The sequence below is a fragment of the Streptomyces sp. NPDC005728 genome (assembly GCF_040630895.1).
GTDB lineage: Bacteria > Actinomycetota > Actinomycetes > Streptomycetales > Streptomycetaceae > Streptomyces.
In genome coordinates this window covers 1,128-58,103 of record NZ_JBEXYL010000050.1, presented here as the reverse complement: position 1 = coordinate 58,103, position 56,976 = coordinate 1,128, and the positions used below count along the sequence as shown (strand labels likewise).

The following is a 56,976-nucleotide window of genomic DNA, read 5'->3' as shown; positions in this document are numbered from 1 at the left end:
GTCCTCGACGCCGTGGGCCGCGTCTCGAAGGTGTTCAAGCCTGCGCAGATCACCGCCTACCCCGACGGCACGCCCTCGATCAAGTACCAGTACGACATCACGACGGCGGACAACAGCGACGGCGTTCCCGACCTGGTCTCCACCGTCCCGCCGAAGATCACCACGACCACGCTGCAGTCCGGCGGCCAGTTCCTGACCAGCTACGACTACTCCGACGGTCTCGGCCGTACTCGTGAGACACAGGCCCCGGCGCCCAACGGCACCGGGCGGAGCGTGATCTCCACCCGCTACGACACCTCGGGCAACGTCACCGGCACCAGCTCCGCGTTCTACAACTCCGGCCCCGCCGGGTCGGGCATGGTCCTGCCGACCGTGGACAGCCTGCCCTCCTACACCGACGTGGTCATCGACTACGCCGGCCGCACCACCGAGTCCCGGATCATGGTGAACGGCGAGCCGCAGGCCCAGGGCCAGACGATCACCAACTACCACGGCGACTACACCACCACCATGCCTGCCGTCGGTGAGCGCACCAACACCTACACCGACGTCTTCGGGCAGATCAGCAAGGTCACCGAATTCGGCCCCTCGACGTACACGACGTCATACGAGTACAACCGCAGCGGGCAGCTGTCGAAGATCACCGACGCCAAGGGCAACATCACCACCTACGCCTACAACTGGCTCGGCGAACGCACCGGCGGCAAGGAGCCCGACGCCGACCTGACCGGCCTCGGCGTCACCACGTACGACGCCAACGGCAACGTCGAGTCGACCAAGGACGCGAACGGCACGCTCGTCAGCTACACGTACGACGCCCTCAACCGGCAGCTGACCGCGCAGAACGGCTCGAAGGTGTTGACTCGCAACACCTACGACACCGCGTCGGGCGGCATCGGCAAGCTGGCCACCTCGACCTCGTACGTGGGCAGCTACGCCTATACCAACGCGATCAACTCCTACGACGCTGACGGCAATATCTCCGAGTCGCAGACAACGATTCCCGCTGACGGTACGGGCTTCGAGAACACGTACAAGACGAAGTTCACGCACAACGCGGCCGATCAGCAGACCAGCATCACCTACCCGGCGGTTGGGGACCTGGCGGAGGAGACCGTCACCACGCAGTACGACGCCTTCGGCAAGCCGGAGAAGGTCAGCAGCGACCTGAACAACACGGTCTACATCGACTCCACCGGCTTCGACAGCCTCGGCCGACTGACCGACCGCACCTACGGCACTACAGCCACGACCGGCAGCACGGCCCGCCGCTCGTACACCTACGACGACGTCAACGGCACCGGCTGGCTGAAGAACATCACCGCCACCACCAGTACGAAGGGCACCGTCCAGAACGACGACTACACCCGCGACAACGCCGGCCAGACCACCGACCTGACCGACCGGATCACCGGCCAGCACCAGTGCTACACCTACGACGAGCTGGACCGCATCTCCCGCGCCTGGACGTCGGCTGCCACGACCGGCTGCTCCGGCCCCTTCGCACCCGACCTGGCCACCGGCCAGGATCCCTACCAGCTCGACTACACCTACGACGGCATCGGCAACCTGCAGAAGGTCACCAACACCACCGCCACCGGCGCCCAGGTCAACGACTACGTCTACCCCGGCTACTCCGCCGACCAGTCGACCTACACCGCAGGCGCCGCCCACCCGCACGCTGTCACCTCGGTGAAGACCCCCGGCGGCACCGACAGCTATGACTACGACGCCGACGGCCAGATGAAGACCCGCACCGTCGCCGGCAACCAGACGACGTTCGTCTGGAACGAACTGCACCAGGTCACCGCGACCAGCGGAGCGAGCACCACCGGCTACGTCTACGACGCCACCGGCACCCTCCTGATCCGCAAGTCGTCGGACGAGAGCGTCCTTTACCTCTCGGGCCAGGAAGTCCACAAGAAGGGCAGTGAAGGCGCCAAGGCCACCCGCTACTACACCGACGGCACCGCGACCGTGGCCATGCGCACTGCGGTGGACAAGGACACCAGCAAGCTGAGCTGGATCATGTCCGACAACCAGGCGTCCACCCAGGTGACCATCGACGCCGCCACGGGCACCGCGCAGCGCCGCAAGTACCTGCCCTTCGGAGCCCAGAACGGCGGCACCTCCCTGCCCTCGGGCACGGACCGCGGCTTCCTGGGCAAGACCGAGGACGACACGACGGGCCTGTCGGTTCTGGGCGCCCGCATGTACGACGCGAAACTGGGCCGGTTCCTCAGCCCGGACCCGCTGAGCACGCCGTACGACCCGCAGAACCTCAACGCCTACTCGTACTCCGCCAACAACCCCATCGCCTACAGCGACCCCAGCGGCCTGATGCTCGACGGCGGCGGTGACTGCCGATACCAGACCGGCGGTTGCAACCCCGACCCCGGCAAATCGGCGCTCGTGGACACAGGCAGCGTGAGCAGTGGGGACGGCAACACGAACAACAGCAACGTAAGTGCCATCTATCCGGACGTATACGTCCCGAATTCATGGGACAAGGCAAAGAAGTTCCGTGACACCTTCTTCGCCATTCTCAAGGAATGGCGGGGCGGATGGCCGGGGTGGACCTACGCGGATGGCTCCATGGGTCACTTCACCCTCGACGTCGTCAAACACGAGACGTGCCTGCGAGTCGGCGGCTGCCCGGATGGCGTAGGAGGAACACTCAAGGACCTGCTGACCGGAGCTGTGGCGCTTTCCATCGAAAACGGTGAGCTGCCAAGAATCAGGGTCCCCGCAGGCTGCAAGTGCTTCCCTGCCGGCACAGCCGTCCTGATGGGCAACGGTCACACCAAGAAAATTGAGGACGTCAAGGTCGGAGACACCGTTCTGGCGACCGACCCACACACCGGAAAAACTCGCAAGAGGCAAGTGACGAAGAAGATCGTCACTGACATGGACCGGCAGTTCTCTCGTATCTCCCTGAAAGTCGGCAAGGGCAAGGAGAGTTATGTCGTAGCCACCTCGGAGCATCCGTTCTGGGTCGCATCCAAAAAGCGGTGGACAGCCGCAGGGGATCTTCGTCCCGGCATGGAGCTGCTGAGCAGTGACGGATCAACTCTGACCGTCCTGAAGGTCAGCTCGTACGCAAAGCGCCAGCGCACTTACAACCTCACGGTTGACGAGCTCCACACCTACTACGTTATGGCGGGCGGAAAGTCCATCCTCGTCCATAACTCCACATGCGCCCAGTTCGGGGCCATCCTGGCTGCCGCAGAACATGCCAATCCGCTGATTGAGAGCCTGAAGGCAACGGGCAAGCTCCCCTCGAACTACATGACCAAGGCTCAGGCGAAGGCTCTGGGGTGGGTGGAGGGGAAGGCGCTGGGGAATCATGCGCCTGGCGGACAGCTGGGCGGAGACATCTTCCAGAACTCCGACAACAAGTTGCCCCCCGCTGCAGGGCGCACCTACTACGAAGCGGATATCGGATTGGATCCGATGATGAAGCGGTCAAAGCAGCCGGGCACCCGACTCGTATACTCTGACGACGGGCTGGCGTACGTGACTCATGATCACTACGGCTCCTTCTATCAACTACCCAACTGGAAGTAGCGGGAAAATGGAGCTCGTGGTACAAGGTCGCACAATCTCTTCCGAGCGCGACTTTCATGCGGCACTCGACTCGGCACTGGATTTCGGCCCGTACTACGGATGGAACCTCGACGCTCTGTGGGATCGGCTGACGACTGACGTTGCCCGCCCGGTAGAGCTCGTATGGCGTCATTCCGATGCCAGTCGAGCGGCCATGGGGGATCTGGCCTACTCTCGCGTTCGGCAGTTGCTCCTGAAGGTTGAGCAGTGGGACGCCGAGTCCGGTTCCCCTGACCGATTTACGGTCCGGTTCGAGTAACGGATCACTTCTCCCCGTGAAGTAGATGCAAGTAGGCCCGCCACTCAAGTGGCGGGCCTACTTGTTTGCCTTCACGCAGGAAGTCGGCGCTCAACACCCGTCACACGGACAGCAGCAGTCGCACCCGTCACAGCAGCCGCCCGGACAGGAGCAGTCGCAGTACTGGCAGCAGCCATTGCGCTTCTTCCGGGACCACGGCCCCTCGTACTCCTCCGCGCAGCACATCTTGCAGGTGCAGCACAACGTCAGGAACACCCCGCAACCCGCCCAGAAGCCCCGCCGGCCCTTGGGCGGCACGGGCATCGGGGGGCCGAAGCCACCGCCTCCACCACCGAAGCCACCGGCACCGGCACCGGCACCGGCACCGGCACCGGCACCAAAGCCGCCGCCACCGGCGTACGGGTTTCCGCCGCCCGCGTACAGATCGCCGCCGCCGTACGGCCCCTGAGGCACCCCGGGCTGCGGCGTCCCGTACGGCCCCGCTCCAGCCCCGGGGCGCGGCTGATGCGCCGCGCACACGGGCACCGTCCCGAACGCCCGGTCCACCGAGCGCCCCAGCTCGTGCGCCAGCAACACGTGCACCAGCTTCCCGTCGGCGAACTCCGCCTCCCGAAGCGCCAGTCGGATGCCGTGCAGGGCGTCGTCGGCGAGGCGGCGGGCCTCGGTCAGCGAGGTCCCCGTGGCGGTGAGCGGGTTCCAGGCGCCCGACACGGCGTCAGCGTGCCTGTCCTCCACGGCGTCCAGCAGGTGCGCCAGCCGCCCGAACAGGCGGCCCGCCTCGGCGAGCGGCTCGGCGTTGCCCGGCCGCCCCGCCAGCACGGCGGTGTGCGCGAAGGCGGCCGCCGTCGCGGTCTCGGTGGGCTCGGTGACCGTCAGGATCGGCGTGCCGGGCCCGGCCAGGGTCTCCAGGCCGAGTTGCCGGTCGACGGCCTCGACGAGGACGTCCGTGTCGAAGCCGACCGCCGACCCGCCACGCGCGCCCGCCCTCCCCCAGCTCGCCGCGACCCGGCGCGCCGCAACCGCCACCGGACTCCGCCCCAGCAGCCCGTCCCCGTCGGCGACATGGTCGCGCACCTTGGCGGAGGCGAGCACCAGCGAGACCGCGGCGGACAGTCGCGCGCCCTCGCCCTGCGCGACGGAGGCGGTCCGCATCCCGCGCAGTGCGCACGGGCCGGCCGTACGCCGCCCCGCGCTCACCACACCCGCCTGAGCTTCCGTCAGAACAGAGATGAGCAACCCGTCGTAGTTCGTCACGATTCGGGCGAGCTGGCCGTGATCCCGGCGCAGCGCGAGACACAGCCCGCACAAGTGCGCCATCCACTGGGCCTTCAGGCTCTCCCCGAGCCGGTGACTGCAGGGCCTGACCATTCCGAACAAGACGATCCCCCGTACCGTGTTACGACGTTGACGTTCACCCATACGCCCCGCGCCTCACCCATCCGCCGCCGACAATCATATTTCACTCTCAGTCAGCAGCCGTAAGAGTCAGGACCCTTGGGGCACAAGGACTCTCGACGGATCGGCTGTGCACCAGTACCGTCACAAACCCCCCGCGCGGCGTCTATCCACTTGGCGCGCCGTCCGCATCATGGATGACCATAGGGATGCGCAAGCAAGAAGGACCGCTGTGAGAGGAGGCGTCCATGGGATCGGTACGCAAGGCGAGTGCGTGGCTCGGCCTCGTCGACGACAACGATGACGAGCGCTACTACGACGACGACTACACCGAGGGCACCGAGTCCGGGGACGCGTGGGTCACGGACCCCCGGGTGAAGGTGGCCACGGACACGGCCGAGGAGAGGGGCCGGCGGATCGGCACGGTCACCCCGGACAGCTTCCGGGACGCCCGCGCCCTCGGCGAGCTGTTCCGGGACGGCGTCCCGGTCATCGTGAACCTCACCGCGATGGAGCCCGCCGACGCCAAGCGCGTCGTCGACTTCGCGGCCGGGCTGACCTTCGGCCTGCGGGGCACGATCGAGCGGGTCGCCAACCGGGTGTTTCTGCTGACGCCCGCGAACACGGAGATCATCAGCGGCGAGCCGGCGGCGCGCCGCGAGGACGGCTTCTTCAACCAGAGCTGAGGCAAGGCCGCTCACCGGCCCTGCCTCGGCCCCACGACGGGGTCAGCGGAAGGCGTCGAGTCCGGTGAGCGCCTTGCCCAGCACGAGCTGGTGCATTTCGACGGTGCCCTCGTAGGTGAGCACTGACTCGAGATTGGTCGCGTGCCGCATCACGGGGTACTCGAGGGAGATCCCGTTGGCACCGAGGATCGTCCGCGCGGTACGGCAGATCTCGATGGCCTCGCGGACGTTGTTGAGCTTGCCGAAGCTGACCTGCTCGGGCCGCAGGCGGCCGGCGTCCATCCGCCGCCCCAGATGGTGGGCGAGCAGGATTCCCTTGTGCAGTTCGACCGCCATGTCGGCGAGTTTGGCCTGGGTGAGCTGGAAGCCGCCGATGGGCCGCCCGAACTGTTCCCGCGTCTTCGCGTACTCCAGGGCCGCCTCGAAGCTGCTGCGCGCCGCGCCCATGGCGCCCCAGACGATGCCGTAGCGGGCGTGCGAAAGACAGCTGAGCGGTCCGCGCAGTCCGGTGACCTCGGGGAGGACGGCGGTGGCGGGCAGCCGTACGTCGTCCAGGACGAGTTCGCTGGTCACCGAGGCGCGCAGGGACCACTTGTGCTTGATCTCGGGCGCCGAGAAGCCGGGCCGGTCGGTCGGTACGACGAAGCCGCGGATGCCGTCCTCGGTCTGCGCCCACACCACGGCCACCCCGGCCACGGACCCGTTGGTGATCCACATCTTGCGGCCGTTCAGCACCCAGTCGTCGCCGTCGCGCTTGGCGTGGGTGCGCATGGCGGCGGGGTCGGAGCCGTGGTCGGGCTCGGTGAGCCCGAAGCAGCCGATCACCTCGCCGGCGGCCATGCGGGGCAGCCACTCCTGCTTCTGCTCCTCGCTGCCGAACCGGTGGATCGCGTACATCGCGAGGGAACCCTGTACGGAGACCAGGGACCTGATGCCCGAGTCGGCCGCCTCCAGTTCCAGGCAGGCCAGGCCGTACTGCACGGCCGTGGCGCCCGCGCAGCCGTATCCGGTCAGGGACATGCCCAGGGCGCCGAGGCCGCCGAGCTCGCGCGCCAGCTCCCGGATGCCGGGCAGCTCGCCCTTCTCGTACCAGTCGGCGATGTGCGGTAGCACGCGGTCGGCCGCCCAGCTGCGGACGGTGTCCCGTACAGCCAGGTCCTCCGGCTCCAGGAGATCGTCGATCCCGAGCGGGTCGGCGGCGTCGAACGGGGGCAACTTCGCGGACATGGAACACCCTCCGGCACACTGAGGCACGGTGAAAACTAGCAACGCTAGTTACGCTGTGCAGCCGACGTTACGGTGCAGTGTCCCGCACGTCCAGAGCCGCCACGGCGACCCTAGGCTTCTCGGCCTCCCTCGGGGACGGCAGCTCCACCTCGGCGGACTCCTCCCCGCACTGCATGACCCGGGGCAGCCGCAGCGCCATCACCGCGCCCAGCAGCAACAGGCCCGCGCTCACCAGCAGCGTCACGTGCAGCCCGTGCACGAAGGAGTCCCGCGCCGCCCGGCGCAGCGCCGCCCCGGCGGAACCGCCGAGGCGGCCGGCGACCTCGTAGGCCTCGCCGAGCGAGTGGCCCGCGGCGTCCGAAGCGTGCGGGGGGACGCCCGGCACCGATGCGAGACCGGGCGCGTAGGCCGCGTTCATCACGCTGCCGAGCAGCGCGATCCCGATCCCGGCGCCGAGCTGGTACGACGTCTCGCCGATCGCCGCGGCCCCGCCGGCCTGCTCGGCCGGGGCCTCGCTCAGCATCGACTCGTACGCCCCGAAGAGCGTGGTCTCCAGGCCGAAGCCGAGCAGCACGAAGCCGAACAGGAGCAGGCCCGCTTTGTCGGTGCCGCCCATCGCCGTCAGCGTCACGACCGCCGCGGCGGTGAGGCAGAAGCCGAAGCACACCATCCGGCGCGGTCCGAAGCGGCGCAGCATCCGCGCGCCCGCGAGACCCGCCGCCATCGCCGCGATGGTCAGGGGCAGCAGTCTCAGACCCGTCTGCAGCGGTGACAGGCCGAGCACCAGCTGCAGATACTGGGCCGCGATCAGCTCCAGGCCCACCAGCGCGAGCATCGCCAGCACGATGCAGCCCACCGACGTGCTGAACGCCGGCCGCCGGAACATCCGCAGATCCACCAGCGGATGCGGGCGCCGGCCCTGCCGTCGTACGAAGAAGAAGAGCAGCACCGCGCCCGCCAGCAACGGCACCAGGGTGATCGGGCTCGCCACCGGCTCGCCACCGCCGAGCCGCTTCACGCCGAACACGACGCCGAACAGGCCGACCGCCGCCATCAGCGCGCCGACCACGTCCCACGGGCCGGTGCCGTCGCCGCGCGACTCGGGCAGCAGCATCCGCCCGACCGGCAGGCTGACGAGCATCAGCGGGATGTTGACCAGGAAGACCGCGCCCCACCAGAAGTGCTCCAGCAGAAAGCCGCCGAGCAGGGGACCGACCGCGGCGCCGACCGCCGCGACCGCGCTCCATATACCGATGGCCAGTGCGCGTTCGCGCCGGTCCGGGAAGACCTGCCGGAGGATCGACAGGGTCGCGGGCATGATCATCGCGCCGCCGACGCCCAGCAGCGCCCGGGCGAGGATCAGCGTCTCGGCGGTCCCGGCGAAGGCGGCCACGGCGGAGGCGACGCCGAACAGGGCGTAGCCGAGGAGCAGAATGCGCCTGCGGCCGACCCGGTCGCCCAGCGTGCCGAACAGGATCAGCAGGGAGGCGCACACCAGCGGGTAGACGTCGACGATCCAGAGCAGTTCTATCGCGCCGGGCTTGAGGTCCTCGGTGACGGCGGGGACCGCCACGTGCAGCACGGTCGCGTCGAGGGTGACCAGCAGCAGGCTGACGCAGAGGACGACCAGGACGACCCAGCGGTTGGCACCGGCCCCGGTCGCCCGACGGCGCGGCCGTACGGCAGCCGTGGTCGTCCCGGACATGTACGTACCTCCCAGATGGTCCCTCGTGTGCGGCGGATCGGAGGGGTGGGGACTCCCCGTCGTACGGCCGGAGAGGAGCGGTGTCTCCGGCCTGCGCAATCCCACGCGGGTGACTCGTCAGCGTACGCGAGTTCGCTGCGGGCACGCGTGGCGGACCTCTCACACGCAGGACCGAACCCGTGTGGCGTACGCCACCCCGCCCGCCCGCAGGCCCCGGCGGGAGGTCCGGTTCCCCGTCCGGTCGATAATCGAGCCCGTGACCGATCTTGAAGCGCGCGTGCCCTCCTCACGCGCCCCACTCCTGCGCCGGGCGGCTCCGGCCCTGCTCGGGTACGCGGCCGTGCGTGCCCTGGGCCTGGTCGCGCTGGCCGTGTGGAGCGCGGCGCGCGGCAAGAGCGCGTACACACTGCTCACCGCGCGCTGGGACTCCCTCTGGTACACGCGGGTCGCCGAGCTGGGCTACGGCTACCAGGTGCGGCTGCCGAACGGCGACGTCCACTCCAATCTGGCGTTCTTCCCGCTGCTGCCCTGGCTGGAGCGGCTGCTGCACGCGCTCACGCCGCTGTCGTACGCGGACGCCGGCTTCGTCGTCGCCCTGCTCGCCTCGCTCACGGCGGCCTGCGGGATCTTCGCGGTGGCGGAGTGGGTGTACGGGCCCCGGGTCGGCGTCTGCGTGGTGCTGGTGTGGGCGGTGCTGCCGGTCGGGATCGTGCAGTCGATGGCGTACAGCGAGTCCCTGTTCACGGCGCTGGCCGCCTGGTCGCTGTACGCGGTGCTGACCGGTCGGTGGGTGAGCGCGGGCGCGCTGGCGGCGCTGGCCGGGCTGACCCGGCCGGTAGGGCTCGCAGTGGTCGCGGCGGTGTGGGTGGCAGGCATGCTCTCGTTCGTGCGGGACCGAAGCGCACGACGCGCGCACAGCGCGCACAACGGCGAACACGCCCATTCCCCTCTTACGGGCGCGCGTTCCTCCCCTACGGACACGCGCTCCTCTGTTATGGGCGCGCGCGACACGACACGCGCCCCCGCTCTCACCACCAGCGCATCCGTCTGGCGGCGCGCCCTCGGCATGGCTCTCGCGCCCCTGGGCGCCGCCGGCTATGTCCTCTGGGTCGGTCACCGCACCGGCAAGGGTCCGCTCGGTTATCTCGACGTGCAGGCCGGCTGGCGCAACGGGTTCGACGGCGGGTACGCGTTCGCACGCTTCGTGGCCGACAAGTTCACGTCATTTCCGTCGGCCCTCGCCGGTGCGGGCCTGATCGTCGGAGTCGCGCTGCTGATCTGGCTCTATGTGACCGGTGTACGCCAGCGCCAGCCAGTGGCACTGCTCGTGTACACGGGTGTCGTCCTGACCCTCGCCCTGTGCGCGTCGAGTTACTTCGGGTCGAAACCGCGGCTGCTGATGCCGGCCTTCCCGGTGCTGTTCCCGCCGGCGCGTGCCCTGGCCGGGCTGCGCGCCTCCAGAGCGGTGCTGGTCACGGCGGGTGTGGCGGTGGCGACGGCGGTCTACGGCGCCTTCTGGCTGAACGGCTCCGGCCCTCCATGATCAACTCCGGTCGTCCGATGAGCACCCTCTGAATTCCATCCCATGATTCGGTGAACGAATTCATAAGTGCCCTAAAACGAGCCGCCCGGCATGATCAAAGGAAATGCAGGAAGCAGGCTCGCGAGATTGCGGAATCCCAGGAATTCGGAGCCCTCCTGAGAGGTTTCCCACATCACATCGTCATCACAAAGCCGCTGTTTCGACCGGGAACAGAGCTCACTCGCTGTAACGTCGATTGGGTGCGTACCGAACGAAACCTCACCCGGAGTCTGGACCGGGTGTTCGCCAGGCTGGACCGTGAGCCGGAACGACCGGCTCACATCGATGTGCCGAGGATGAGCCGGCACCGGGTCGTGCTGTTCACTGCGACCCTCGCCTTTTACCTGGCGATCGTCTGGGCCGTGGTGATCACCTCCTGGCTGGTCCGGCTCGACTGGCAGGTCATGTTCTTCCGGCCCTACCAGCAGTGGCCGGAGATCCACGCCTTCCTCGACTACTACGTCGTGCTCGGCCAGCGCGGCCCCACCGCCGTGATGGTCGCGGCCTGGCTCGGCTGGCGCTCCTGGCGGCAGCACACGCTCCGCCCGCTGCTGACCCTGGCCGCCTCGCTGCTCCTGCTGAACATCACGGTGGGCGCCGCCAAGATCGGCATGGGGCGGCTCGGTCCGCACTACGCGACCGTGATCGGCTCGAACGAGATGGGTCTGGGCGGCGATATATTCCCCAGCGGCCACACCGCCAACGCGGTGGTGACCTGGGGAATCCTGGCATATCTGGCCTCCTCCCCGAGAGCGCGCCGCTGGCTGTCCGCGCTCTCCGCGGTCACCTCGCTCGGCGTCGGCCTCACCACCGTCTACCTCGGTACGCACTGGCTGAGCGACGTGCTGCTGGGCTGGGCCGCCGGCCTGCTGATCCTGCTCGCCCTGCCCTGGTTCGAGCCACTGATCACCAGGGCCGAGACCGTGCTCTTCGACCTGCGCGACCGCTGGCGTTCCCGCCGCGGCCGTACGGTGCCCGCCCCGGCCGCCCCGGTCACGCCCGCTCCGGTGCTGCTCAAACCGCGTGCGGCAGCCCCCGAGCCCGTTCCGGCGCGCGAGCCGGTGTCGTCGGCGCGCGGCTCCCGGGCCCCGATCCATCTGGCCCCGGGACCGCACACGGCCCGCTCGGAGCGCACCCCGGTCACCCCGGCGGGCAGCCGTCGCCCGCCGCATGCCGACCGGGTGCCGCATGCCGACCGCCTGCCGCACTCCGACCGGCTGCCGCACGCCGACCGGCTGCCGCGCGGCACCGCCCCGCAGGCCCGTCCCCTGACGGGCGGCTGACGCTCCGCCACGGCGGCGGGGCCCGGTACGCACAGCCCGCCCCGCCATGACGAAGGCCCCGCCTCCCCCTTCCGGGAGCGGGGCCTTCGTCGTCCGTGCGAGGAGTCTCAGCCCTTCCAGGCGCGGGTCACCCGGCCGTCCCGAACCTCGAAGTTGAGCCGCCCCACCCGGTACTCCATGGTGATGATCGTGCCCGGCGGCAGCGACCGTACCGTCGACCAGCCGCGCTCCCGAGCGAGCCGCTCGGCGCGCGCGGCGTCGAGGCCGACGTACCCGTCCGGACTGTCCTGGGGCTCCGCTGGCGGAGTGGGAATCGGTGCCATGCGGCCACGCTAGGCCGCATCGGTCGGCGACGGAAGCCGGAGCCCGGCGCCCGCGCCACGCGTTCCCCTCCGGTCACACTTCTGTCACAGGTTCCCGACACTCGTTTCCGTCGAACTCCCTCGCACGTATGGGCGTTTCCGTACCGCCCGCCGAGGTAATCGAACAGAATTCCCGCGTGTCGGAGCGCGCCTTCGAATTGCCCCCGGGAATACCGCGCAGTGGGGATCGGGACGGGTCCGGAGCGTGATTCCCCGCGGAATCCGGCGCCATGCCGGGAGAGCTGACGCCGCATAGGAAATTCACGGATTCGGCACACGACCGCCGTACGTCCCCCGGCCCCGGGCCAGGGCGGCATCGAGCCGGTCCCGCGCCGCCTCGATGGTCTCGATCAGCTCGGCGGGCTCCAGCACCTCGAAGGGGACACCCGTCATCATCAGGTGAATGACCATCACGTCCAGGTTCGGCGCCCCGCTGCGCAGGATGCAGGCGTCCTCGCCGTCGGCCTCCAGCGTCCCCGCGGACGGCGAGATCCGCTCGGCGGCCTCGTGCAGCGGCACCAGCAGCCGCACGGCGGACTGCATGGCGTACACGCTGGTGGAGACGCCCTTCGACACATAGGCGGCCAGATCCTCGGCGGGCGGCTCGCGCGGGGTGAAACGCGGGCCGTGCGGCGGCTTCGGCGTGATGCGGTCGACGCGGAAGGTCCGCCAGTCCTCCCGGCCCACGTCCCAGGCGACCAGATACCAGCGCCGCTCGGTGCACACCAGTCGGTACGGTTCGACGGTACGGCGACTGGCGGCGCCCTCATGGCTGTGGTACTCGAAGCGCAGCCGCTCGGCGTCCCGGCACAGGTGGGCGAGTTCGGCGAGCACGGCCGGGTCGACGGCGGAGGGCTGTGCGCCCCGCAGCATCGGCACGGTGAACGCGTTGAGGGCGCCCACCCGGCGGCGCAGCCGGTCCGGCAGCACCTGTTCCAGCTTGGCGAGGGCGCGTACGGATGTCTCGCCGATGCCCTCGATGCCCTGTCCCGCGGCGGTGCGCAGCCCGACGGCCACGGCGACGGCCTCGTCGTCGTCCAGCAGCAGCGGGGGCAGTTCGGCGCCCGCACCCAGCTGGTAGCCGCCCCCGGTGCCGGGGCTGGCGTTGACCGGGTAGCCCAGCTCGCGCAGCCGGTCCACGTCCCGGCGGACCGTGCGCGCGGTGACGCCGAGCCGCTCGGCAAGTTCGGCGCCGGACCACTCGCGGTGCGCCTGGAGCAGCGAGAGAAGGCGCAGCAGTCGTGCTGAGGTCTCCAACATGGGGCCGAGTCTTCCAGCCGATGCGGACAGCCGCTGTCCTCATCCAGGACAGCGGCTGCATCCGTCAGGCGGCCGGCGCCCGTCGCACGCTCAGAGCGCGAGCCGCTGGCCGGGCACGATCAGGTCGGGGTCGTCGCCGATGACCTTCTTGTTGGCGGCGTAGATCCGCTGCCAACTGGTCCCGTGCCGGGCGGCGATGACACTCAGGGTGTCGCCCTCGCGGACGGTGTAGTCGCCACGGGAGGCACTGCGGTCGGTGTGCCCCGCCGGGCGCTGCGGCGCCTTCGCCGGCGCGGACTTCGTCGTCACGCTGCCCTTCGAAGCGGTCGCACCCGAGGACGCCGTTGTACCCGGGGACGCGTGGGCCGGTGCCGCGCCGGAGGCTCCGGCCCGGGCCGAGCAGACCGGCCAGGCGCCCCAGCCCTGGGCGTGCTGGACCTTGGTGGCGACGGCGATCTGCGCGCTCCTGGAGGCCTGGTCGGCCGTCGGGGCGTAGGCGGTGCCGCCGTACGCGCGCCAGGTGCCGGCGGAGAACTGGAGCCCGCCGTAGTAGCCGTTGCCGGTGTTGATGTGCCAGTTGCCACCGCTCTCGCACTGGGCGATGCGGTCCCACACTCCGTTGTCCGCCGCGGCGGCGTTGCCGGTCGCGGCCAGCAGCCCCAGGGGGGCCAGCAGCGCCGCCCCGGCGAGGGCGGCCGTCGTACGGCCCTTGCGGGCGCTGTCGTGACGAGCGGTGGTGCGGGTGGTATCGGCACACTCGGACATGTAATTCCCTCTCCACGAACCCGGGCTCCCCCAGGGCGGAGCACGACTCCCCGCGCAGGACCGCGGTTCCTCGCGCCGCCCCGTCCGCCGCGACCGGTGCCTTGATCGTGCTCTGTCCGGTGCCGGCCGGCGGACGTACCCGAGCGGTGCTAGTTGCACACGGCGGAGGAATGTAGGGAGAACGGGCAGTCGATATCAACCAACTCCTTGTCATTCCAGGCCAGTTCGCCGTTACCTCGGGTATCAGCGATTTCCGGCCAGCCATTTAATCCGCCGATTTCCTGATATTTCGACCACTCGTTGAGGCGACATGTGACCCACTTCACCCGTTCAAGTTCCTTGACTGCACGCGAAGTTGACGGTGAGTGGCCGGTTCCGCACCAGACGTGACACTGTGCGGTGGATGGTTCGATTCCGTTCCCCTCGGGGCGTGACCACCACCACAGGACACCCGTTGTCTTCTTCATGAGCCCGGAACCCCGGGGCTCATGGGCCGGGAGCCACCCGGCCGACCCAGCACCGCATCCCGAGGGAGCCACCGTGCCGCGCATGCTCGACGTCAGTGACGCCGTACGCGCCGAGATCGGCGACGAAGAAGCCGACCGGCTGCTCGCCGGAGAGAACGCCCCGGGCAGTTACGACTGCACGTCCTGCCGCACCCCGGGCGACTCCGATCAGGAGCGCACCAGCACCGTTCTGTTCGTCGGCGACGAGACCGCCGTCCTCGCCTTCGCCCACGCCGGCTGCCTGCCCTCGCAGGTCGTCCAGGTCACCGAGGAGCAGCTGCAGGGCGCCGTCCGCTCGATCGGTGGCAGCGCGGGCGGCGAGAACAGGGCCGCCACCGAGCAGGCCGTGCTCGGCGTGACCAGCGGACTCGTGCTGATCGAGGGCGAGTTGCACCCCGCGCTCGTCGTCGAGCCGACCGCGCCGATCGTGCGTCCCGGCTCCACCGCGGTCGGCGACGACTTCCTCCCGCTGCTCATCGAGCAGGGCTTCATGCCGCTGACCGAGCTGACGACCGTGCCGCCGGTGCTGCACGGCTGGTCGGTGCTGCTCGCCATGGGCCAGCTGCACGCCGTGCTCCAGCCGGGTACGAACGGCGGGCAGCCGGTGGCCTGGTGGCAGGCGCATCAGCCGCTGCAGGTGACGGACAGCTGGCGCGCTGCCGCCAACAAGCACCAGCAGGTGCTGATGTTCGCGGCGCCGGTGGGGTCGATCGGGCGGCAGCCTCGGGAGGATCTGCTGCGGGAGGCGCTGGACAAGGCGGCGGCGATCGGAAAGCTGGTGGCGGCGGCGCTGCCTCTTGCAGGCACGTGAGAGTCGGCTGAGGGGCGGGGAGCTGCGGCGCATTCGCGGGTGCGGGTGCGTCGCGGCTTCCCGCACCCCTGTTTGTCCGACCGCATCCCTTTAAAGTTCCGGTCGTTTGGACATACGTGCACGCATACGACACTCCCCCGCCCCGCCGGTCCGGCTTCTCCTCCATCCCCTTCGCGCGGGCGGGGCAGGAGGTCGTGAGCAGCCCATCGGCCACGCCGATCTACGACTCGCTCTACGCGGAGTGGGTCAAGACCTTCCGTACGCTGCCGGGTGACCGCAGCGGCGAGGAGAACCTGGGCTTCACGGCCTTCGGGAACATCCCGCACAGCACGGGCTCGTACGGCGGACACCGGCCGGGGTCGTTCAGCAGTTCGTACAGCGCCTACAGCGCGGGGGCCTACAGCGCGCGGCAGCAGTCGCAGTGGCAGCGCATCGGCACCCTCGGGCGGCAGCAGGACACCGGGATGCACCACGTTCCGGCGGGGCTGCCACCGGCTCCGCGTCGGGGCGCGTGACATGGTGAAGGGCGGCCCCGGACACCCGGGCCGCCCTTCGCCGTACCGCCGTATGCCTGCTACTTCTTCTTCGTGCCGCGCTTCTCGCGCACCCGCACGGAGATGTGGATCGGCGTGCCCTCGAAGCCGAACTCCTCGCGCAGGCGGCGCTCGATGAAGCGCCGGTAGCCCGCCTCGATGAAGCCGGAGGCGAAGAGGACGAACCGCGGGGGCTTGGTGCCGGCCTGGGTGCCGAACAGGATGCGCGGCTGCTTGCCGCCCCGGACCGGGTGCGGGTGGGCCGCGACCAGCTCGCCGAGGAAGGCGTTCAGCCGGCCGGTGGGCACGCGGGTCTCCCAGCCGTCGAGCGCCGTCTCGATGGCCGGGACCAGCTTCTCCATGTGCCGGCCGGTGCGGGCCGAGACGTTGACGCGGGGTGCCCAGGCGACCTGGCCCAGCTCGGTCTCGATCTCCCGCTCCAGGTAGTAGCGGCGCTCCTCGTCGAGGGTGTCCCACTTGTTGAAGGCGAGGACGACCGCGCGGCCGGCCTCCACGGCCATGGTGACGATGCGCTGGTCCTGGACCGAGATGTTCTCGGACGCGTCGATCAGGATGACGGCCAGCTCGGCCTTCTCGACGGCGGCCGCGGTGCGCAGCGAGGCGTAGTAGTCGGCGCCCTGCTGGAGATGAACGCGCTTGCGGATGCCTGCCGTGTCGACGAACTTCCAGGTCACGCCACCCAGTTCGATCAGCTCGTCGACCGGGTCGCGGGTGGTGCCCGCCAGCTCGTTGACGACGACACGCTCCTCGCCGGCCACCTTGTTCAGCAGCGAGGACTTGCCGACGTTCGGGCGGCCGATCAGCGCGATCCGGCGCGGGCCGCCGACGGCGGTGCCGAAGCTCTGCTCGGGCGCCTCCGGCAGCGCCTCCAGGACGGCGTCCAGCATGTCGCCGGTGCCACGGCCGTGCAGGGCCGAGACGGGGTGCGGCTCGCCCAGGCCCAGCGACCACAGGTAGGAGGCGTCGGCCTCGCCGCTCGGACCGTCGACCTTGTTGGCGCACAGCACCACGGGCTTGCCTGCCTTGCGCAGCAGACGCACGACCGCTTCGTCGGTGTCGGTGGCGCCGACCTTGGCGTCCACGACGAAGACGACCGCGTCGGCCGCCTCGATCGCGTACTCGGCCTGGGCGGCCACGGAGGCGTCGATGCCGAGGACGTCCTGCTCCCAGCCGCCGGTGTCGACGACCTTGAAGCGGCGGCCCGCCCACTCGGCCTCGTAGGTGACACGGTCGCGGGTGACGCCCGGCTTGTCCTCGACGACGGCCTCGCGGCGGCCGATGATCCGGTTCACCAGGGTCGACTTGCCGACGTTGGGGCGGCCGACGACGGCGAGCACGGGCAGCGGGCCGTGGCCCGCCGCCTCGATGGCGCCCTCGACGTCCTCGATGTCGAAGCCCTCTTCGGCGGCGAGCTCCATGAACTCCGCGTACTCGGCATCGCCGAGCGCCCCGTGCTCGTACGCGTGCTCGGCCGAGCCGTCGGGCTGGATCTGGTCGTTCATGAAGTCCGTACCTCGTCGTTCATCGTGGTGATCGGTGGAACGACCCGTTATGGGCTGATCCACTACTCAAGTGTCGCCTAGCGCCCGGTCAGGCGCCTGGCGTTTTCCAGGTGGCTGGTGAGCTGCTTCTGGATGCGCTCGGTCGCCTCGTCCAGCGCCCTGCGCGTACGCCGTCCGCTGCCGTCGCCGGCCTCGAACGGATCGCCGAAGATGACGTCGACGCGGGAGCGCAGCGGAGGCAGCCCCTTTATCAACCGTCCCGGCTTCTCCGAGCTTCCCATGACCGCCACGGGCACGATCGGTGCCCCGCTGCGGACCGCGAAGTAGGCGAGCCCGGCTCGCAGGGAGGCGAAGTCGCCCTCGCCCCGGGTGCCCTCCGGAAAGATGCCGAGCACTCCCCCGTTGTCCAGGATCCCGAGGGCGTCGGTGATCGCCGTGCGGTCGGCGGACGCGCGGTCCACCTTCAGCTGGCCGATACCGGTCAGGAACGGGCCCAGCGGGCCGACGAACGCCTCCTTCTTGATCAGGAAGTGCGTCGGCCGGGGCGCCACACCCATGACCATGGGGCCGTCGATGTTGTGGGAGTGGTTCACGGCCAGGATCGCCGGGCCGGTCGCAGGCACCCTCCAGGCGCCCAGCACCCGCGGCTTCCACAGCCCGTGCATCAGGCCGACACCGATGCGCCGCCCGACCTCGGCGCCCCGCTCGGACGGAACGCTCACTTCCCGGCCCGCTTCTCCTCGACCAGGGTGACGACGCACTCGATGACCTGGGTGAGAGTCAGTTCGGTGGTGTCCACCTCGACCGCGTCGCCGGCCTTGGCGAGCGGCGAGGTCTTGCGGCTGGAGTCGGCCGCGTCCCGCTTGATCAGCGCCTCGCGGGTGGCGTGGACGTCGGCGCCCTTCAGCTCGCCGCTGCGGCGGGCCGCGCGGGCCTCCGGGGAGGCGGTGAGGAAGATCTTCAGGTCGGCGTCGGGCAGCACGGTCGTACCGATGTCACGGCCCTCGACCACGATGCCCAGCTCCGCGCCGGTGGCCAGCGAGCGCTGCAGCTCGGTGATCCGGGAGCGCACCTCGGGCACCGCGCTGACTGCGCTGACCTTGGAGGTGACCTCCTGGGTGCGGATCGGGCCGGCCACGTCGACGCCGTCGACCGTGATGGTCGGGCCGGCCGGGTCGGTGCCGGAGATGATCTCCGGCTTGCCGGCGACGGCCGCGATCGCGGTCGGGTCCTCCAGGTCGATGCCGTTGTTCACCATCCACCAGGTGATCGCCCGGTACTGGGCGCCGGTGTCCAGGTAGCTCAGGCCGAGCTGCGCGGCCACGGCCTTCGACGTGCTCGACTTGCCCGTGCCGGAGGGACCGTCGATCGCAACGATCACGGGCTGGGCGGTCGGGGCGCCGTTTTCCACGGGGGGACACCTTCCTGGTGCGGTGCGGGGAGCGGGGTGCGGGGAGCGAGAGCGCCCTGCACAAGGTTACTGGGTACGGGTCACTCGTCCGGACGCGCGCGTCCCGGACGGGATCCGGCCCAGGACGGCAGCACCGGCAGCGGGCGGCTACGGCCGCAGCGCCCAGCCCCTCTCCCGCAGCGCAGCCGTCAGCACGGGTACCGCCTTCGGCTCCACCATCAGCTGGACGAGACCCGCCTGCTGCCCGGTCGCATGCTCGATGCGGACATCCTCGACGTTGATCCCGGCCCGTCCCGCATCGGCGAAGATCCGGGCCAGCTGCCCCGGCTGGTCGTCGATCAGCACGGCCACGACCTCGTAGACCCGCGGGGCGGACCCGTGCTTGCCGGGCACCCGCACCTGGCCCGCGTTCCCGCGCCGCAGTACGTCCTCGATGCCCTGGCTGCCCTCGCGCCGCTTGTCCTCGTCGGAGGACTGCAGGGCGCGCAGGGCGGTCACGGTCTCGTCCAGGTCGGCGGAGACGTCCGCGAGGAGGTCGGCGACCGGGCCGGGATTGGCGGAGAGGATGTCGATCCACATCCGGGGGTCGGAGGCGGCGATCCGGGTCACGTCCCGGATGCCCTGCCCGCACAGCCGTACGGCGGCCTCCTCGGCGTGCTCCAGGCGTGCGGCGACCATGCTGGAGACCAGGTGGGGCATGTGCGAGACGAGGGCGACGGCCCGGTCGTGGGCGTCGGCGTCCATGACCACCGGAACGGCCCGGCAGAGCGAGACCAGCTCCAGGGCGAGGTTCAGCACCTCGGTGTCGGTGTCCCGGGTCGGGGTGAGCACCCAGGGGCGCCCCTCGAAGAGGTCGGCGGTGGCGGCCAGCGGGCCGGACTTCTCCCGGCCCGACATGGGGTGGGTGCCGATGTAGGCGGACAGGTCCAGGCCGCGGGCCTCCAGCTCGCGGCGCGGTCCGCCCTTGACGCTGGCCACGTCGACGTAGCCGCGGGCCACTCCCCGGGCCATCGCTTCGGCCAGGACGGCGGCCACGTGGGCGGGCGGGGCGGCGACGACCGCGAGGTCCACCGGGCCGGCGGGGCGCTCGTCGGTGCCGGCACCGAGCGCGGCCGCCGTACGGGCCTGCTCGGGGTCGTGGTCGTCGAGGTGGACGGTGACGCCCCGCTGGGCGAGGGCGAGCGCGGCGGAGGTGCCGATGAGCCCGGTGCCGATGACGAGTGCGGTCCTCACTGGGCGATGTCCTTGCGCAGGGCGGCGGCGGCGCCGAGGTAGACGTGGGCGATGTCGGCGCGGGGCGTGTCCGACTCGATGTGCGCGAGCACCCGGACGACCCGGGGCATGGCGCCCTCGATGTCCAGCTCCTGGGCGCAGATCAGGGGTACATCGGCGAAGTCGGTGCCGAGCTTGCGGGCGGCGGCTGCCGGGAAGTCGCTGTGCAGGTCGGGAGTGGCCGTGAACCAGATGCTGATCAGGTCGTCGGCGGTGAGTCCGTTCCGCTCCAGGATCGCGGCGAGCAGGGCGCCCACCTGCTCGTCCATGTGACCGGCCTCGTCCCGCTCCAGTTGGACGGCCCCCCGGACCGCTCGTACCGCCACGGCTCTGCTCCTCGCTGACATGCGTATCGGGTCTTGGTCGTCCAGCGTAGTCAGACCCCGCCGGCCGGGCGCGCGGCGCCCGCCCGCTGAGACGGAGGGCCGGCCCGGTGAAGGCCGTCCTGCGACCCCTTCGCTTCCTTCGAATCGGACCCTCTTAATGTAAATATGTCGCGAATTGACGCTTTCTTCCCATCAATGTCCGGAGTGACGACATGACCTACAGCACGACGCGACGCACGGCTCTCGCCACGGGCGCGGCGGCGCTCGCCGCCGGATGCGGCGGCACGAACAGCGGGAGCTCCACGCCGTCCGAGAGCCCCTCGCCGTCGAAGGACTCCGCGCCGCCCGGCAACGCCTCGGCGTCCGGCAACGCCTCGGCGTCCGGCAGCGCCTCGGCGTCCGGCAGCCCGGGGCTGGCGATGACCAGCGAGATCCCGGTGGGCGGCGGCAAGGTCTTCAAGGAGCAGAAGATCGTGGTCACCCAGCCGGAGAAGGGCGCGTTCAAGGCCTTCTCGGCGATCTGCACGCATCAGGGGTGCACGGTGAACCGGGTGGCGGACGGCACCATCGACTGCCCGTGTCACGGCAGCAAGTACCACATCGCCGACGGCTCGGTGGCGCACGGCCCCGCGATCAGGCCGCTGCCCGCCGAGACGATCAAGGTGGAGGGAAATTCGATCCGCCTGGCGTGAGCGGCCCGCGTACGCTCCCGGCATGCAGCCCGCGAACCCGGAGAACGCAGTGGACCTCGTACGCGACCACACGGTCTACGCCTGCATCATGGGTTCGCGGGCCTTCGGGCTGGCCACGCAGACCAGCGACACCGACCGCAGGGGCGTCTTCGTCGCCCCCACCCCCCTGTTCTGGCGGTTCGAGAAGCCGCCGACGCATGTGGAGGGGCCGGGCGAGGAGCAGTTCTCCTGGGAGCTGGAGCGGTTCTGCGAGCTGGCGCTGCGCGGCAACCCGAACATCCTGGAGTGCCTGCACTCCCCGCTGGTGGAGCGGGTGGACGACACCGGGCGCGAGCTGCTGTCCCTGCGCGGAGCCTTCCTCTCCCGGCAGGTCTACGACACCTTCACCCGCTACGCCCTCGGGCAGCGCCGCAAGCTGGACGCCGACGTCCGCACGACGGGCGCCCCGCGCTGGAAGCACGCGATGCACCTGCTGCGCCTGCTGATGTGCGCCCGTGACCTGCTGCGCACCGGCGAGCTGCGGATCGATGTCGGCGACCGGCGCGAGCCGCTGCTGGCGGTGAAGCGGGGCGAGGTCCCCTGGGCGGAGGTCGAGGCGCGGATGGTCCGTCTCGCGGCCGAGACCGAGGCGGCCCTGCACGGCACGCCGCTGCCGCCGGAACCGGACCACGCGCGCGTGGCCGACTTCCTGTACCGGGTCCGCCGCGCGTCAGCCTGCCTGCCGGACACGGACCACGAAGTCGTGCAGGGCGTCGTACGCGCTGGGCGCGTCGGGCAGGGCTGAGGCGGCCTGCGCCTCGTCGAGCACGGCGTGCAGCCGCTCCACGTCGGCCTCCACGCGCGCGTACTCGATGTCCGCGGGGCCGTGCTCGTGCTCGGCCTTGGCGGCTATCAGCTCGGGCAGATAGCCGGGCGCGTCCACCTGTTCCAGGAGCGTGGGCAGATGGGCCTGGACCTCGCCGCTGCGCATCAGATGGATGCCGGTGAGCAGCACGCGGAACGTGTAGAGCAGCGGCTTGAGTTCGCCGGTCTTCTCGAACAGGCGCACCTGGGTGACCGCGAACCCGCGGTAGTGGTGGGCGTGGTGGCTGGTGAGGACGCCCGGCACGAGGGCGGTCAGCTCGCGGTGCGCGTCGGTGGTGTGCGCGACCAGCGGTGACAGCAGCTGCTCCAGCACATAGCCGTTGCGTCGGAGCATCAGCCGGGCGAACTTGCGCACGTCGTGGGTGACGAGGTCCATCTCCACGCCGAACCGCACCCAGGCCTTCGACCGCGTCTCCTCCGGCTCGTGCAGCCCGACCAGGTCGGCGGCGGGCAGCAGGTGGGCGCCGCGCAGGTCCAGGTCGGAGTCCTGGGACGGGAAGCCGTACAGGTGGGCTCCGGAGACGGTCGCGAACAGCAGCGGGTCGGGCTGCTCGGCGATCACCGGCGTCAGGTCCATGTCGAGGTCATCGATCATGGGCCTAAGCGTCCCAGAGCGCTCCCAGGGCCAACAGGTCGCCCCGGTACTCGATCCGGTCGGCCCACTCGGTGGGCCAGGCGTCGGCGCCCAGCCAGGCGCCCGCGAAGGCACCGGTGAGGCAGGCGATCGAGTCCGAGTCGCCCGAGGAGCAGGCGGCCCGGCGCAGGGCGGTGACGGGCTCGTCGGGGAAGAGCAGGAAACACAGCAGCCCGGTGGCGAGGGCCTCTTCGGCGATCCAGCCCGCTCCGGTGGCCAGGCACGGGTCGGTCTCCGGGGAGACGCTGCGCACGGCCTCCTGGAGCCGGCCGAGGATCTCCAGGCACTCGTCCCAGCCGCGCGCGATGAAGTGCTCGGGGCTGGGGTCCTGGGAGCGGGTCCACAGATCGCCGAGCCAGGTGTGGTCGTAGCGGGTGCGGTGGTCGTAGGCGTACGAGCGCAGCTGTCCGACGAGTCCGGCCGGATCGGTGCCCTTGGCGAGCAGGTGGACCGCACGGGCGGTCAGGTCGGAGGCGGCCAGTGCGGTGGGGTGTCCGTGGGTGAGCGCGGCCTGCAACTGGGCCGCGCCGGCGCGCTGTTCGTCGCTCAGGCCTGGGGCGAGACCGATGGGGGCGACGCGCATGTTGGCGCCGCAGCCCTTGGAGCCGATCTGGCTGGCCTCCTGCCAGGGCCGGCCCTCCTCCTTCAGCAGGCTGCACGCGGTCAGGCAGGTGCGGCCGGGGGCACGGTTGTTCTCCGGCGACTGGTACCAGTTCACGAACTCCTCGCGCAGCGGCCGCTCCAGCCGCTTGGGCGCCAGAAGCCCCCGGTCCATGGCCGTCCGGAGCCCGCGCCCGAAGGCGAGGGTCATCTGCGTGTCGTCGGAGACGAAGGCGCTCCGGGGCAGCTCCATCTCCCGCCAGGGCCCGCACTTGGCGAGGATCGAGGGCACGTCGTTGAACTCGGTCGGGAAGCCGAGGGCGTCCCCGAGGGCGAGTCCGGTCAGGGATCCGGTGGCGGCGCGCTTGCTCGGGTGGAAGGTGGTCATGCGGGGCGTCCTTCCCGGGACGGTCGGAGCAGGGGCGGGTGCAGGGCGGTGGCGGTGCCCGCGCGGTAGAGGGCGGCCGGCTTGCCGCGGCCGCCGGTCAGCCGGGCGGCGCCGGGGACGGGTTCGACGAATCCGGGCGTGGCGAGCACCTTGCGGCGGAAGTTGGGCCGGTCCAGGGCCGTGCCCCACACCGTCTCGTAGACCTGCTGGAGCTCGCCGAGGGTGAACCGGGGCGGGCAGAAGGCGGTGGCGACTCGGCTGTTCTCCAGCTGGGTGCCGATCCTCTCGTGGGCGTCGGCGAGGATCCGGTCGTGGTCGAAGGCGAGCGGCCGTGCGGGGTCGTGGGGCAGCCAGCGGGCCTGGGCGGCGTCACCGCCGCCACGCGGCTCGGGGGGCTCGGGCAGCAGGGCCGTGAAGGCGACCGACACGACCCGCATCCGGGGGTCGCGGCCCGGCTCGCTGTAGGTGCGCAGCTGCTCCAGGTGCAGCCCGGAGACGTCGGCCAGGCCGGTCTCCTCGGCGAGTTCGCGCCGGGCGGCCGTCTCCGCGGACTCGTCGGGCAGCAGGAAGCCGCCGGGCAGCGCCCAGTGACCGGCGTACGGCTCCTGCCCGCGCTCGACCAGCAGCACGTGCAGGGCGCCCTCGCGCAGGGTGAGGACGGCGAGGTCGACGGTGACGGCGAACGGCTCGTAGGCGTACTTGTCGTAGCCCTCCACGCCCGTCCACCCCCCTTCATGGTCGGCCTTTATGGTCGGAGTGACTAATAGTCGTGATGACTATAAAGAGTGGGAGGTGCGGTCCGCAAGCCCCTCAGCGCCTCCTGGAGCCCCGTTCGCGCAGACGACGACGGCCGGTCCCGGGAATCCCGGGACCGGCCGTCAGAAAGCCGGGCAGACGCCTCCTAGAGGTCGACCTCCTTCATGAGCATCCCGACCTCGGTGTTGGACAGGCGACGCAGCCAGCCCGACTTCTGGTCGCCCAGGGTGATCGGGCCGAAGGAGGTGCGCACCAGCTTCTCGACCGGGAAGCCCGCCTCGGCGAGCATGCGGCGCACGATGTGCTTGCGGCCCTCGTGGAGGGTCACCTCGACCAGGTAGTTCTTGCCGGTCTGCTCGACGACGCGGAAGTGGTCCGCGCGCGCGTAGCCGTCCTCCAGCTGGATGCCGTCCTTCAGGCGCTTGCCGAGGTCGCGCGGGATCGGACCCACGATGGCGGCGAGGTAGGTCTTCTTCACGCCGTACTTCGGGTGGGTCAGCCGGTGCGCCAGCTCGCCGTGGTTGGTGAGCAGGATGACGCCCTCGGTCTCGGTGTCGAGCCGGCCGACGTGGAAGAGCCGGGTCTCCCGGTTGGTGACGTAGTCACCGAGGCACTGCCGCCCATCCGGGTCCTCCATGGTGGAGACGACACCGGCGGGCTTGTTCAGCGAGAAGAACTGGTACGACTGCGTCGCGACCGTCAGGCCGTCGACCTTGACCTCGTCCTTCTCCGGGTCGACGCGCTTGCCCTGCTCCAGGACGATCTCGCCGTTGACCTCGACCCGGGCCTGCTCGATCAGCTCCTCGCAGGCACGCCGGGAGCCGTAGCCCGCGCGCGCGAGGACCTTCTGCAGCCGCTCGCCCTCCTGCTCGGCGCCGGGGAAGGTCTTGGGCAGCTTGACGTCTTTCTTGCCCGCGTACCGCTCGCGGTTGCGCTCCTCGGCACGGGCGTCGTACTCACGGGAACTCGCCGGAGCCGTACGGCCGCGCCCGGTGCCCTGGCCCTGCCTGGGTCCGCCCTTGGCGCCGCCGCGCGCCGAAGCGCCACGACCCGACTTCGGGCCGTCCTGGGTGGCGCCGGGGCCTACGTCGTAGCGCCGCTCCTCCGGGCGCGGCTTCTTCGGCCGGCCGCCCTGATTGTCGTCGCGGGCGTTCCCGGCACCGCGGTAATTACCGCGGCCACCGCTGCTCCCGCCGCGGCCGCCGCTGTTGCCACCACGGCTCCCGCCGTTGTTTCCGCTGCTGTTCCTGCCGCTACTGCTTCGCATCAAAGTTCCGTCTTGTCGTCTGCGTCCTCGGAATCCGGAGCGTCCGGATCGAACGACGGCACGCCCTCCTGGGTCTCGGCCTCGATCGCCTCCGCCTCCGGGAGGAAGGGCGCGAGCTCCGGAAGCTCGTCCAGGCCGCGCAGGCCCATCCGCTCCAGGAAGTAGTTCGTCGTCCTGTACAGGATCGCACCTGTTTCGGGTTCCGTGCCCGCCTCCTCCACCAGACCGCGCTGGAGGAGCGTGCGCATCACGCCGTCGCAGTTGACCCCGCGCACGGCGGAGACGCGGCTGCGGCTGACCGGCTGACGGTAGGCGACGACGGCCAGAGTCTCCAGCGCCGCCTGGGTCAGACGGGCCGTCTGGCCGTCCAGCACCAGCCGTTCGACGGCGGGCGCGTACGCGGCGCGGCTGTAGAAGCGCCAGCCGCCCGCGACGAACCGCAGCTCGAAGCCGCGGCCCTGCACGGTGTAGTCGTCGGCCAGCTCCCGCAGCGCGTCCGCGATCTGCCGCTTCGGCCGCTCCAGGAGCTTCGCCAGGTGCTCCTCGGTCGCGGGCTCGTCCACGACCATGAGGACCGCCTCCAGAGCGGGCTTGAGGTCGAGATCGGCGACGGTGCGGAGCCCCGCCGGGAGTTCCGCGGTGTCCTCGCTCATGCCTTCTTCTCCTCCTTGGGCTCCTCGGGCGGCCGGTCGAACTCGTCCGTGACCATCGGTGTCTCGTCCCCGTCCCCGGTCCAGCGCACGATCAGGTCCCCGAGCGCGGTCTCCTGGTCCAGCGCGACGACCTTCTCGCGGTACAACTCGAGCAGCGCGAGGAAGCGGGCCACCACCGTGAGGGTGTCGTCGGTGTCCGCCACCAGCGCCCGGAAGCTGGCCTCGCCGAGTTCCTTGAGGCGCGCGACGACGATCCCCGCCTGCTCCTGCACGCTGACCAGCGGAGCATGGATGTGGTCGACGTACACCTGCGGCTTGGCCTTGGGCTGCATCGCCTTGACGGCGAGCTTGGCGAAGCCCTCGGGGCCGATGCTGATGACGACCTCGGGCAGCAACTCGGCGTGCTGGGGTTCCAGGCCGACGGTACGGGGATAGCGGCGGGCCTCCTCGTCCAGGCGCTCGTTGAAGATGTCGGCGATCCGCTTGTACGCGCGGTACTGCAGCAGGCGCGCGAACAGCAGGTCCCTGGCCTCCAGCAGCGCGAGGTCGGCCTCGTCCTCGACCTCGGCGGCGGGCAGCAGCCGAGCGGCCTTGAGGTCGAGGAGGGTGGCGGCGACGACGAGGAACTCGGTCGTCTGGTCCAGGTCCCAGTCCGGCCCCATGGCCCGGATGTGCGCCATGAACTCGTCGGTGACCTTGGAGAGGGCGACCTCGGTGACGTCCAGCTTGTGCTTGGAGATGAGCTGGAGGAGGAGGTCGAAGGGGCCCTCGAAGTTGGAGAGACGGACCTTGAAGACACCGTCGGAGGGCTCTCGGGGTCCGGGCTCCCCGGCAGCCACGGGGGCCGTCCACGGCTCCGGCTCGGGAATGTCCGGCTCGACAACCTGCGGCTCAGGAATCGCCGGCTCGATCACCTCCGGCCCAGGAACCTCCGGCTCGGGGATCTCCGGCTCGGCGACCTCCGGCTCGGCGACCTCCGGCTCGGCGACCTCCGCGGGCACCGCGATCGGCTCGGCCTGCGGAGCACTCGCGCCCGGCCCCCGCCCCAGCGCACGCCGCCGACCGGCGCCTGCGCCGGGGGCGGGGATGGGAACGTCGTTCGAGGTCATGGCCCCCGCAGGCTACCGCTACCGTCCGCGCAGCCGCCGTACCAGGATGCTCGCGTCCCCTCGGGACTCCAGGTCGGCCAGGACCACGGCGACCGCCTCGCGCACGATGCGCCCGCGGTCGACGGCGAGGCCGTGCTCGCCGCGGAGCACGAGTCGCGCGTGCTCCAGGTCCATCAGTTCCTCGGCCGAGACGTACACCGTGATCTTCTCGTCGTGCCGCTCGCGTCCGCTGGGCCGCCGGTTGGCCGCCCGCCCCCGCTTGCGGGGCTGCGCAGCCGCCGCGGCGGAGGAGGCAGAAGAACCTTCCTGCGCCGCCTGTCGCCGGGCCGGCCGGGTGCGGGACTCGCCGGCCTCGGCGTGTTCCGCGTCCGCCGCGACGTGCTCCGCACCCTCGCCGTCACCGCCCTGGACGGGCACCGACGGCGGCACATCCTCGGCGGCGGCCACATCGTCGCTCTCCCCCGCGGGAGCCGGCACCCGGGCCTCGCCGTTGGCCCCGCGCCGGGGCGTGGACGGCTGGAGTGCCATCCCCCCTGTCGTGCGGAACAGTTCGTCGGCCCCGGGCAGACTCACTCGGCGTGACACCGGGCGAGCACCTCCCTGGCGAGCTGGCGGTAGGCGGCGGCACCGACGGAGTTGGAGGCGTACGTGGTGATCGGCTCACCGGCGACCGTGGTCTCCGGGAAGCGGACCGTGCGGCCGATGACCGTGTGGTAGACGTGGTCGTCGAACGCCTCGACGACACGCGCAAGCACCTCACGGCTGTGCACGGTGCGCGAGTCGTACATCGTGGCGAGGATGCCGTCCAGTTCCAGGTCGGGGTTGAGCCGCTCCTGGACCTTCTCGATGGTCTCGGTCAGCAGGGCCACACCGCGCAGCGCGAAGAATTCGCACTCCAGCGGCACGATCACCTTGTGCGCGGCCGTCAGGGCGTTGACCGTGAGCAGGCCGAGCGAGGGCTGACAGTCGATCACGATGTAGTCGTAGTCGGGCATCAGTGGCTTCAGAGCGCGCTGGAGCGTCGACTCGCGCGCGACCTCGGAGACCAGCTGGACCTCGGCGGCCGACAGGTCGATGTTGCTGGGCAGCAGGTCCATGTTGGGGACCGCCGTCTTCAGCAGGACCTCGTCCGCCGACATGCCCCGCTCCATGAGCAGGTTGTAGACGGTGAGGTCCAGCTCCATCGGGTTGACGCCGAGACCCACCGACAGCGCGCCCTGCGGGTCGAAGTCCACGAGCAGCACGCGTCGGCCGTACTCCGCGAGCGCGGCACCCAGGTTGATGGTCGACGTCGTCTTGCCGACGCCGCCCTTCTGGTTGCACATCGCGATGATCGTCGCGGGACCGTGACTGGTCAGCGGGCCCGGGATCGGGAAGTACGGCAGCGGGCGCCCGGTCGGGCCGACGCGCTCGCGACGCTGGCGGGCAGCGTCGGGCGCGAGCGTGGCCGCGTACTCCGGGTCCGGCTCGTATTCGGCGTCGGGGTCGTAGAAGTGCCCCTCGGGCAGTTCGTCGTAGTCGGCGAAGTGGTTGTGGGGCGCGCCACTTCCGTCGCCGGCCATGGCGTTCACGTGATGGCCATCCATGCTCTGGTGTGCTGTCCGGGCGGTCTGCGGAACCGGACTCTGGTGGGCTGCGAAGGTGCGCACAGCTACGGAGCCGACAGCCTCGAATCCCGCGGGGCCCTGGCCCCGTACCGGCATTCCTGGTTGACCACCCCCGGGAGAAAATGTCGACTCATTCACAAGTCGTCTTACCTCCTTGGTGACCAGGAAACTTCTAGACAAGGTCAGCGTGGCACCATGCCGACGGTTGGCGACTCTATGGCGTGTCGGCGGTCCGCAGCAACACAATCCGCCGGACCCGGCAGGATGTGTCGGCAATGAAACATCCCGCTGTCAAGGGCGTACGGCCGTCGCACAGCAGGTTTCACCGGTGTGCGAATCGGTCGAAGGGTTACGTTCGAGGCGAGTTGACCGAGAGTCGCAAAGTGACCATACACACATCCGGCCGGACCTTGTCGGGCAAGGTCCGGCCGGGTGCGTGCTGTTGACGACCTGTGTTGACGTATCGCCTTTTGCCTGTCGCCGACTTAGCGACTCACCAGTTCACAGGGGTCAGCCGAGCAGGGTCTCCAGCTCCACGTGCTCCAGGCCGTGCGCCTCGGCGACCTCCTTGTAAACGACCTTGCCGTCATGGGTGTTGAGGCCCTTGGCGAGCGCGGCGTCGCGGCGCAGCGCCTCGACCCAGCCGTTGTTGGCCAGCGACACGATGTACGGCAGCGTGGCGTTGGTGAGAGCGTTGGTGGAGGTGTTCGGCACCGCGCCCGGCATGTTGGCGACGCAGTAGAAGACCGAGTTGTGCACCCGGAAGGTCGGCTCGGCGTGCGTGGTGGCACGCGAGTCCTCGAAGCAGCCGCCCTGGTCGATCGCGATGTCGACAAGAACACTTCCGGGCTTCATACGGGACACCAGCTCGTTGGTGACGAGCTTGGGGGCCTTGGCGCCCGGGATGAGAACGGCGCCGATGACGAGGTCGGCGTCGAGGACGGCCTTCTCCAGCTCGAAGGAGTTGGACATGATGGCCTTGACCTTGGTGCCGAAGACCTTGTCGGCCTCGCGCAGCTTGTTGATGTCACGGTCGAGCAGGGTCACGTCGAAGCCCATGCCGACGGCGACCTGGGTGGCGTTCCAGCCGGAGACGCCGCCGCCGATGACGACGGCCTTGGCCGGGGTCACGCCCGGGACGCCGCCCGGCAGCACGCCGCGGCCGCCGGCCGGACGCATCAGGTGGTAGGCGCCGACCTGCGGGGCCAGGCGGCCCGCGACCTCGGACATCGGAGCGAGCAGCGGCAGCGCGCGGTTCGGCAGCTCGACCGTCTCGTAGGCGATGGCCGTGGTGCCGGACTCGATGAGCGCGTCCGTGCACTCCTTGGAGGCGGCCAGGTGCAGGTAGGTGAAGAGGATCTGGTCCTTGCGGAGGCGGTGGTACTCCTCGGCGATGGGCTCCTTGACCTTCAGCAGCAGGTCGGCGGCGGCCCAGACCTCGTCGGCCGTCTCCAGGATCTGGCCGCCGGCGGCCACGTACTCGGTGTCCGTGATCGAGGAGCCGAGGCCGGCACCCCGCTCGATGACGACCTGGTGCCCGTTGCGCACCAGCTCGTGCACACCGGCGGGGGTGATGGCCACCCGGAACTCGTTGTTCTTGACCTCGCGGGGGATGCCGACCTTCACGTCGATCACGGTCCTTGGCTCAGAGGGTATGGGGGGTGCACTACAAGACATACCCAGGCATGCAGGGGCATACCGGGAGACACCGCAGGAGAACGTGCGGCAGAGCCAGTTTAATGAAGGCGTTCCGAGTGTCTAGCCTTTCATTGCATCAATCTTCGCTGGATGCACTGCGGATTTCGCAGGCGTTAGCGTCCTGTTCCGGACTGGCGTCGTCCTCCTGGGGCTCCTCGCCCAGCATGCGCTCGGCCGTCGCGCGGTGCAGGTGGGCGGCCGTCGGGTCGCCCAGCCGGTCCAGCGTGTCGGCCAGCCGGAGCTGCAGCGCCGCCTGCAACCGGACCTCGTCGGCACGCCGCGCCCACTCCACCGCCTCCTGGCAGGTGCGCAGCGACTCCTCGGGGCGCCCCGCGTACTCCTGGACCCGGGCCAGTTCGCTCAACGCCCGCGCGTGGGCGGCGACATCGCCTTCCTTGCGGTATCCGGCGGCGGACGCCCGCCAGTTCCTCAGCGCCTCGCCGTAGCGGCCCGCGTAGGTGTGCGCGGTGGCGATCCGGCCGTACAGCCGGGCGGCCTCCACGCGTTCGCCCCGGGCCAGTCGCTCGGCCAGGGCCCGGCCGAACCAGTCGGCGGCCCGGTCGTAGTCCGCCAGCTCCAGATGGGCGCCCCCTACGGATTCCATCGCGCGGCCGGTCGCGTACGGGTCATTTGCTTCGCGTCCGGCATCCAGCGCGGCCCGGTAGCGGGCCAGCGCGGCCCGGGTGCGTCCGGTCTGCGCGTCCAGATCGCCCAGGTTCAGCAGGGCCGCGGCCCTCTCCCGGTGCAGTCCGCGCCGCTCGGCGACATCGAGGACGAGGCCATGGACGCCGTACAGGTCGGCGGCCGCCGCCTGGGTGCCGAAGTGCGCCGCCATGGCCCTGACCAGCTGGGACATCAGCCGTCGTGCGAGCGTGTCCAGCTCGCCGTCGGCCACGGCCAGGCGGACGGCGGCCAGCAGGGCCGGCCTGCGCACATCCAGCCACTCGGCGGCTGCGCGCGGGGTGGGGAAGCGGACCGGCCGGGGCATCTCCTGGAGCTTCTCCCTGGCCTGCGGGCTGTCCGTCTCGGTGATCGCCCGGCACGACTGGAGCAGCCGTACCGTCCGCTCCAGCATGCGGGCCCGGGCCAGCTGCAGCTCCGCAGGGCGTTCCTGGCTCTCGGCGAGCGAGCGCAGCAGCGGGTGCAGACAGCCGGGGACGTCGTACTCGGGCAGCGGGGAGTCCACCGCGCGCAGCAGGCCGAGGGCGACGAACTCGTCCAGGGCGGCGCGGGCGGCGTCCACCGAGCAGCCGGCCAGGGCCGAGGCGGTGTGCGGGTCGATCAGGCCGGCCGGGGCGAGCGAGAGCAGTCGCAGTATCCGGGCGGCAGGGCCCGGCAACTGGTCGTGGACGAGTTTGAAGACGCGGGCGAGCGGGGTCACGTCGGCGCCGTCGTCGGCGTCGGTGTGCATCCGCTTGGCGAGGTCGGAGACGGCCGCCTGGGGCAGGGAGGCGAGCCAGCCGCCGGCCAGGGTGAGCGCGGCCGGATGGCCCTGGCACGCCTCGGCGAGGGTCTCGGCGGAGCGCGGATCTACGGTGATGCGGACCGCACCGGTGTAGCGGGTGAGGAGTTCCACCGCCGACTTGGTGTCGAGGCCGCCCAGGGTGCAGGGGCGGACGTCCGCGATGCCGGTGAGCGGGCCTCCGGAGACGGCGACCACCAGGCAGTCCGGGGTGTCCGGGAGCAACGCGTCGACCTGCTCGGCGCCGGCCGCGTCGTCCAGCAGGAGGAGGGAGCGCCGCTCGGCGAGGGCCGCACGCAGCGCCTCGGTCAGGTCGTCCTCGGCGGCCCCGGCGGGTGCCTGCACGTCCAGGTCGCTGAGCAGTGCCCGCGCGGTGCGCTCGATCGGTACGGGGGTGCCGTCGGGCTCGCTGAGCCGGGCCCGCAGCACGCCGTCGGGGTAACGCTCGGCAACCTGGCGGACGAGTTCCTCGGCGAGGGCGGTCCGGCCGGAGCCGGGGCGGCCCGCGATGAGGAGCACGCGCGCGCGGGGGGCCTTGCGGCCGGAGAGGGTGTCCAGGCCCGCGCGCTCGATGTCGGCGCGCAGTTCCTTCAACTCCCGTGTGCGGCCCAGGAATTGGTCCGCCGTGACCGGGTGCGCGGACAGCCGCACGCCGTCTGTGTCCACCGCCTGATCCGTCACGGGCCACGCTCCCGTCCCACCGCACGCGCATGCCCGCCGGGTCTTCCGGTACGGGCGTGTTCCAGAGCCTAGTTCACGCTCTGCGACGTTCCGGGTGGAGCGCGGCGGGCACGTCCCCCGATCGGATCAGGCGATCGTCACATCAACGCACGGACGGGTGGGTGACGGGTGGGTTCAGGACTCGAAGGGACGCGCGGGCCACGGCGCGTCCGCCGGGCGCAGGGCGTCGAGACCGTCCCCGCCCCGGGCCGCGACCAGGGACAGGACGCCCACGACCAGGCAGTTGTTGTGCACGTCGCCGGCGAGTACCAGGCGCACCAGCTCGTCGGCCGGTACGCGCGCGTACTCCATGTCGGTCTCCTCGTGCTCCGTCGCGAAGCGCTCCCCCTCGGCCTCGGACAGATCGCGGGCGAGGAAGATCCGTACGGCCTCGTCGCAGCCGCCGGGGGTGGTGTACACGTCGGTCAGCACCCGCCAGTCCTCGGCCTTGACGTGCGCCTCCTCGTACAGCTCACGCTGGGCGGCGTGCAGCGGGTTCTCACCGGGCACGTCGAGCAGACCGGCCGGGATCTCCCACAGCTTCTGCCGCACCGGGTGGCGGTACTGGCGGATGAGCAGGACGCGGTCCTCCTCGTCGAGGGCGAGGACGGCCACGGAACCGGGGTGCACCTGGTAGTCGCGACGGACGACGGAGCCGTCGGGCATGACCACGTCGTCCGTGCGCACGGAGGTCTTGTTGCCCACGAAAGGCGTCTGCGTCGCCCGGATCTCCCACTCCTCGGGAGTGTCCTTGATCGTCATGCCCTGTCCTTCCGCGCGCTGTGAAACAGACCGGCCGGATGAAACCGGGGTGCTCACCCTTTGAAGGTATGCACCCCGGCCACCGTACAACTGGTGTGTTACTTGGAGTTCTTCCGCTCGACCGAGGCCTTCACCAGGCCGGCGAAGAGCGGGTGCGGACGGGTCGGCCGCGAGCGCAGCTCGGGGTGCGCCTGCGTGGCGACCAGGTAGGGATGGACGTCGCGCGGGTACTCGACGTACTCGACGAGCTTGCCGTCCGGGGAGGTGCCCGAGAAGAGGATGCCGGCGTTCTTCTCCAGCTCCGCGCGGTAGGCGTTGTTCACCTCGTAGCGGTGGCGGTGCCGCTCCTCGACGTACTCCTTGCCGTCGTACACCTCGCGCACGATGGAGCCCTCGGCCAGCTTCGCCGGGTACATGCCCAGCCGCATGGTGCCGCCCATGTCGCCCTCGCCGGCGACGATGTCCATCTGCTCGGCCATGGTGGAGATGACCGGGTGGCCGGTGGCCGGGTCGAACTCGGTGGAGTTGGCGTCCGGGATGTCGGCCAGGTTGCGGGCGGCCTCGATCACGATGCACTGCAGGCCCAGGCAGAGGCCGAGCAGCGGGATCTTGTTCTCGCGGGCGTAGCGGATGGCGCCGACCTTGCCGAGCACACCGCGGTCGCCGAAGCCGCCCGGGATGCAGATGCCGTCGACGTCACCGAGCTGCGCCTTGGCGCCGGCCGGGGTCTTGCAGTCGTCCGAGGTGACCCACTTGATCTTGACGCGCGCCTTGTTGGCGAAGCCGCCCGCGCGCAGCGCCTCGGTGACCGACAGATAGGCGTCGGGCAGGTCGATGTACTTGCCGACCAGGGCGAGGGTGATCTCGTGGTCGGGGTTGTGGACGCGGTCGAGCAGGTCGTCCCAGGTCGTCCACTCCACGTCACGGAAGGGCAGGTCCAGCTTGCGGACGACATAGGCGTCCAGGCCCTCGGAGTGCACGACCTTCGGGATGTCGTAGATCGAGCGGGCGTCCGGGCAGGCGACCACGGCGGCCTCGTCGACGTCGCACATCAGCGAGATCTTGCGCTTGATCGCGGTCGGCACCTCGCGATCGCAGCGCAGCACGATCGCGTCCGGCTGGATACCGATGTTGCGCAGCGCGGCGACGGAGTGCTGGGTCGGCTTGGTCTTCAGCTCGCCGGAGGGGCCGATGTACGGCAGGAGCGAGATATGGACGACGAAGACGTTGTCCCGGCCGACCTCGTGACGGACCTGGCGGACCGTCTCCAGGAACGGCAGCGACTCGATGTCGCCGACCGTGCCGCCGACCTCGGTGATGACGACGTCCACCTCGTCGGTGGCCATGCGCCGGATGCGGTGCTTGATCTCGTTGGTGATGTGCGGGATGACCTGCACGGTGTCGCCCAGGTACTCGCCGCGGCGCTCCTTGGCGATCACGGTCGAGTACACCTGACCGGTGGTGACGTTCGCGGAGCCGTCCAGGTCGCGGTCGAGGAAGCGCTCGTAGTGGCCGATGTCCAGGTCGGTCTCGGCGCCGTCGTTGGTGACGAACACCTCACCGTGCTGGAAGGGGTTCATCGTGCCCGGGTCGACGTTCAGGTACGGGTCCAGCTTCTGCATCACGACACGCAGACCGCGGGCCTTGAGCAGCATGCCCAGGCTGGAGGCGGTGAGGCCCTTGCCGAGCGAGGAGGCGACACCCCCGGTGACGAAGATGTGCTTGGTCGTCGTGGATTTGGGCGTCATGGCCAAGAGGGGGCTCCCGTGGTCGCTGTCTGTGATGCGGTCCGGCCCCCTGCCCGGAGAGTTCCGGAGGCGCCGTCGCTGCGGTTCGGGGGTTTGTCGCCCACCGGTCCACGGGCTACCAGCGTAACAGCGCCCGAGCGGGATGGCTTCCGGCCACGCTCCGCGTTCGCACCGACACGGGATGCCCCGCCACATGCGTCGACACCGGCACGCACCGGTCACACCGTTCTTACCCCGCGCTCACTCTTTCGGCCCACACGGGTTGCCCGGAGCGGCACGCAGATCATCTACGTGCGTCGTATCCTGCTCGGACACTCGCTGCCGAGCCCGGCCGGAAACGACGGCACACCCCCGCCTGCATCACCCGGAACAACGAGCGCGCGGCAGTTCGTTGAGCAAAGACTGTCGTTTTGCCTCAGGACTCGGCAGGCTGCTTTGCTTCACCGCTCAACGACGCACAACAACGACCCCTTGACCGCACTAGCGACAGCCCCCCTGCGCGGGGGTGACGTGGCCGTTCGACTGGAGTTGCACGTGGCCGGGCGCATCGAAGATTACGCACTCATCGGAGACATGCAGACCGCGGCACTGGTCTGCCGGGACGGCACAGTCGACTGGCTGTGCCTGCCCCGCTTCGACTCGCATGCCATCTTCGCCGGCCTGCTGGGCACAGAGGAGCACGGCTTCTGGCGGCTCGGCCCGGCGCACGCCGCCGACGCGGCGCCCCCCAGGGCCGCCCGGCGCAGCTACCGCGGCGACTCGCTGATCCTGGAGTCCGAGTGGGACACCCCGCGCGGCACGGTGCGTGTGACGGACTTCATGCCTCCGCGTGACGGTGCCCCGCAGCTGATCCGGATCGTGGAGGGTGTCACCGGCCGGGTGCCGATGCGCTCGGCGCTCAGGATGCGGTTCTCCTACGGCCGGGTGGTGCCCTGGGTGCACAAGCACGAGGGCCGCACGGTGGCGGTCGCCGGACCGGACTCGGTGTGGTTCGACACGGAGGCCGAGACCTACGGCAAGGCGCTGACGACCTACGCCGACTTCACGGTCGCCCCGGGTGACCGGATCGCGTTCACGATCTCGTGGGAGCCCTCGCACAAGCAGCCGCCCGCACTGCCGGAGCCGGAGCTGTCGCTGCAGGCGACGGAGGACTTCTGGCGCGACTGGGTCGAGCACTGTACGTACCACGGCCCGTACCGCGAGGCGGTGGTCCGCTCGCTGATCACCCTGAAGGCGCTGACGTACGCCCCCACCGGCGGCATCGTGGCGGCCCCCACCACCTCGCTGCCCGAGGACATCGGCGGCGTCCGCAACTGGGACTACCGCTACACGTGGCTGCGGGACGCGGCGATCACCCTGTCCTCGCTGCTGCGCACGGGCTACCGCGACGAGGCCCGCGCCTGGCGCGAGTGGCTGCTGCGGGCGGTCGCCGGCGACCCGGAGAACCTGCAGATCATGTACGGCATCGCGGGCGAGCGCGAGCTGGGCGAGGCCGAACTGGACTGGCTGCCCGGCTACGAGAACTCGGCCCCGGTCCGGGTCGGCAACGGCGCCGCGCACCAGCTCCAGCTGGACGTGTACGGCGAGGTCACCGAGGCCCTGCACCTGGCGCACATGACGGGTCTGGCCCGCAACGACTACGCCTCGCTGCTCCAGCTGAAGCTGATCCGCTACCTGGAGGACCACTGGCAGGAGCCGGACGAGGGCATCTGGGAGGTGCGCGGCCCGCGCCGGCACTTCGTGCACTCCAAGGTGATGGCCTGGGTCGCGGTGGACCGCACCATCAAGCTGATCGAGTCCGGGGATGCGGACGGCCCGCTGGAGCGCTGGAAGGAACTGCGCGAGGACATCCACCGGGACGTGTGCGAGAAGGGCTACGACAAGGACCGCAACACCTTCACGCAGTCCTACGGCTCCAAGGAGCTGGACGCCTCGCTGCTGCTGATCCCGCAGATGGGCTTCCTGCCCCCGGACGACAAGCGGGTGATCGGCACGATCGAGGCGATCCAGCGCGAGCTGTCCACCCCGGACGGGTTCATCCTGCGCTACCCGACGGAGGGCGAGAGCGAGGGCGTCGACGGCCTCCCGGGCGACGAGGGGGCCTTCCTGGCCTGCTCGTTCTGGATGGCGGACGACCTGGCGATGATCGGCCGGGTGGACGAGGCCCGCAAGCTGTTCGAGAAGCTCCTCGCGCTGCGCAACGACCTCGGTCTGCTCGCCGAGGAGTGGGACCCGCGTCTGCAGCGCCAGGTCGGCAACTTCCCGCAGGCCTTCAGCCACGTTCCGCTGATCGACACCGCGCTGCGGCTGACGGCGTCGGGGGCGTACGGCGGCTGAGCGCGTACGGATCCGGACCAGAGGCTGAGCGCGTACGGGATCCGGACCGGTCGCGTGCGGCCGGTCCACCGGACGGCTGTCCGGTCGGGCGCCGCCGGCGCTAGCGCCGGTACGGGTCCTTGGCGGGGAGCCAGGCGCCCGGGCCGTGGATCGGCAGGTCGTCGGCGCCGTCGCAGAGGGCGTCGACGACGGCGAGGACGGCACTGCGGGCCTCGGCGCGGCGCCAGGTCAGGGACCAGGTCCAGTGGATCCGCGGTGTGACGACGGGGCGTTTCACCAGGTCGGGCGGCAGCGGGGTGGTCTGGCCCTTGGGCGAGTTGACGACCGGGCTGCCACTGCGGCGGACGTGGTCGAAGAAGGCGGGGCCGGTGATCCCGCCGTCGGCGATGTGCACCGGGCGCGCGCCGGTGTCCCGCGCCAGTTCCCCGGCGAAGGCGTTCCAGGACGACCAGGACGTGGTGTCGTCGTCCAGGAGGACGACGGTGTCCCGGGCGGGCACGTCGCTCGTGTCCCTTCCGGTGGCGACGGCGTAGAGCCGGTCGGCACCGATGAGCCGGGCGCACAGGTCGCGCCGCTCCAGGTCGTCGGCGCGCACCCAGCACACCGCGAGGTCCAGGCTGCCGTCGGCGACCCGGGCGGCCTGGGTGTGCGAGGGGGCGACCCACGCGTCGACGTGGACCTGGGCCACCGCGGAGGTGCGGGCGGTCAGGTCCGGGGGGAGCCAGTTGACGTAGCCGAGGCGTACCGGTTCGGATCCGGAGAGCCGGCGGGCACGCCGCCGCAGGTCGTCGGCCCGTTCCAGCAGATCCCGGCTGTGCGGGAGCAGGGCCGAGCCGGCCGCGGTGAGAGACACCGAACGGCGGTCACGGTCGAACAGGCGTACTCCCAGATCGCGTTCGAGCGACTTGATCTGCTGGGACAGGGAGGGTCCGGCGATCAGGAGCCGCTCGGCGGCCCGGCCGAAGTGCAGTTCCTCGGCCACCGCGACGAAGTAACGAAGTTGGCGCAGCTCCACGTCCGTCATGCTACGTCGGTGTGAGGCCACGCCTCCCAGAAGGGAGAAGGCCCGTCGTGGCAGGCCGATGGTGACCGGCGGACACTGAACTCGGAGCGGGCCGGTGCCACCCGAATCCGCCCCCTCGGTGCGACGGAAGGCACCGGACGAGACCATCGAGCGGAGCAGGACCATGCGAGAGTTCCTGGTCGAGATCACCACCACTGTCCCGGACGGCACCAGCCAGGACGAGGTCGACCGGCGGCGGGCCGCCGAGGCGGTCCGCGCGAAGGAGCTGGCCACCACCGGCAACCTGGCGCGGCTGTGGCGGCCGGTCGGCGAGCTGCGCAGCATCGGGATCTGGCTGGCCGCGGACGAGGAGAAGCTGCACGAGGAGGTGCTCGGCACGCTGCCGCTGCGCCCGTGGATGACCGTCACCGTCACCCCCCTCGTATCCCACCCCAACGACCCCGGCCGGGCAGGCGACGCCGCGTGAGTGCCCCGTCGTTCCCCTTGGACCGGGAAGACGCTCCGCCCGCTTCCTTGCGGTCCTCTCCCTGGACCCACGTCGCACAGGCCGCGGCGGCGCTCGCCGCGGGCATGGGCGTCGGGCGGTTCGTCTACACCCCGATCTTGCCCCTGATGCACGCCCGGGCCGGGCTGTCCGCGGGCTCGGGCGCCCATCTGGCCACCGCCAACTACCTCGGCTATCTCGTCGGCGCGCTCACCGGCATCCTGGCGCCCGCGCTGGTGCGCTCACCGGCTCTGCTGCGCGCCTCGCTGATCGCGCTGACCGGCAGCCTGGCCGCCATGCCCGTCACCCACGGCACGGCGGCATGGATCACGCTGCGGCTGCTGGCCGGTATCGCCAGTGCCCTGGTCTTCGTCATCGCCGTCAGCTCTCTCCACAGCCGTCTGCGCGCACACCCCGCCCACCTGTCCGGCTGGGCCTTCGGCGGCGTGGGCGCCGGCATCGCCCTGTCCGGCCTGCTCGTTCTCGTGCTGCGTCCCGTCGCCGACTGGCGGGCCGCCTGGTGGGCCTCGGCCGCCCTCGCCGCGATCCTCACGGCCGCCGCGTGGAAAATGCGCCCCGAGCAGCCGCCGGCCACCGCCGCGGCACCCGGCAGGGCGCAAGCGGGGAAGGCGACAGCCGGGAATGCAGAATCCGGGAAGGCGGCGGCCGGGAGGCCGGGGCCCGGCGAGCGCAGCCGGTTCGGGCTGCTGCTCGCCTCCTACAGCCTGGAAGGCATCGGCTACATCGTCGCCGGTACGTTCCTCGTCGCCGCGATCGAGCAGAGTTGCCCGGGGTGGATCGGCAGCGGCGCCTGGGTCCTGGTGGGTCTGGCCGCCGTACCCTCCTCGGCCCTGTGGGCCCGGCTCGGACGCCGCTGGTCCCTTCCCGGTCTGCTGCTCGTCGCGCTCGTCGTCCAGGCGGCCGGCATCGCGCTGCCCGCGCTGGTCGGCGCAGTGCCGGCCGCGCTGGTCTCCGCCGTCCTGTTCGGCGCCACCTTCATCGGCGTCAGCACGCTGGCCCTCGCCGCAGGCTCGCATCTGGGGTTCCCGCGCTCGGTCGCGCTGCTGACCGCCGGCTACTCCGTCGGCCAGATCCTCGGCCCGCTGATCGTCTCCCCCCTGCTCCGCCAGGGCTACCACCAGGCCCTCTTCATGGCCGCCGCCGTGGTGCTGGCCGCCGCCGCGGCCGCGGCCGTGCTGCGCATCGGCTTCCCGGACCGCGGGATGGTGGTGCGGCGCGGCGCATCGGCGGGACAGCCCACAGCGGTGGGTGCCGCGACGGCCCGGGCCGGCGGCGACGTCTGACGGGTCGGGGCGGCGTCTCAGGAGCGCGCAGCGCGCCCGACCGGCCGTGCCCTCCTAGGCTGGTGGTGGACAACACCCTGTTCTGGAAGGGGGCGGCCATGGCTTCCCTCTCGAAGGCGGGCGCGGCCCTGGTCGCGCTGCGCGAGGACCTGGTCGGCGAGGTGTTCGCCCCGGGGGATCCGGGCTTCGACGAGGCGCGTGTCGTCTTCAACGGGATGATCGACAAGCGTCCGGCCGTGATCGCGCAGTGCGCGGACGCGAAGGACGTGGTCCGCGCGGTGCGCTTCGGGCGTGAGCTGGATCTGCCCATCGCCGTGCGCGGCGGCGGGCACAGCGTGGCCGGCACGGCCCTGGGCGACGGCGCGCTCGTGGTGGACCTGCGCCGGATGCACCGGGTGACCGTGGACCCGGCCGCCGAGGCGGTCCGGATCGAGGGCGGCGCCACGATGAGCCATCTCGACCGGGCCACCCAGCCCTACGGCCTCGCGACCACCGGCGGCCGGGCCTCGACCACCGGCGTCGGCGGCTTCGTGCTGGGCGGCGGCACCGGCTGGCTGGACCGCGCCTTCGGCCTCGCCGTCGACAACCTCATCGGCGCGGAGCTGGTGACCGCCGGCGCCGAGCAGGTGCACGCGAACGCCGACGAGAACCCCGAGCTGTTCTGGGCGCTGCACGGCGGCGGCGGCAACTTCGGCATCGCCACCGCGCTCACCCTGGAGCTGCACGAGCTGCCCGAGTTCTCGATCGCGCTGCTGCTGTACCGCCCGCAGTTCGGCCCGGACGCCGCCCGCACCTTCCGCGAGATCATCATCAGCGGCCCCGACGCGGTGAGCGGCGCAGTGCTGTATCTGACCGGCCCGCCTCTGGAGTTCGTACCGGAGCACCTGGTGGGTCTGCGGTTGTGCGCGGCGTTGCTGACGTACACCGGCGGCGAGGACGATCTGCGCAAGCTGGCCCAGCCGCTGCTGGCGCTGCCGCACGAGGCGGAGCTGGTCGGCGACCTGCCCTACGCGGACCTGCAGTGCATGCTGGACGATCCGCCCGGCCAGCGGAACTACTGGTCGGCGGAGTACCTGACCGCTCTGCCCGACGAGCTGGTGGACGTCTACTGCGCCCGTGGCGAGGACATGCCGGTGCCGACCTCCACCCAGCACCTGATCTTCCCGCAGGGCGGCGCGATCGCCGCCGGTCCGCACGGGTACCCGGTGCCGTACCGGGACGCGGCCTGGGCGGTGCATCCCTTCGCCGTCTGGGAGGACCCGGCCGACGACGAGCGGGCCGTCGCCTGGGTACGGGACGTCCGCGCGGGTGTCCGGCCGTGGAGCACCGGCGCCGTCTACCTGAACTTCATCGGCGAGGAGGGCGCCGAGCGGGTGCGGGCGGGACTGGGCGCCGGGAACCTGTTGCGGCTGGAGAAGGTGAAGCGGGCGTACGACCCCGACAACGTGTTCCGCTTCAACCACAACATCCGGCCGATCTAGCTGCGGCTCGCGCTGTCGTCCGGGCGTTTACGCAGGTAGCGTCCGCTCCATGGACAGCGGTACGGAGAGCAGATTCGCCACTCAGGGCGCGGGGATCACCGTTCAGCGAGCCCTGGAGCTGCCCGGACTGCGCAGCGGGCTCCCGGAGATCGTGGCGGGCGCCGACCGGCTGGGGCGCACGGTCCGCTGGGTGCACGCGGGCGAGGTGCCGAACATCGCCTCGCTGCTCAAGGGCGGCGAGCTGCTGCTGACCACCGGCTACGGCCTGGGCACCCGCCCTGCAGAGCAGCGCGCGTTCGTGCGCACGCTCGCCGAGCGCGGGATCGCCGCGCTGGTGGTGGAGCTGGGCCCGCGGTTCGCCCGGCTGCCGGCCGCCCTGGTGGACACCGCCCGCAGCGCGAGGCTGCCGCTGGTCCAGCTGCACCGCGAGGTGCCGTTCGTGACCGTGACCGAGGAGATCCACACCGAGATCGTCAACGGGCACTACGCGCTGCTCCAGCGCGCCGAGGAGGTGCACCGCCGGTGTACCGAGGCGCTGTTGGGCGGTGGCGGGGTGCCGCAGGTGCTGGGCATCCTGGCCGACTTCAGCGCCAACCCGGTGTTCCTGGAGACGGCGGACGGCCGGCTGCTGTACGCCGCGGGATCCGGCCCCGAGGGCGCGGATCCGCTGCAGGTGTGGGAGGGGCTGCGGGGTCCGCACAAGGACGCGCCGCCGCCCGCCGGTTCGGTGCTCGTGGACGTGCCCGGCGGCGGGCCCGGGGCGGGGACGGGGTCCGTACGGGCCCGTCTGGTACTGCTGCCGGTCCGCTCTCCGCTCGCTCCGGTGCACCGGATCGCCGCCGAGCGGGCCGCGGGCATCCTGGCCGTGGTGCTGATGCAGGCCCGGCAGGAGGAGGAGCTGGCGGCGCGTGGCCGGGGCGACTTCCTCACGGACCTCGCCGAGGGCCGGATCACCGCGGAGGACGCCCCGGCGCAGGCCCGGGTCCTCGGCTTCAAGCCCGGGAACAGCCCGCTGCTGCCGGTGGTCATGCGGGTCGGGGACTCCCTTTCCCCGGGCGGCGGCTGGGCGGTGCTGGCGCGGGCCGTCGCCGAGGAGTTGACCTCGGTGGGCGTGCCGGTGCTGCTGGGCGTGCGGCCGGTCGAGGGCCGGGTGCCGGTGCTGCTCGGGCTGCGCTCGGAGTCGGAGCGCTCGGCGGTGGCGGACCGGGTGGCGGCCGCGCTGCGGGCGGGCGTCGAGCGGGCCGGGATGCAGCGGCCGGGCGCCCCGCCGCCGGTCGTGGTGGTCGGGGTGGCCGGCGGCTGGGCGGCCGCGTCGGCGGGCCTGCGGCACGCGGCGGAGACGGCGACGGCGGCGCAGGGCCTGACCGACCGCCCCTGGTACGACGCCCGCCGTCTGGACATCGACCTCCTCCTGTGGCGGCTGCGGGACCACCCGGACCTGTCGGCCTTCGTGGACCGTGCGATCGGCCCGCTGCGCGACCACGACCACCGCTCCAAGCCGCCGCTGCTGCCCACCCTGGAGACCTATCTCGCGCATGCGGGCCGCAAGGCGGAGACGGCCCGCGAGCTGCACCTCAACCGCCAGACCCTCTACAACCGGCTCGCCCGCATCGGGGAGTTGCTGGGCACCGACCTCGACGACCCGCAGACGGTACTGGCGTTGAGCCTGGCCCTGCGGGCCCGTCGGCACGTTCCCTAGGCCAGCGGCCTCGGCTGGGTCAACTCGTCGTAGACGCTGAGGACTTGGGCGACGGTCTCGTCCTCCGTAGGCCAGGTCGCGGCCTGCCGCACGCCCCGCTCCCGCAGCTGCTCGCGCCGCCGGGGATCCGCGAGCAGCCGTACGACGGCGTCCGCGAGCGCCTCCGCGTCGCCGTACGGGACGAGTTCGGCCGCGTCACCCACGAGTTCCGGGATGCCGCCGACGCGTGTCGCGACGAGCGGCACGCGCGCGTGCAGCGCCTCCTGGGCGAGGACGGACCGTGACTCCCACCTGCTGGTCAGCAGCGCCAGATCGGCGGCCGCGAGCAGCACGGGCACGTCCTCGCGCCGCCCGACGAGCCGCACCGGCAGCTCCTCGTCCTCGATCCGCCGCTGCAGCTCCGGCCGCAGCGGCCCCTCCCCCGCGACGACGACCAGCGGTACGGGGTCGAGGTGCCGCCAGGCCCGGGCCGCGTCCAGCAGGACGTCGTAGCCGCGCTCCCGGTCGAGGGAGCCGACCGCCATCAGCAAGGGGCGGCCGGTGGCGCCGAGTTCGGCACGGGTCTTGGGGCGCCCGCGGTCGGGGTCGTCGTGCTCGACGGGCCGGCGCCGACCGGGCAGGGCCACGGCCGCGAGCCGGGCGTCCCGGGCACCCGTCCGGCGCGCCCGGTCCACCAGGTCGGAGGTGGTGCCGAGGACCACGGCGGCCGTCCTGACCACGCGTCGCTCCAGCAGCCGCAGCAGGTGCGCCCGCGCACCCTCCGCCCGGGCCCGGTTGTGCCAGGTGACCACCAGCGGGGTGCTGCGCCCGCTGAGCGCGAGAACGGCGCGGAAGGAGGCGTGCAGCCCGTGCGCGTGCACCAGGTCGGCGTCCGCACAGGCCGCCCGGAGCGCGGTCACGGAGGCCGGGTCGCTGCTGCGCGGCACGTGCACATGGTCGGCGCCGGCCCCGCTGAAGTCGTAGGCGCGATCGGCCTCGACGGGGGCGCACACCGTGACCCGCACGCCCCGGGCGACGAGCCCCTCGGCCAGGGAGCGTACGTGCGCACTGCTGCCGGCGTTGCCTCCGCCCAGCACCTGCACGGTGCGCAGCGACGACTGGCCGTGCGGTGCGTTGCTGCTCACGGGGCTCACGGGGCTCACGGGGCCGGGGCTCCTGACTCGGCGCGGGCGGTCACGTAGAAACGTACAGAAGGTAGCGGGCGGAGAGGGGTGGAAGGACATACCGCGCGCCTCCCGCGCGGACCGCGTTCGGCCCGCCGCCCGCCCCGGGTTCTCTGCCAAGCATGCCAGGAGGTACGGCCGTTCCGGGAAATCCGGGGAGGCGCACAGCGCGGCGGGCCGGAGCAGTACGCCGGAGCACGTCACCCACACGGGTGAGGAGAATCCCGGCTCGGCCGCATGATCTCCATGCCCGTACCCCGAGGTCAGAGGCTCACTGCGCCCGCACCGGATCACTCGCCCGATCCCCGTACGCCGTGGCAGCGACCACCGCGAGGGCGTGCGCGAGCAACCCCGCGCGCCCGTTGCAGGCGACGACGGCGGCACCGAGCGCCGCCCCCAGGGCGTGCGCCCCCGCGTCACCGATCATCTCGCGCTCGCCGAGGTCGTCGGGAAGCACGGCCGCGGCACCGCCCATGGCCGCCGCGGTCAGCTCCCCGCCGGGTCCCTTCCGCAACAGCCCGGGCGCCCCCAGCGCGAGCACCGCACCGGCCGCACGCCCCGGCCGCACGTCGACCAGGTTCACGCAGTGCGCGGCCCCGGCGATCACGACACCCGCCAGCACCTTGTCGACCGGCCGCTCCTTCATCAGGGCCCCCGCCACCAGCCCGGCGGCGGAGATCCCGAACAATTTCACGGACCCACCGGTGACTTCGCCGCCCCGCAGCGCGCCCAGATGCGCCCGGAAGCCGCGCCGCGGGTCCCCGGCCCCCGCGACATCGTCGTACGCCCCGCAGACTCCGGCCGCCAGCACCGCCAGTCCGGCACCGGGGTGGACCCGCGCGGCGGCGACCGCCGTGGCGAGGGCCGCGGCGGGCCCGGCGTACAGCCCGACGGTCCGCCCCGCGTAGTTCTTCCGCTCCCAGCGCCGCCGTCCGCCCGGCGGCTCGGCGCGCAGGAGCGCCTGACCGGCCCGGGTGAGCGCGGCGGACAGCAGGAACGAGCGGGGCCTTCGGGCACGGCTGATCATGCCGCCACCCTAGGCCGCCGGACAGGCACCACCGGACAGGACCTAGAGGTCGGCCCGGGCGGTCGCCAGCAGTTCCTCGGCGTGGGCGCGGGCCGTCTCCGAGTCCTCCTGGCCGGCCAGCATCCGGGACAGCTCGCGGACCCGCTCCTCGCCCTCCAGGACCTTCACGCCGGAGCGGGTGACGGAGCCGTCGTTGGTCTTCTCGACCAGCAGCTGGCGGTCGGCGAAGGCGGCGACCTGCGGCAGGTGGGTGACCACGACGACCTGTGCGGACTTGGCGAGCTTCGCCAGGCGCCGCCCGATCTCCACCGCGGCCTTGCCGCCGACACCGGCGTCGACCTCGTCGAAGAGGTACGTCGGCACGGGGTCGGTGCCCGCGAAGACGACCTCCACGGCGAGCATCACGCGCGACAGCTCACCGCCGGAGGCGCCCTTGGCGATGGGCCGCGGCGGGGCGCCCGGGTGCGGGGCGAGCAGCAGCTCGACCTCGTCCACGCCCGAGGGCCCGTACGCCACCGCGCGCCCGTCGACCTCGACGCCGTCCGGGTCCTCGGCCTGCCGGATGTCGAAGGACACGCGCGCGTGGGGCATCGCCAGCGAGGCCAGTTCGGCGGTCACGGCGGCGGCGAACCGCTCGGCGGCCTCCGTCCGCGCGTCCGTCAACGCCTGCGCCAGTCCGCCCAGTTCGGTGCGCAGGGCGTCCCGCTCGGCGGTCAGCTCGCCGGTGCGCTCGTCGTCGCCGTCCAGCTCGGTGAGCCGCGCGGCACTCTGCTCGGCCCAGGCGAGCACGGCGTTGATGTCGTCCCCGTACTTCCGCGTGAGACCGCCCAGCGCGGCCCTGCGCTCCTCCACGGCGGCCAGCCGCAGCGGATCGGCGTCCAGGTCGTCGGCGTACCCGGCCAGCTCACCGGCCACGTCACCGAGCAGGATCCCGACCTCACCGATCCGCTCGGCGAGGGAGGCGAGCGCCGGGTCGTGGGACCGGACGGCCTCCAGGGCCCGGTGCGCGCCCGCGACGAGGGTCGCGGCGTCGATTCCCTCGGGGTCCTCGGGGTTGCCCGCGAGAGCGGCGTGCGCGGCGGTGGCTGCGGACGACAGCGCCTCCGCGTGCCCCAGCCGCTCCGCCTCCTCGGCCAGCTCCACGTCCTCCCCGGCCCGCGGCTCGACGGCGGAGATCTCCTCGAGCCCGTACCGGAGCATGTCGGCTTCCTGGGCGCGCTCACGCGCGCGTGTGACGATCTCCTCCAGCTCGACGGAGACGGCCCGCAGCCGCCGGTAGGCCTCGGTGTACTTGGCCAGCGGTACGGCGACGGCATCGCCCGCGTACCGGTCCAGGGCCTGCCGCTGCCGGGACAGCTTCAGCAGCCCCTGCTGGTCGGTCTGCCCGTGCACGGCCACCAGGTCGTCCGCCAGCTCGGCGAGCAGCCCCACAGGCACACTGCGCCCGCCCAGGTGCGCCCGCGAGCGCCCCTCGGCGGAAACGGTACGGCTGATCAGCAGGGCCCCGTCGTCCAGCTCGGCCCCGGCCTCCTCGGCCCGTACGACCGCGGCCGTGCCCGGGGGGACGGCGATCCGCCCCTCCACGACCGCTTTCCCGGCCCCGATCCGCACGAGCGCCGGGTCCGCCCGCCCACCGAGCAGCAGCCCCAGGCTGGTGACCACCATGGTCTTGCCCGCACCCGTCTCACCGGTGACGGCGGTGAATCCCGGCGACAACTCGACGACGGCATCGTCGATGACCCCGAGCGACCGTATCCGCATCTCCTCCAACACGGAACAGACCATACGAGGTCCGGGCGGGCGAGTGCACACGGCCCGCCTGTCCATCCCCCTACGGGTGCCTAGTGCGGCGCCCCCCGCCACCCGTGCGTGGGCAGAGCGAATTTCGCCACAAGCCGGTCGGTGAAGGACGAATGATGCAGCCGAGCCAGCCGCACCGGCACCGCCCCGCGCCGTACCTCCACCCGCGCCCCCGGCGGCAACTCGATGGTCCGCCGCCCGTCGCACCACAGCACCCCGGGCGGAATATGAGGCAGGACCTCCACAGCGAGCACGGAATCCGGTGAGGTCACCAACGGCTTCGCGAACAGCGCGTGCGCACTGATCGGCACCATCAGCAGCGCCTCCACCTCGGGCCACACCACAGGCCCCCCGGCGGAGAACGCGTACGCCGTGGACCCGGTGGGCGTCGACAGGACGATCCCGTCGCACCCGAATGCGGTGACCGGCCGGCCGTCGATCTCCAGCACGACCTCGAGCATCTTCTCGGCGCCGGCCTTCTGCACGGCCGCCTCGTTCAGTGCCCAGTCCGTGTGCACGATGTCCCCGTTGCGGTGCACGACGACATCGACGGTCATCCGCTCCTCGACCTCGTACGACCGCGCCACCACCCGGTCGACCACCCGATCGAGGTCGTCCCGCTCGGCCTCCGCGAGGAATCCCACCCGTCCGAGGTTGACGCCGAGCATCGGCACTCCGGACGCCCGGGCGAACTCCGCGCCGCGCAGCAGCGTGCCGTCGCCGCCGAGCACGATCAGCAGCTCGCAGCCGTCGAGGCACTGCGGTGTCGCTTCCTTGACCAGCTGAACCTCGTCGGGCAGCGGCAGGTCGCGCGCCTCCTCCTCCAGCACCCGCACGCCGATGCCGTGCGCCAGCAGTCCCTTGACCACCAGTTCCGCACTGCGGATCGCCGCGGGCCGCCCGGTGTGGGCGAGCAGGAAAACAGTACGCGTTCGGTTCTGTGTCAACTCGGCCCCTCCGCCACTGCTCGGTCGACGTCGGCCGGCTCCAGTTCGGGAGCGCCGGCCCGCAGCCAGAGAAAGTACTCGACATTGCCCGAGGGACCGGGCAGCGGGCTGGCGGTGACTCCTCGCACCCCGAGCCCCAGCTCCCAGGCCTTCTCGGCCACCCCGCGCACGGCGTCCGCCCGCAGCTGCGGACTCCGTACGACACCCCCGCTGCCGAGCCGCTCCTTCCCCACCTCGAACTGCGGCTTGACCATCATCACCAGGTCGGCGTCCGGCTTCACGCACCGCTTCAGGGCGGGCAGCACCAGCCCGAGCGGGATGAAGGACAGATCGCCCACGACAAGATCCACAGGTTCCCCATCGATCGCCTCAAGCGTCAACTCGCGTACGTTCGTACGGTCCTTGACGGTGACGCGTTCATCGTTCTGGAGAGACCACGCGAGTTGGCCGTAACCGACGTCCACGGCGACGACATGGGCGGCGCCCGCGCGCAGCAGGACGTCGGTGAAGCCGCCGGTGGACGCGCCGGCGTCCAGCGCGCGCCGGCCCTCGACGACGAGCCCCTGCGGCACGAAGGCCTCCAGCGCGCCGGCCAGCTTGTGCCCGCCCCGGGAGACGTAGTCGGGGTCGCTGTCGTCGGACTGGACCACGATCGCCGCGGCGGTCTCCACCTGCGTGGCCGGCTTGGTCGCCAGGGTCCTGCCGACGGTGACCCGCCCGGCGGCGATCAGCTGGCTGGCGTGCTCGCGCGAGCGCGCCAGCTTCCGCCGGACCAGCTCCGCGTCCAGACGACGGCGTGCGACTCCTGCCACGTTCGGTTCAGCTCCTGTTCCCGTACGGCAATCGATAGGTGTGACCCGAAGGGTCTCATTGAGGGGCGGCGGTCGGGTGACGGGTGGGAGCCGGAGGTCCGGGGCGGGCGTCGAGTGCGGTGAGCGCCTCGCGCAGCCCCCGGTGTACATCCTCGTACACCTCGAGGTGTCCGTCGGCGGCCAGGTGGTCGGCGTCGGCGAGCCGCTCCAGCTGTGCGTCGACCTCGGCATTGCCGGTGGGGGTGCGGGGGACGTTCAGGGGTGCGGGGGCAGCGGGGTCGTACTCGGGTTCGACGTCGGCCGCGGCCTCCGCCCCGGCCACGAACTCGGTGCCGACCTCGGCCTCTGACACGGACTCGCTCATGCCCAGACGCTACCCCGAACCGCTGGGGTACCGTCGTGCGCGATGGCCACGATCGAGGAGTGCCGCGCCGCGCTGGGCAAGCTTTCGGACAACATGCAGGGCGCCGAGGGCGACGCCCGCGCGGCCGCCGCCCTGGACCGCTCCGTGAGCTGCCACATCACCGACCTGGACGTCACCTTCACGGGCCGCCTGACGGGCGGTCGCATCGAGGTGGACGAGACCCGTCCGGGGCCACCGCACGAGCGGGCGCAGATCAGGCTGGCCATGGCGGGCGACGACCTGGTGACGCTGGTGGACGGCGAGCTGAACTTCGCGACCGCCTGGGGCTCGGGCCGGGTGAGGCTGGAGGCGAACCTGCTGGACCTGTTCCGGCTCAGGAAGCTGCTGTAGCCCGCTCCGCTCGCGCCTTCCTGGCGGCCGGCACCACCAGCGGGGTCCCCGTCTCGGGGTCGTCGATGATCTGGCAGCGCAGTCCGAAGACCTCCTCGACCAGTTCGGCCGTCACTATGTCGTTCGGGGCGCCCTCGGCGATCACCCGGCCGTCGCGCAGGGCGATGAGATGGGTGGCGTACCGGGCGGCGTGGTTGAGGTCGTGCAGGACGGCGACCAGGGTGCGGCCCTGGGTCTCGTGCAGCTCCGCGCACAGGTCGAGGACGTCGATCTGGTGCTGGATGTCCAGATAGGTGGTCGGCTCGTCCAGGAGCAGCAGCGGGGTCTGCTGGGCGAGCGCCATGGCGATCCACACGCGCTGCCGCTGGCCGCCGGACAGCTCGTCCACGTACCGGTCGGCGAGTTCGGCGACGCCCGTCTGCGCCATGGAATCCTGGACGACCCGCTCGTCCTCGGCGGACCACTGCCGCAGGATGCCCTGGTGCGGGTAGCGGCCGCGGCCGACGAGATCGGCGACGGTGATCCCGTCCGGCGCGATGGACGACTGCGGCAGCAGGCCGAGCGTCCGGGCGACCTTCTTGGCGGGCATCGACTGGATGACCTGCCCGTCCAGCAGCACCCGGCCCTGGCTCGGCCTGAGCATCCGTGACAGCGCCCGCAGCAGCGTCGACTTGCCGCACGCGTTCGGACCGACGATCACCGTGAACGAGTTGTCGGGGATCTCCACCGACAGCTGTTCGGCGATGACGCGCTGGTCGTAGGCGAGGGTGACGTTCTCGGCGGACAGGCGGTTCACAGTGCTCCTTCGGGTGTACGGGTTCGCTGAGCCGCTCATATCCGGCCCGCCCTGCGCTCGGTGACCAGCAGCCACAGCAGATAGGCGCCGCCGAGGACCCCGGTGACCACCCCGACGGGCAGCTGGTCGGCGCCGAAGGCCCGCTGCGAGGCCCAGTCGGCGGTGACCAGGAGGGCGGCGCCCATGCAGAGGGACGGCATCAGGTTCGGGCCGGGAGAACGGGTCAGGCGACGGGCGAGCTGTGGTGCGGTGAGGGCCACGAAACTGACCGGTCCGGCCGCGGCGGTGGCGGTCGCGGTGAGCAGGACGGCGGCCACCATCAGCAGCGCCCGTACGCGCTCGACGCGCACACCGAGGGCGTGCGAGACGTCGTCGCCCATCTCCGTCATCCTGAGCCCGCGCGCGTTGGCGAGGACGAGCGGCACGAGCACGGCACACAGCCCGAGCAGCGGCCAGACCTGGTCCCAGTCGCGGCCGTTGAGGGACCCCGTCATCCAGACGACGGCACGGGCCGAGTCGACGATGTCGGACACGGTGAGCAGATAGCCGTTGATCGCCGTGACGATCGCAGAGACACCGATGCCGACCAGCACCAGTCGATAACCGTGCACACCCTGCTTCCAGGCAAGCAGATAGATGGCGAGCCCGGTCACCAGACCGCCCACGAGCGCGCCCAAGGTGACCTGGGCCGCGCTCCCGGAGAACAGCACGATCATCACGAGCGCCCCGGCGGTCGCCCCCTGCCCGAGGCCGAGCACGTCCGGGCTGCCCAGCGGATTGCGGGTGACGGCCTGGAACAGCGCCCCGCCCAGCCCGAGGGAGGCGCCGACCAGCAGCCCGACCAGGACCCGCGGCAGCCGTAGCTCGTTGACGATGAACTCCTGACCGGCGTTGCCGTTGCCGACCAGCGTCTTCACCACATCGCCCGCCGAGATCGGGAAGTCGCCGGTGCCGATCAGCACGACGCTCGCGGCGAGCGCGGCGAGCAGCAGCAGGACGACGACGGTGACGGCCCGGACGTCCAGACGCAGCGAGAGCCCGCCCGGCGTCCTCATGACACGGTTGCTCTTCACAGCTGCGCCGTCCTCCGCCGTCGTACGAGAAAGATGAAGACCGGGCCGCCGATGATCGCGGTGACGGTGCCGACCTGGAGTTCCGACGGGCGGGCCACGACCCGGCCGACGACGTCGGCGCCGAGCAGCAGCACGGGCGACAGGACCGTCGCGTACGGCAGGATCCAGCGCAGGTCGGGGCCGGTGAAGGAGCGCACGATGTGCGGGACCATCAGGCCGACGAAGACGATCGGACCGCAGGCCGCGGTCGCGGCGCCGCACAGCACGGTGGCGGCCAGCATCGCCAGCGCCCGGGTGCGGCCCAGGTGGGCGCCGAGGGCGCGGGCGGTGTCGTCGCCCATCTCCATGGCGTTCAGCGGCCGGGCCAGTGCGAGTGCGAGAACCGTGCCCACCGCGAGGAACGGCAGCACCTGCACGATGGTCGAGTCGGTGGCCGAGGCCAGCGAACCCACCGTCCAGAAGCGCATCCTGCCCAGCGCCACGTCGTCCATGATCATCACGGCTTGGAGATAGCCGTACAGCGCCGCGCTGATCGCCGTACCGGCGAGCGCGAGCCTCACCGGTGTGGCGCCCCGGCTGCCGCCGAGGAACCAGACCAGCGCACCGACCGCCGCCGCTCCGGCGAAGGCGAACCACACATATCCGGTCAGACTCGTGACGCCGAAGTAGGTGATGGCCGTGACGACGGCAGCGGAGGCACCGGCATTGATGCCGAGCAGCCCGGGATCGGCCAGCGGATTGCGGGTGAGCGCCTGGAGCACCGCCCCGGACAGACCGAGCGCGGCACCGGCCAGCAGGCCGAGGACCGTGCGCGCGAGCCGCTCGTCCACGACGACGTCGCCGTACGTCCCCGTGTCGTGGAACAGGCCGTGCCAGACCTGGTCCAGCGACAGCGCTTTCGCCCCGATCGCGACGCTCGCCAGCGCGACGAGCACCAGGATCGCGACGGAGAGGAGAAGCCCAAGAGCCCGCACCGCCCGGCGGGTTGGGGGCGCGGGGGCGATCTCCGCGCGCTGTTCCGGAGGACTGTCGACCAACACGAGGTTAGGTTAGCCTACCCTCGCATTCGATCTCGATGCCGAGGGGCCTCGTGCTCGGCTCGGACCTCCCTGCTCAGAGCCCGAGACGCGCCAGGGCCTTCCCGCCGTCCAGCTCGCAGGAACCGTCCCCGGCCGCCGTCCAGGCCGCCGCGCACAGCGCCCGCAGCCCGTCCAGCGCCTCGCCCGCGCCCTCCAGCTCCAGTCGGTCCGCCCCGGCCGCCGCCCGCCAGCCACCGCAGCGGAACCCGTCGCCGTCATCCGTGACGTCCGGCTGACCGGTGAGCAGCCCGCGCAGGTCGGCATCGACGTACGTCGGCCGGTGCTGCGGCGGCGCGGCGAGCAGCTGGGGGCCGTCCGTGACGCCGGTCAGCACCAGCAGCGAGTCCACCCCGCCGTTGAACGCGCCCTCGATGTCCGTGTCCAGCCGGTCCCCGACCACCAACGGCCGCTTCGCGCCCGTGCGCAGGATCGTCTCCCGGTGCATGGGCGGCAGCGGCTTGCCCGCCACCTGCGGCTCCGCCCCGGTCGCGATCCGTACGACCTCCACGGCCGCCCCGTTGCCCGGCGCGATGCCCCGCCCGCTGGGAATCGTCAGATCGGTGTTGGACGCGAACCACGGCACCCCGCGCGCCACGGCGTACGACGCCTCCGCGAACCGCCCCCACGTCAGATCGGGCCCGCCGAACCCCTGCACGACCGCCGCCGGATCGTTGTCCGCCGACTCCACCGGCGTCAGGCCGCGCTCGCGCAGCGCCACCCGCAGCCCCTCACCGCCGATCACCAGCACGCGGGAGCCGGCCGGCACCTGCTCGCTGATCAACCGCGCGACCGCCTGGGCCGAGGTGATGACGTCGGCCGCCCCCGTCGGTATCCCCAGCTCCGTCAGATGCTCCGCCACGGCGTCCGGCGTCCGGAGCGCGTTGTTGGTGACGTAGGCCAGATGCATCCCGCCCGCGCGGGCGTGGGCCAGCGAGTCGACGGCGTGCACGATCGCGTTCCCGCCGGCGTACACCACACCGTCCAGATCGAGCAGCGCCGTGTCGTACGCCGTGTTCAGGGGCTGTCCACTGCCCTCGGGCCTCGTCCTGACACCCTGGCTCATTCCACATCGCTCCTCGTTCGACCGTGTCTCCCTCGATCATCCCGCACACCCCTCACACACGTACGATGCCGGGATGAACACTGCAGGTCACTCGGAAGCCACGGTGCGCAAAGGCCTGGAACTCACCCCGTTCCGCGGCCTTCGCTACGACCCCGACCGGGTCGGCAGCCTGGCCGCCGTCACCTCCCCTCCCTATGACGTCGTCGTACGCCCAGACGGCCTGCACCACCTCCAGTCGGCCGACCCGTACAACATCGTCCGGCTGATCCTCCCCCAGGCCGCCACGCCCAGCTCCCGCAACGAACAGGCGGCCGACACCCTGCGCCGCTGGCTCGCCGAGGGCGTCCTGGCCGCCGACCCGGACCCCGCCCTGTACGTGTACGAGCAGCAGGACGGCAACGGCATGCTCCAGCGCGGTGTCATCGGCGCTCTACGCGTGTCAGAGCCCGCGGAGGGCGTGGTGCTGCCGCACGAGGACGTCATTCCCCCGGTGGTCGCCGACCGCGCGGCGCTGATGCGCGCCACCCGCGCCAACCTGGAGCCCCTGCTGCTGACCTACCGCGGCAATGGCACCGCGGCCGAGGTCGTCGAGCGCACGGCGGAGAAGCCCCCGCTGCTCGCCACGACCACCGAGGACGGCTTCCACCACCGCCTCTGGTCGATCACCGACCCCGCCGACGTGGCCCTCGTCCAGACCGACCTGGCCCACCACCAGGCCCTCATCGCCGACGGCCACCACCGCTGGGCCACCTACCGGCAGCTGCGCGCCGAGCACCCCTCCCCCAGCCCCTGGGACCACGGTCTGGTCCTGCTGGTCGACACCGCCCGCTACCCGCTGCGCGTCCGCGCCATCCACCGCCTGCTGCACGGCCTGCCGGTCGCGGACGCACTGGCGGCGGTGCAGGACCTGTTCCGGGTACGACGCCTGGACGCGCCGCTGGCCGGGGCCCTGGAGGCGCTCGCGGACGCGGCATCCGCGGGCAACGCCTTCCTGCTGGCCGGCGACGGCGCCTTCCACCTCGTCGACCGCCCGGACCCGGACCTGCTCGCCCGGACGATCCCCACGGACCGCCCGGCGGCCTGGCGCTCCCTGGACGCCACCGTCCTGCACGCCACACTCCTCGACCATGTCTGGCACATCCCCGAGGACTCCCCGGCCCACATCGCCTACATCCACGACACGGCCGCCACGGTCAGGAAGGCCGAGCGCGACGGCGGCACGGCCGTCCTGATGCACCCGGTCCACGAGGAGGTCGTACGCGACCTCGCCCGCCAGGGCGTGACGATGCCCCGCAAGTCGACGTCGTTCGGCCCGAAGCCGGCGTCGGGGCTGGTGCTGCGGGCACTGGAGATGTGACCCGGCGCATGCGAAAGGGCGGGACCCGGCATAGGGGTCCCGCCCTTCGTCACCTTGTCACTCTGTCGCCGACTCGGATCAGTCCTTGTCGTCCTGCGTGACGGCGTCGGCGTCCTCGCTCACCGGCTCGCCGTCGTTCTCACTCTCACGCCCGGTCTCGATCTCGTTCCCGTTCTCGTTCTCGTTCTCGGTCTCGTCGAGGGCGTCGACGAACTCCACGCCGTCAAGCTCGGCGAGCCGGTCGGAGGCGTCCGTGCTGCCGTCCCGGTCGGCCTCGACGGCCTTCGCGAACCACTCCCGCGCCTCGTTCACCCGGCCGACGGCCAGCAGGGCGTCGGCGTAGGCGTAGCGCAGACGCGCGGTCCAGGGCTGCACGGAGTTGGAGGCCAGCTCCGGGCTCTGCAGGGTCACGATGGCCGCGTCCAGCTGCTCCATGTCACGCCGGGCACCCGCCGCGACGAGCCGCATCTCGACCTGGCCGGCCTTGTCCAGCTTGTGCACCTCGGGGGCGCCGGCCATGTCCAGCGCCTTCTCCGGCCGCCCGAGTCCACGCTCGCAGTCGGCCATCACCGGCCACAGTTCCGCAGTGCCGGTCATGCGCCGCGCGGCCCGGAACTCGGCGAGGGCCTCGCTGTACTTCTGGTTGGCGTACGCGGCGAAGCCCGCGGCCTCGCGTACGGCGGCCACGCGGGACGCGAGGCGCAGAGCCACCCTGGAGTAGCCGTAGGCGCCCTCGGGGTCCTCGTCGATGAGCCGCGCGACCATCACCAGGTTCTTGGCGACATCCTCCGCGAGCGTCTTGGGCAGGCTCTGCAGCTCCTGCCGGACGTCCTTGTCGATCTCGTCGCCGGTGACGCCCTCCGGGATCGGCAGCCGCTTGATCGGCTCACGGTCCCGGTCCCGGTCGCGCTCGTCACGGAAGCGGCCGCCGCCACGGCGGTCATCACGGCGGTCGTCGCGCCGGTCGTCACGTCCCCGGAAGCCGCCCGGTCGACCACCGCGGTCGTCCCGTCGGGGCCCACGGCCGCCTCGGTCGTCCTGGCCCCGGAAGCCCCCGCGCTCACCACGGCTGTCGTCCCGCCGGAAACCGCCACGGTCCTCGCCCCGACGGTCGTCACGTCGGTCATCGCGCCGGTCGTCACGTCGGTCATCGCGTCGGAAGGTGGGGCGGTCTCCACCACGGTCGTCACGACGGAAGGCAGGACGGTCTCCACCACGGTCGTCACGACGGAAGGCAGGACGGTCTCCACCACGGTCGTCACGACGGAAGGCAGGACGGTCTCCACCACGGTCGTCACGACGTA

The 56,976-nt window shown here is 71.5% G+C and carries 51 protein-coding genes and 1 pseudogene (1 of these 52 cut by a window edge); 16 read left to right on the top strand and 36 right to left on the bottom strand.

The genetic code is table 11. From position 1 onward, the window contains the following. A protein-coding gene (locus ABZ471_RS28955; RefSeq protein WP_359070373.1) for a polymorphic toxin-type HINT domain-containing protein crosses the window boundary here: on the top strand, positions 1-3,567 show its 3' portion. It extends 3,384 nt beyond the left edge of the window; 3,567 of the gene's 6,951 nt are visible here — the last part of the coding sequence; its start codon lies beyond the left edge, outside the window; it ends in the stop codon at positions 3,565-3,567. Beyond that, positions 3,524-3,865: a barstar family protein gene (locus tag ABZ471_RS28950; RefSeq protein WP_359070372.1), complete on the top strand. Its 342-nt coding sequence runs from the start codon at positions 3,524-3,526 to the stop codon at positions 3,863-3,865. The genes ABZ471_RS28955 and ABZ471_RS28950 overlap by 44 nt, the downstream gene beginning before the upstream one ends. Positions 3,866-3,955: 90 nt before the next feature. Here ABZ471_RS28950 and ABZ471_RS28945 read toward each other — a convergent pair whose 3' ends face one another. Continuing rightward, positions 3,956-5,242 carry a DUF5685 family protein gene (locus ABZ471_RS28945; RefSeq protein WP_359070370.1) on the bottom strand — a complete coding sequence of 429 codons (1,287 nt, stop codon included), beginning with the start codon at positions 5,240-5,242 and terminating at the stop codon, positions 3,956-3,958. Between the two features lie 266 nt (positions 5,243-5,508). On the opposite strand from ABZ471_RS28945, the gene ABZ471_RS28940 reads away from it, so the two are divergent. Further along, a complete protein-coding gene (locus tag ABZ471_RS28940; protein ID WP_359070368.1) occupies positions 5,509-5,946 on the top strand; it encodes a cell division protein SepF in 438 nt (145 codons plus the stop codon). A gap of 42 nt (positions 5,947-5,988) precedes the next feature. Here ABZ471_RS28940 and ABZ471_RS28935 read toward each other — a convergent pair whose 3' ends face one another. Together ABZ471_RS28935 and ABZ471_RS28930 are read right to left on the bottom strand one after the other, a co-directional pair. Then, entirely contained in the window at positions 5,989-7,173 is a 1,185-nt protein-coding gene (locus ABZ471_RS28935) for an acyl-CoA dehydrogenase family protein (RefSeq protein ID WP_359070366.1), read from the bottom strand. A gap of 67 nt (positions 7,174-7,240) precedes the next feature. Then, entirely contained in the window at positions 7,241-8,878 is a 1,638-nt protein-coding gene (locus ABZ471_RS28930; protein WP_359070364.1) for an MFS transporter, read from the bottom strand. Between the two features lie 256 nt (positions 8,879-9,134). On the opposite strand from ABZ471_RS28930, the gene ABZ471_RS28925 reads away from it, so the two are divergent. Then, positions 9,135-10,421 carry a hypothetical protein gene (locus tag ABZ471_RS28925; RefSeq protein ID WP_359070363.1) on the top strand — a complete coding sequence of 429 codons (1,287 nt, stop codon included), beginning with the start codon at positions 9,135-9,137 and terminating at the stop codon, positions 10,419-10,421. Positions 10,422-10,660: 239 nt separating this feature from the next. Next, positions 10,661-11,743, top strand: coding sequence for a phosphatase PAP2 family protein (locus ABZ471_RS28920; protein WP_359070362.1), 1,083 nt, complete (start codon positions 10,661-10,663; stop codon positions 11,741-11,743). 107 nt (positions 11,744-11,850) lie between these two features. Here ABZ471_RS28920 and ABZ471_RS28915 read toward each other — a convergent pair whose 3' ends face one another. From ABZ471_RS28915 to ABZ471_RS28900, 4 genes and pseudogenes are all read right to left on the bottom strand, one after another. Next, the gene (locus tag ABZ471_RS28915; protein ID WP_359070360.1) at positions 11,851-12,066 is read right to left on the bottom strand and encodes an I78 family peptidase inhibitor; all 216 of its coding nucleotides are present in this window, start codon (positions 12,064-12,066) and stop codon (positions 11,851-11,853) included. Between the two features lie 339 nt (positions 12,067-12,405). After that, positions 12,406-13,365, bottom strand: a pseudogene (locus ABZ471_RS28910) (YafY family protein); the annotation flags it as partial. Positions 13,366-13,455: 90 nt separating this feature from the next. Then, entirely contained in the window at positions 13,456-14,130 is a 675-nt protein-coding gene (locus tag ABZ471_RS28905; protein ID WP_359070359.1) for a transglycosylase family protein, read from the bottom strand. Between the two features lie 149 nt (positions 14,131-14,279). Beyond that, positions 14,280-14,597 (bottom strand): hypothetical protein, encoded by a 318-nt coding sequence (locus ABZ471_RS28900; RefSeq protein ID WP_359070358.1) that lies wholly within the window; start codon positions 14,595-14,597, stop codon positions 14,280-14,282. A 73-nt stretch (positions 14,598-14,670) separates the two neighbouring features. Between ABZ471_RS28900 and ABZ471_RS28895 the strand changes: the two genes are divergently transcribed. Both ABZ471_RS28895 and ABZ471_RS28890 read left to right on the top strand, forming a co-directional pair. Next, positions 14,671-15,447: a hypothetical protein gene (locus ABZ471_RS28895; protein ID WP_359070357.1), complete on the top strand. Its 777-nt coding sequence runs from the start codon at positions 14,671-14,673 to the stop codon at positions 15,445-15,447. A gap of 116 nt (positions 15,448-15,563) precedes the next feature. After that, positions 15,564-15,962 carry a hypothetical protein gene (locus tag ABZ471_RS28890; RefSeq protein ID WP_359070355.1) on the top strand — a complete coding sequence of 133 codons (399 nt, stop codon included), beginning with the start codon at positions 15,564-15,566 and terminating at the stop codon, positions 15,960-15,962. A gap of 59 nt (positions 15,963-16,021) precedes the next feature. Here ABZ471_RS28890 and der read toward each other — a convergent pair whose 3' ends face one another. The 5 genes from der to aroH all read right to left on the bottom strand — a co-directional run bounded on the left by der (position 16,022) and on the right by aroH (position 20,512). Beyond that, positions 16,022-17,503, bottom strand: a complete 1,482-nt coding sequence (gene der, locus ABZ471_RS28885) for a ribosome biogenesis GTPase Der (RefSeq protein WP_359070354.1) — start codon at positions 17,501-17,503, stop codon at positions 16,022-16,024. A gap of 77 nt (positions 17,504-17,580) precedes the next feature. Then, positions 17,581-18,168: a lysophospholipid acyltransferase family protein gene (locus ABZ471_RS28880; protein ID WP_359070399.1), complete on the bottom strand. Its 588-nt coding sequence runs from the start codon at positions 18,166-18,168 to the stop codon at positions 17,581-17,583. Between the two features lie 53 nt (positions 18,169-18,221). Beyond that, positions 18,222-18,914, bottom strand: a complete 693-nt coding sequence (cmk, locus tag ABZ471_RS28875; RefSeq protein ID WP_359070352.1) for a (d)CMP kinase — start codon at positions 18,912-18,914, stop codon at positions 18,222-18,224. A 147-nt stretch (positions 18,915-19,061) separates the two neighbouring features. After that, positions 19,062-20,147 (bottom strand): prephenate dehydrogenase, encoded by a 1,086-nt coding sequence (locus ABZ471_RS28870; protein ID WP_359070350.1) that lies wholly within the window; start codon positions 20,145-20,147, stop codon positions 19,062-19,064. Continuing rightward, positions 20,144-20,512, bottom strand: a complete 369-nt coding sequence (gene aroH, locus ABZ471_RS28865; protein WP_359070349.1) for a chorismate mutase — start codon at positions 20,510-20,512, stop codon at positions 20,144-20,146. Before aroH ends, ABZ471_RS28870 begins: the two co-directional genes overlap by 4 nt. Before the next feature lie 212 nt (positions 20,513-20,724). Here aroH and ABZ471_RS28860 point away from each other — a divergent pair, with 212 nt between their 5' ends. Continuing rightward, on the top strand, positions 20,725-21,204 hold the full coding sequence (locus tag ABZ471_RS28860; RefSeq protein WP_359070347.1) for a Rieske (2Fe-2S) protein: 480 nt from the start codon (positions 20,725-20,727) through the stop codon (positions 21,202-21,204). Between the two features lie 22 nt (positions 21,205-21,226). Continuing rightward, positions 21,227-21,988 (top strand): nucleotidyltransferase domain-containing protein, encoded by a 762-nt coding sequence (locus ABZ471_RS28855; protein WP_359070346.1) that lies wholly within the window; start codon positions 21,227-21,229, stop codon positions 21,986-21,988. On the opposite strand, the gene ABZ471_RS28850 is transcribed toward ABZ471_RS28855, so the two are convergent. From ABZ471_RS28850 to ABZ471_RS28795, 12 genes are all read right to left on the bottom strand, one after another. Next, on the bottom strand, positions 21,914-22,663 hold the full coding sequence (locus ABZ471_RS28850) for a nucleotidyltransferase domain-containing protein (RefSeq protein ID WP_359070345.1): 750 nt from the start codon (positions 22,661-22,663) through the stop codon (positions 21,914-21,916). The two genes, ABZ471_RS28855 and ABZ471_RS28850, sit on opposite strands and share 75 nt — an antisense overlap. 4 nt (positions 22,664-22,667) lie before the next feature. Further along, entirely contained in the window at positions 22,668-23,690 is a 1,023-nt protein-coding gene (locus ABZ471_RS28845) for an ADP-ribosylglycohydrolase family protein (RefSeq protein WP_359070343.1), read from the bottom strand. Beyond that, positions 23,687-24,406, bottom strand: a complete 720-nt coding sequence (locus ABZ471_RS28840) for an NUDIX domain-containing protein (protein WP_359070341.1) — start codon at positions 24,404-24,406, stop codon at positions 23,687-23,689. The genes ABZ471_RS28845 and ABZ471_RS28840 overlap by 4 nt, the downstream gene beginning before the upstream one ends. Before the next feature lie 185 nt (positions 24,407-24,591). Further along, positions 24,592-25,713: a pseudouridine synthase gene (locus ABZ471_RS28835; protein ID WP_359070339.1), complete on the bottom strand. Its 1,122-nt coding sequence runs from the start codon at positions 25,711-25,713 to the stop codon at positions 24,592-24,594. Beyond that, positions 25,713-26,366: an SMC-Scp complex subunit ScpB gene (scpB, locus tag ABZ471_RS28830; RefSeq protein ID WP_359070338.1), complete on the bottom strand. Its 654-nt coding sequence runs from the start codon at positions 26,364-26,366 to the stop codon at positions 25,713-25,715. Before scpB ends, ABZ471_RS28835 begins: the two co-directional genes overlap by 1 nt. After that, positions 26,363-27,475: a segregation/condensation protein A gene (locus ABZ471_RS28825; RefSeq protein ID WP_359070337.1), complete on the bottom strand. Its 1,113-nt coding sequence runs from the start codon at positions 27,473-27,475 to the stop codon at positions 26,363-26,365. The genes scpB and ABZ471_RS28825 overlap by 4 nt, the downstream gene beginning before the upstream one ends. Before the next feature lie 18 nt (positions 27,476-27,493). After that, entirely contained in the window at positions 27,494-28,060 is a 567-nt protein-coding gene (locus ABZ471_RS28820) for a hypothetical protein (protein WP_359070335.1), read from the bottom strand. Continuing rightward, positions 28,045-29,178, bottom strand: a complete 1,134-nt coding sequence (locus ABZ471_RS28815) for a ParA family protein (protein WP_359070334.1) — start codon at positions 29,176-29,178, stop codon at positions 28,045-28,047. Before ABZ471_RS28815 ends, ABZ471_RS28820 begins: the two co-directional genes overlap by 16 nt. 414 nt (positions 29,179-29,592) lie before the next feature. Continuing rightward, positions 29,593-30,708: an alanine dehydrogenase gene (gene ald, locus ABZ471_RS28810; RefSeq protein WP_359070397.1), complete on the bottom strand. Its 1,116-nt coding sequence runs from the start codon at positions 30,706-30,708 to the stop codon at positions 29,593-29,595. Between the two features lie 148 nt (positions 30,709-30,856). After that, on the bottom strand, positions 30,857-32,923 hold the full coding sequence (locus ABZ471_RS28805) for a tetratricopeptide repeat protein (RefSeq protein WP_359070332.1): 2,067 nt from the start codon (positions 32,921-32,923) through the stop codon (positions 30,857-30,859). A 174-nt stretch (positions 32,924-33,097) separates the two neighbouring features. Continuing rightward, entirely contained in the window at positions 33,098-33,724 is a 627-nt protein-coding gene (locus ABZ471_RS28800; RefSeq protein ID WP_359070331.1) for an NUDIX hydrolase, read from the bottom strand. Positions 33,725-33,822: 98 nt separating this feature from the next. Next, positions 33,823-35,472 (bottom strand): CTP synthase, encoded by a 1,650-nt coding sequence (locus ABZ471_RS28795; RefSeq protein WP_359070329.1) that lies wholly within the window; start codon positions 35,470-35,472, stop codon positions 33,823-33,825. A 534-nt stretch (positions 35,473-36,006) separates the two neighbouring features. Between ABZ471_RS28795 and ABZ471_RS28790 the strand changes: the two genes are divergently transcribed. Beyond that, positions 36,007-37,809 (top strand): glycoside hydrolase family 15 protein, encoded by a 1,803-nt coding sequence (locus ABZ471_RS28790; RefSeq protein ID WP_359070395.1) that lies wholly within the window; start codon positions 36,007-36,009, stop codon positions 37,807-37,809. Positions 37,810-37,909: 100 nt separating this feature from the next. Here the strand turns inward: ABZ471_RS28790 and ABZ471_RS28785 are convergent, their stop codons facing one another. Continuing rightward, positions 37,910-38,833 (bottom strand): LysR family transcriptional regulator, encoded by a 924-nt coding sequence (locus tag ABZ471_RS28785; RefSeq protein ID WP_359070327.1) that lies wholly within the window; start codon positions 38,831-38,833, stop codon positions 37,910-37,912. A gap of 163 nt (positions 38,834-38,996) precedes the next feature. Here ABZ471_RS28785 and ABZ471_RS28780 point away from each other — a divergent pair, with 163 nt between their 5' ends. From ABZ471_RS28780 to ABZ471_RS28765, 4 genes are all read left to right on the top strand, one after another. Continuing rightward, positions 38,997-39,299 carry a muconolactone Delta-isomerase family protein gene (locus ABZ471_RS28780; RefSeq protein ID WP_359070325.1) on the top strand — a complete coding sequence of 101 codons (303 nt, stop codon included), beginning with the start codon at positions 38,997-38,999 and terminating at the stop codon, positions 39,297-39,299. Between the two features lie 104 nt (positions 39,300-39,403). Continuing rightward, positions 39,404-40,621: a YbfB/YjiJ family MFS transporter gene (locus tag ABZ471_RS28775; RefSeq protein ID WP_359070393.1), complete on the top strand. Its 1,218-nt coding sequence runs from the start codon at positions 39,404-39,406 to the stop codon at positions 40,619-40,621. A gap of 98 nt (positions 40,622-40,719) precedes the next feature. Next, positions 40,720-42,102: an FAD-binding oxidoreductase gene (locus tag ABZ471_RS28770; protein WP_359070323.1), complete on the top strand. Its 1,383-nt coding sequence runs from the start codon at positions 40,720-40,722 to the stop codon at positions 42,100-42,102. A gap of 49 nt (positions 42,103-42,151) precedes the next feature. Continuing rightward, positions 42,152-43,801, top strand: a complete 1,650-nt coding sequence (locus ABZ471_RS28765; RefSeq protein WP_359070321.1) for a PucR family transcriptional regulator — start codon at positions 42,152-42,154, stop codon at positions 43,799-43,801. On the opposite strand, the gene ABZ471_RS28760 is transcribed toward ABZ471_RS28765, so the two are convergent. The 6 genes from ABZ471_RS28760 to ABZ471_RS28735 form a co-directional block, all read right to left on the bottom strand. Then, a complete protein-coding gene (locus ABZ471_RS28760) occupies positions 43,798-44,934 on the bottom strand; it encodes a glycosyltransferase family 4 protein (protein ID WP_359070391.1) in 1,137 nt (378 codons plus the stop codon). The genes ABZ471_RS28765 and ABZ471_RS28760 overlap by 4 nt on opposite strands. A 301-nt stretch (positions 44,935-45,235) precedes the next feature. After that, entirely contained in the window at positions 45,236-45,991 is a 756-nt protein-coding gene (locus tag ABZ471_RS28755; protein ID WP_359070319.1) for a hypothetical protein, read from the bottom strand. A gap of 42 nt (positions 45,992-46,033) precedes the next feature. Then, a complete protein-coding gene (recN, locus tag ABZ471_RS28750; protein ID WP_359070317.1) occupies positions 46,034-47,776 on the bottom strand; it encodes a DNA repair protein RecN in 1,743 nt (580 codons plus the stop codon). A 56-nt stretch (positions 47,777-47,832) separates the two neighbouring features. Continuing rightward, positions 47,833-48,738: an NAD kinase gene (locus ABZ471_RS28745; protein ID WP_359070315.1), complete on the bottom strand. Its 906-nt coding sequence runs from the start codon at positions 48,736-48,738 to the stop codon at positions 47,833-47,835. After that, a complete protein-coding gene (locus tag ABZ471_RS28740; RefSeq protein WP_359070313.1) occupies positions 48,735-49,550 on the bottom strand; it encodes a TlyA family RNA methyltransferase in 816 nt (271 codons plus the stop codon). Before ABZ471_RS28740 ends, ABZ471_RS28745 begins: the two co-directional genes overlap by 4 nt. 55 nt (positions 49,551-49,605) lie before the next feature. Next, a complete protein-coding gene (locus ABZ471_RS28735) occupies positions 49,606-49,914 on the bottom strand; it encodes a hypothetical protein (RefSeq protein WP_359070311.1) in 309 nt (102 codons plus the stop codon). A 42-nt stretch (positions 49,915-49,956) separates the two neighbouring features. On the opposite strand from ABZ471_RS28735, the gene ABZ471_RS28730 reads away from it, so the two are divergent. Then, the gene (locus ABZ471_RS28730) at positions 49,957-50,304 is read left to right on the top strand and encodes an SCP2 sterol-binding domain-containing protein (RefSeq protein ID WP_359070309.1); all 348 of its coding nucleotides are present in this window, start codon (positions 49,957-49,959) and stop codon (positions 50,302-50,304) included. On the opposite strand, the gene ABZ471_RS28725 is transcribed toward ABZ471_RS28730, so the two are convergent. From ABZ471_RS28725 to ABZ471_RS28710, 4 genes are all read right to left on the bottom strand, one after another. Then, positions 50,288-51,139 (bottom strand): ABC transporter ATP-binding protein, encoded by an 852-nt coding sequence (locus ABZ471_RS28725; protein WP_359070307.1) that lies wholly within the window; start codon positions 51,137-51,139, stop codon positions 50,288-50,290. The genes ABZ471_RS28730 and ABZ471_RS28725 overlap by 17 nt on opposite strands. Continuing rightward, positions 51,136-52,155 carry an iron chelate uptake ABC transporter family permease subunit gene (locus tag ABZ471_RS28720; RefSeq protein ID WP_359070389.1) on the bottom strand — a complete coding sequence of 340 codons (1,020 nt, stop codon included), beginning with the start codon at positions 52,153-52,155 and terminating at the stop codon, positions 51,136-51,138. Before ABZ471_RS28720 ends, ABZ471_RS28725 begins: the two co-directional genes overlap by 4 nt. Before the next feature lie 14 nt (positions 52,156-52,169). Next, entirely contained in the window at positions 52,170-53,213 is a 1,044-nt protein-coding gene (locus tag ABZ471_RS28715; protein ID WP_359070304.1) for an iron chelate uptake ABC transporter family permease subunit, read from the bottom strand. 73 nt (positions 53,214-53,286) lie between these two features. Next, positions 53,287-54,315, bottom strand: coding sequence for an HAD-IIA family hydrolase (locus ABZ471_RS28710; RefSeq protein ID WP_359070302.1), 1,029 nt, complete (start codon positions 54,313-54,315; stop codon positions 53,287-53,289). Between the two features lie 73 nt (positions 54,316-54,388). Between ABZ471_RS28710 and ABZ471_RS28705 the strand changes: the two genes are divergently transcribed. Then, positions 54,389-55,672 (top strand): DUF1015 domain-containing protein, encoded by a 1,284-nt coding sequence (locus ABZ471_RS28705; protein WP_359070300.1) that lies wholly within the window; start codon positions 54,389-54,391, stop codon positions 55,670-55,672. 78 nt (positions 55,673-55,750) lie between these two features. On the opposite strand, the gene ABZ471_RS28700 is transcribed toward ABZ471_RS28705, so the two are convergent. Continuing rightward, complete coding sequence (locus ABZ471_RS28700) at positions 55,751-56,545, bottom strand: hypothetical protein (protein WP_359070387.1); 795 nt, start codon at positions 56,543-56,545, stop codon at positions 55,751-55,753. Between the last annotated feature and the right edge of the window lie 431 nt (positions 56,546-56,976).

Excerpts from the sequence above, each read along its gene's own strand:
- ABZ471_RS28880 (WP_359070399.1), bottom strand. The coding sequence starts at position 18,168 with ATGCACGGGCTGTGGAAGCCGCGGGTGCTGGGCGCCTGGAGGGTGCCT.
- ABZ471_RS28915 (WP_359070360.1), bottom strand. The coding sequence starts at position 12,066 with ATGGCACCGATTCCCACTCCGCCAGCGGAGCCCCAGGACAGTCCGGAC.
- ABZ471_RS28785 (WP_359070327.1), bottom strand. The coding sequence starts at position 38,833 with ATGACGGACGTGGAGCTGCGCCAACTTCGTTACTTCGTCGCGGTGGCC.
- ABZ471_RS28730 (WP_359070309.1), top strand. The coding sequence starts at position 49,957 with ATGGCCACGATCGAGGAGTGCCGCGCCGCGCTGGGCAAGCTTTCGGAC.
- der (WP_359070354.1), bottom strand. The coding sequence starts at position 17,503 with ATGAACGACCAGATCCAGCCCGACGGCTCGGCCGAGCACGCGTACGAG.
- recN (WP_359070317.1), bottom strand. The coding sequence starts at position 47,776 with ATGGTCTGTTCCGTGTTGGAGGAGATGCGGATACGGTCGCTCGGGGTC.
- ABZ471_RS28755 (WP_359070319.1), bottom strand. The coding sequence starts at position 45,991 with ATGATCAGCCGTGCCCGAAGGCCCCGCTCGTTCCTGCTGTCCGCCGCG.
- ABZ471_RS28930 (WP_359070364.1), bottom strand. The coding sequence starts at position 8,878 with ATGTCCGGGACGACCACGGCTGCCGTACGGCCGCGCCGTCGGGCGACC.
- ABZ471_RS28935 (WP_359070366.1), bottom strand. The coding sequence starts at position 7,173 with ATGTCCGCGAAGTTGCCCCCGTTCGACGCCGCCGACCCGCTCGGGATC.
- ABZ471_RS28735 (WP_359070311.1), bottom strand. The coding sequence starts at position 49,914 with ATGAGCGAGTCCGTGTCAGAGGCCGAGGTCGGCACCGAGTTCGTGGCC.
- ABZ471_RS28765 (WP_359070321.1), top strand. The coding sequence starts at position 42,152 with ATGGACAGCGGTACGGAGAGCAGATTCGCCACTCAGGGCGCGGGGATC.
- ABZ471_RS28705 (WP_359070300.1), top strand. The coding sequence starts at position 54,389 with ATGAACACTGCAGGTCACTCGGAAGCCACGGTGCGCAAAGGCCTGGAA.
- ABZ471_RS28845 (WP_359070343.1), bottom strand. The coding sequence starts at position 23,690 with ATGACCACCTTCCACCCGAGCAAGCGCGCCGCCACCGGATCCCTGACC.
- ABZ471_RS28775 (WP_359070393.1), top strand. The coding sequence starts at position 39,404 with ATGGGCGTCGGGCGGTTCGTCTACACCCCGATCTTGCCCCTGATGCAC.
- ABZ471_RS28940 (WP_359070368.1), top strand. The coding sequence starts at position 5,509 with ATGGGATCGGTACGCAAGGCGAGTGCGTGGCTCGGCCTCGTCGACGAC.
- ABZ471_RS28825 (WP_359070337.1), bottom strand. The coding sequence starts at position 27,475 with ATGACCTCGAACGACGTTCCCATCCCCGCCCCCGGCGCAGGCGCCGGT.
- ABZ471_RS28770 (WP_359070323.1), top strand. The coding sequence starts at position 40,720 with ATGGCTTCCCTCTCGAAGGCGGGCGCGGCCCTGGTCGCGCTGCGCGAG.
- ABZ471_RS28835 (WP_359070339.1), bottom strand. The coding sequence starts at position 25,713 with ATGCGAAGCAGTAGCGGCAGGAACAGCAGCGGAAACAACGGCGGGAGC.
- ABZ471_RS28860 (WP_359070347.1), top strand. The coding sequence starts at position 20,725 with ATGACCTACAGCACGACGCGACGCACGGCTCTCGCCACGGGCGCGGCG.
- ABZ471_RS28815 (WP_359070334.1), bottom strand. The coding sequence starts at position 29,178 with ATGCCGGTACGGGGCCAGGGCCCCGCGGGATTCGAGGCTGTCGGCTCC.
- ABZ471_RS28795 (WP_359070329.1), bottom strand. The coding sequence starts at position 35,472 with ATGACGCCCAAATCCACGACGACCAAGCACATCTTCGTCACCGGGGGT.
- ABZ471_RS28950 (WP_359070372.1), top strand. The coding sequence starts at position 3,524 with ATGATCACTACGGCTCCTTCTATCAACTACCCAACTGGAAGTAGCGGG.
- ABZ471_RS28850 (WP_359070345.1), bottom strand. The coding sequence starts at position 22,663 with ATGATCGATGACCTCGACATGGACCTGACGCCGGTGATCGCCGAGCAG.
- ABZ471_RS28725 (WP_359070307.1), bottom strand. The coding sequence starts at position 51,139 with ATGAGCGGCTCAGCGAACCCGTACACCCGAAGGAGCACTGTGAACCGC.
- ABZ471_RS28855 (WP_359070346.1), top strand. The coding sequence starts at position 21,227 with ATGCAGCCCGCGAACCCGGAGAACGCAGTGGACCTCGTACGCGACCAC.
- ABZ471_RS28905 (WP_359070359.1), bottom strand. The coding sequence starts at position 14,130 with ATGTCCGAGTGTGCCGATACCACCCGCACCACCGCTCGTCACGACAGC.
- ABZ471_RS28710 (WP_359070302.1), bottom strand. The coding sequence starts at position 54,315 with ATGAGCCAGGGTGTCAGGACGAGGCCCGAGGGCAGTGGACAGCCCCTG.
- scpB (WP_359070338.1), bottom strand. The coding sequence starts at position 26,366 with ATGAGCGAGGACACCGCGGAACTCCCGGCGGGGCTCCGCACCGTCGCC.
- ABZ471_RS28800 (WP_359070331.1), bottom strand. The coding sequence starts at position 33,724 with ATGACGATCAAGGACACTCCCGAGGAGTGGGAGATCCGGGCGACGCAG.
- ABZ471_RS28720 (WP_359070389.1), bottom strand. The coding sequence starts at position 52,155 with ATGAGGACGCCGGGCGGGCTCTCGCTGCGTCTGGACGTCCGGGCCGTC.
- ABZ471_RS28900 (WP_359070358.1), bottom strand. The coding sequence starts at position 14,597 with ATGAAGAAGACAACGGGTGTCCTGTGGTGGTGGTCACGCCCCGAGGGG.
- ABZ471_RS28780 (WP_359070325.1), top strand. The coding sequence starts at position 38,997 with ATGCGAGAGTTCCTGGTCGAGATCACCACCACTGTCCCGGACGGCACC.